Raw genomic sequence first — 44,130 nt, forward strand, 5'->3', positions numbered from 1 at the left:
CGTAATGATGGCGTCGGTCAGCGTGTGGTAGTAGTGTGTCTCACGATCAGAGAGCTTCCGACGTGCCCACATCGACTGCTCTGACGGGCCGTTCTCTCCCTCAGTGTCGTACTCAGCTCTGGTGAAGTAGTGTTTGTCTTCTTTGAGCGAGTTGCCGGGGTACAACACGTATTCGTCGGGGAAGGCGATCGTGGCGATATTTGTAATTCCGAGGTCGATCCCTGCAACACCGTCGCCTGCTGGGTCGGCAGATTCGAGCTCGACCTTACAGACGAAGTGGAGTTCCCATTTCTCACCAGTCCAGACGGCACGAACGTTCTGTACGCTGTTGACTTCCGAGAGGTCAACGTCTGGTCGAGTCTGGTACTCGCAAAGCAGGAAGTCTGAGAAGTGTTCTTTCAGATTCGAGCCTTTCGAGAGTCGGACGCGGTTGTTCTTGGGGTCGTGTTTGAACCCGTCTTCTTTGAACGTCACCGTACTGCGCGGTCGGGTGTCGCCGTGTTTGCGGTAGCCGGGTGGATTCGCCTCAGTGAACTTGTGTCGCAGATCGAACCATGACTGGAAAGCGTCAGAAAGTTCTTCGATGACTTTCTGACTGGATTGTGCGTTCAAGTCTTTCCAGCACGGCTGGTTCTTCAAATACGATTTCAGCACGCTCCCGTTCGGGATCTCGCCGGTTGCGTCCCAGATACGATCGGCTGTCCATCGTGCGACGTTCCAGATTTTCGAGGCAGAGTCTCCGAGCGAATCAAGGCCATCGCAAACCTGTTGGTGGTTCTGGATGGAACCAACGTAGGTGCGTGTGGCCTTAATCGCCATACATAGCCTATGTAGACAAACTAACTTAATGGTGTGGATGTGCGTGGAATATCCAATCTGCCGTCCGTGAGGGATTGAGTCAGCGTTGTCGGATTCACTCCCGGCGTAAACGCCGGGATTCTCTCCTCGTAGAACGATAGGCGATCCATTACTTCCACCCGACAGGTCGGATACCGGACAATGACTCGGTCAGAATCAGCGGACCCAGCGGAACGGGCGGCAGAGTCGCGCCCGCGCTCGGCGATACAGCTGCACACGCTTCGGGACATCGACGAACCCCTGCCGGAAACGATCCGACGGGTGGCTAACGCCGGCTACGAGGGAGTCGAGTTCGCCGGCCGATTCCTCGATGCGGACCCCCACGCGGTCCGAGAGGCCCTCGATGAGACGGGCGTCGAACCCGTGGCCGCGCACGTCGACCTGCGCGCGCTGGAGGGAGACCTGGAGTCGATCGCCGACCGCTGTCGCCGCGTCGGCTGTGACCACGTCGTCATCCCGCACCTCGGCGCCGGCTACTTCCGGACGACGACGCACGTCGACGGGCTCGCGAGGCGGCTCGACGGCCTCGCGGACCAGGTGGATAGCCACGGACTCCGACTCTCGTATCACACCTCGAAAGACCCGTTTCTGCCGCTTCTCGACCGGTTCGGGCTCGGGATCCCCGCGAACCTCCCGTCTCCGGGGTTCGTCTGGGAGTTGGTGGCCGAAGCCGTCGACATGACCGTCAACGGGGGGGACCGAACCGTGGAGGCGACCGGACTCGGTCAGCTCGCGTTTCGCACCGACACGCTTAGCTTCGAGGTCGACGTCGGATGGGTCTCCGCGGGCGGGTACGACCCGGTCGACGTGTTCGAACTGCTCGGAGACCGACTGTCGCTGATCCACATCGCCGATGTCGCGCGAACGCGCCGCTTCCCGCCGGCGTTCCAGTCGGTCCCGCCCGGCGAGGGAATTCTCGACCTCGACCGGGTCCTCCGGGCCTCACGGGAGGCCGACGTCGACTGGCTCGTGTTCGAGGACGACGACCCGTCGGACCCCGAGGCGGCGGTCTACCGAGGTCGGGCGACGCTCGATCGGATCGCGTGAGGGTACGTTAGCGACCCGACAGACCCGTCGAGAACGAGACGGACCCGAGGGCTTCAGGCCCGGATTCGCTTGACTGCTCGCCGAAACGGACCCGTGATTAGCGAGAGGCCGGGGCGACCGTCGGCAAGCCACAGCGTGACGCCGAACACGACCGAACCGAGCTGCAGCGCGATGACGGGGGTGAGCTCCAGGGTGAGCAGTCGCGCGATATACTCGGTCAACAGCCCGTAAACGCCCTCAACGAAGGAGACGCGGTGGGGCGACGGGAGGGGATCGGCGATCGGCCACAGAACCGGAGTGAGCTCGAGTCGCCCGCGCGACAGCGACGCGGGAAGCACGTCGCCGACGAGGTGGAGCACGTATCCGATCAGGAAGGCGCCGCCGACCGCTCCGGCGCGTCGGCGCTTCGCGAGCGCGTACACGACGAACGCCGCCGGAACGCCGAGAAACAGCGAGTGGGCCGCCGCGTACCCGGTCCCGAACACGTTGAACTCCCACGCGAGCGGCTTGTCGATCAGGTCCGGGAGGACGGCGCCGAACGCGAGCGCGACCGCGGGGGCGTCCCGGGGTCGCGACCGATACCTGCCGTGAACGTACGTCGAGTAACAGATGTATGCGAACAGCGCGTGCTCCCAGGGCCACATGTGGTGAGGGACAAGACGGTCAGTGGTAGTAATAGATAGGGTATCGGAGAGCCGTCCTCTCCCGTCGCGGTTGCAGTCGATATCGCAGTCGGACCCGGATCGCCGCGCAGCCCGGTTATCGTTCGAGTGTCTCTCCGTCGAGCACGACATCGGCGTCGCCGTCGACGGTGACGTCGTAGATCTTGCCGCGGAATCGGTAGCCGTGGTCGTCGCTCGTGACCGCGCCCTCCGCGGTCGATCCGGAGACATGACCGGTGGCTTGACCCGCCGCCTCGTCAGCGATGAGTTCACCGTCAGCGGTCACCTCGTACGTGGACGGAGCTCCGGACCCGCGGATCCGGATCAGCCGTTCGCGGTCGTCAGCGTCGTCCGCCGACGCCGCGGCGACGCCGTTCGGCCGACCGCCGAGCGCCGCGATCGTCGCGACCGCCGCCCCGCCGAGCCGAACGTATCTCCGACGCGTGACGCCGGTGGATCCGGACCCGTCTCGATCGATGTCTGGGGGATGCTCCCCCGTCGACTGCAGTCTGTGTGCCAGCTTGTGTGCCATTGCGGCCGTTAATATCCGATTAACGGCTATAAGTATTTGGTTTCTTATATATCCGGCGAGGGATGACTGTCCCGATGAACGACTGGTTTCAACCCCGAACAGAGAGCTCGGAGAACCAGCAGATTGCGCCTGGTTACGCGCTATCGGGCCAGTCGTCCATCCCGCCGAGCTGTCCGGCATCGTACATTTCTTCGAGCGGATTCCCCTCCACGTCAAGCGGGAGGTGGACACGTCCCCGCCGCCGCGCGGACTCCCAGCTCGCGAACACCAGTTCGGTCCCACGGAGGACGCGCCGGCCGGAAAAGACCGGCTCCGTCTCGGTCGACAGCGCGTCGACGAGGTGTTCGATCGCCTTCTCGTAGTGGGTCGGCGGGTCCGTGGGCCACGTCACGCCCGGCAGGAACCCGGTGGCCTTACTGAGGGCCGCGCGGGCGATTCCGGGCGTCGGCCCGTACACGCTCTCGTCGGTGTCGACGGTCCGCCACTTCCCGTCGGTTCGGACCCGGAGCGCCGTCCCGTCGTCCGCTTGTATCTCGATCGTCCCGTCCTCGCCGACGAGCCGGAGGTACGCGTCGACGGTGGTCACCCCGTCCTCCGCCGTCGACGCGACTCCCATGGTGCCGTCCGCGTACTGCCACTGCGCGATCGACCGCGTTTCGTTGAGGGAGCCGAACCATCGGTTCTCGTGCGAGCAGTCGATCGCCGCGAGCGCCCACTCCGCGCGCGCGCCGTCCACGAAGAGGTCACAGAGGTCGAAGAGGTGGGAGCCGGCGTCGAAGAGGTTCACCTCGGACCACTCTACGCGTTCGAGCTCGCCGATCTCCCCGTCGTCGAGGAGTTCCTTCGCCCGCAGCACCGGTTCGGCGACCCGGCGCTGGTGGTCGATCGTCAGCTGAACGTCCTCGCGGTCGCAGACCTCCACCATACGTTTGCAGTCGTCCCACGCCGTCGCCATGGGCTTCTCGCAGTGAACCGCGTCGACCGACCGCGCGGACGCGCTGTCGACGACGAGGCCGGCGTGGATCGCCGGGGGTACACAGATACTCACGATGTCTGGCTCGGCCTCCTCGAGCATTGTCTCGTGGTCCTCGTAGACGGCGTCGTCGTCGAGCCCGTGGTGTTCCGCGAACGCTTCGGCGTTTTCCGGAACGATGTCCGCGCAGGCGACGAGCGAACACGAGTCGAGGCGCTGATACCCGGACGCGTGGCGGTACGCCATCGCGTAGCCGTCTCGATCACGCGTCTCGGGGTCCTCTCCAGTACCGATTATCGCGACACGGTATGTCATTATAGCCTTCACAGAGGGCAAAAGGAAGAGTATACGTCTGCTAACGGGATCGGCGGTCGCCGGATCGGTCGGACTGTCGGACGACCCAGACGAAGCACAGAGCGTGTCGCCCGGAGCGCAGAGCGTGCCGGTCGGACCGCAGAGCGTGCCGGTCTGGAACGGAGTTATCAGGTCAGTCGAGCCGTCGATCGGCGATGAAACGGTTATGAACTGGTTTATTGCGTATCTGTATTGTTAGAATACGTTAACTTCATTATATCTAAGACAGTACGTCGCGTGAGCAGAAATATGAGCGCGGGAAATTCGGGGTCACTTAGCGGGGAACAGCTCGGGTCCGATCCCGAAACATCGACCGACGACGTATCGAATCTGGATGAGATCGGGAAAACGTCTCGGTCGAACGGGTCGTCCCTCGATAAGGGGGAGATCTTCGATCTTCTGAAGAACAGCCGCCGGCGTAGCATCATTCAGTACCTCCGCGCGCACGACGGCTACGCGGAGCTCAACGAAGTCGCCGAACACATCGCAGCGGACGAGAACGATATCACGGTCCGGGAGCTCTCGTCCGATCAGCGGAAGCGAGTGTACATCGGCCTCTACCAGTGTCACCTCCCGAAGATGGACACGCTGGGAGTCGTCGAGTACGACAAGAACCGCGGGACGATCGAACTGCAGGACTCGGTGTCCCAGCTGTTAAAGTACATGGACCCTGTCGACGGGGACGGAAACGAGGAAGCGGCCCCCGACCGGGAGTGGCTCGCGCCCGCGATCGCCGCCGCCGTCGTCGCTGTCGTCGGACTCGGGACGCTCGGGATCGGCGCGCTCTCGGCCGTGCCGGCGGCCGGTTGGACGCTGCTGTGCGTCGTCGGAATCATCGCGATCGTCGGCGTTCAGTACTTGGACTGACCGCGGTCTCAGTCACTTACCAGTCGCTCGAGAAACGTGTACTCCCCGCGTTTAACGAACGTCTCGTAGTACTGGAACGCCGCAAGCAACATGACGGACCCGGCAAATAGCAGGCTCGGAAGCGCCGAGAACATCGTGAGGAGCTGGGCGACGCCGATCGCCACGCCAACCAGCGCGAGCGCGCCGTAGTAGACCGGCCACTGGCGGTCCGGCTCGGTGTCTTCGTTTAGAACGCGAGCGACGTCGTCGACTCGGTCGGTGAGCGTGACGGTCTTGTCGTCGCCGTCGTACTGCACCAGCCCGACCTGTTCCAGCTTCGGAATGTGAGTCTGGTACAGCGAGATGTAGAACCGCTTGACGACATCGCTGTCGACCGTCTCGTCTGTCTCGTCCGTCTCTTCCGTCGCCGTGTCGCGGGCCAGGGAACGGAGGTCCGCACGCCCGCCGCGCCGATGCAGGTGATACAGGATCTGTCGGCGCCGTGAGCTGCTCAATACCTCGAACACTTCGTCTTTGGTGAGTTCCTCCGTCGAGTTCATAGGGTAGTCTCGTGACCGGACAGCAACTTTCGCCCCCTTCTCTCGACGGGGACGGGCGGATAGCAGACACATGACGCCTCACTCAGTTTGTTATCACGTCCATATCGGGAGCGAAGAAATCGCTAGTCACTGCACAACTGGTTGATTTTCTCGACACTCTCGTTCACACGTCTATAACGAAAGGCTTGTAGAGTCACAGTTACGGCATGACAGACCCGCTTTTCGAACTGACTAGCTTTCAGCGAGACCTTCTCTACGTGGTCGTCGGGGAAACAGACCCCTCGGGACAAGAGATTAAGACCGAGCTCGAGACGGTGATGGACGAGATCACCCACGGACGGCTGTATCCGAACCTCGACACGCTGGTGAAGAAGGGATACGTCGAAAAGGGGGAGATCGACCGTCGGACCAACTTCTATCAGGTAACCGAGGAGGGGTTCGAGGCGCTCCAGGCACGGCGAAAATGGGAGGACCGCTACGTGGAGTTATGAACGCACCATCAACCGTGCGACCGGGTGATGGGGCGTATAACGAACCGCGCTGCCGACGGCTGTACAGTCAGCCGCTTCGCGTTGCGTTCGGGCCTCGCACGCGAGGACACTCTCACACCATCATGATCATAGCCAACGCCAGAGACGCCGAGAAACGCCGACGGCAGTTCCGGACCCGGCGGGCCGGGGCGACCACGGCACGACACGGGGGGAGGATCTGACGATGTACGACGGACAGAGCGTCGGGGTCGTCGTTCCGGCGTACAACGAGAGCGGCCGCATCGGCGAGGTGATCGAGACGATGCCCGGATACGTCGACCGGATCTACGCGGTCGACGACGCGTCGACCGACGAGACGTGGGCGGAGATGCGCGACTGCGCCCGCCGGATCAACAGTCGGGCCGCCCAGTCGTCGCCCGAGCGCGGTGCCGGCCCATCGCGCGTCGTCACGATCCAACACGAACGGAACCGCGGCGCCGGAGCGGCGGTCAAGACTGGGTACTCGCGCGCACTCGACGACGGGGTCGATGTCATCGCCGTGATGGACGGCGACGGACAGATGGATCCCGCTCACCTCGAACGGATCGTCGACCCCGTCGCCGCGGGCGAAGTGACGTACGCGAAGGGGAACCGACTCAGCTCCCGGCGGGATTACGAGCGGATGTCGCGCTGGCGGCTGTTCGGGAATATCCTGTTGACTTTCCTCACACGCATCTCCAGCGGGTACTGGGAGGTCACCGATCCGCAGAACGGCTTCACGGCGATCTCGAACGACGGGCTCCGGCAGGTTCGGTTCGAGCGTCTCTGCGACGACTACGGCTTCCTTAACCATCTCCTGTTCGCGCTCAACCTCGACCGGAGAGAGATCGCCGACATCTCCCATCCCTCGGTGTACGGCGACGAAACGAGCACCATCCGGTACGCGACGTTCGTGCCCCGGCTCTCGACGCTTCTAGCGAAGAACTTCGTCGAACGCATCGGGCGATCGTACGTCCTCCGGCGGTTCCACCCGCTGGTCGTCTGCTACGCGCTGGGTGCGATGGTCACGCTCACCGGAATCTTCGGCGGGGTCTACACACTCGCGTCGCCGGGCGTCGACGCGTTCCTCGGCGGCATGCTGTCTGTCTCCGTGGGGGCTCTCGGCGGGCTGCTGTTGACCCTCGGAATGTGGTTCGACGTGTCGGAGAACGACGGTCTCGTCCGGTTTATCCCCGAGCCACTGAAGCCGGGGCCGGAGGTGGACGCCGACCGAGAGGTCACGAGGAGCCAACGGTTCCCCGTCTTCCAGGACGGCGGTGAAGTGACCCAGCCGAGGGAGGGTGAGGCCGAATGACCGAGATCGTCTTCGTCCTCGGGACGCGACCCGAGATCATCAAGCTCGCTCCCGTCATACAGGCGTGCGAGCGGCGGGGAATCGAGTACGTGATCGTCCACACCGGACAGCACTACTCGGACAACCTCGACTCGGTGTTCTTCGACCAGCTCGACCTGCCGGACCCGGATTACGACTTGGCCGTCGGATCCAAGTCCCACGGGAAACAGACCGCGGAGATGCTCGTCGGGGTCGAGCGCGCGATCGAGGAGACCACGCCGGAAATCGTGTTGGTTCAGGGAGACACCAACAGCGTGCTCGCCGGCGCGCTCGCCGCCAGCAAGATGGACACCGAACTCGGTCACGTCGAGGCGGGGCTCCGGAGCTTCGACCGGAGGATGCCCGAGGAGACCAACCGGGTACTTGCCGACCACGTCGCGGACTACCACTTCGCGCCGACCGAGCGGAGCGAGGACTACCTCCTCCGCGAGGGAATCTCGGCGTTCCGGATCACCGTCACGGGGAACACCGTGGTCGACGCCATAGACCGGAACCTCAGTATCGCCCGCGAGAAGAGCACGGTCCTCGCGGACCTGGGTCTCGACGGCTCGCGATACTTCCTGTTGACGGCCCACAGAGCGGAGAACGTCGACGACGAGGAGCGATTTATAAACCTCCTCGAGGGCGCCCAGCGGGCCGGGGACGCTCACGACGCCGACGTGATCTATCCGATGCACCCCCGCTCTCGGAGCCGCGTCGAGGAGTTCGGTATCGACCTTCCGCCGCGCGTCCGGGCGGTAGAGCCGCTGGAGTATCTCGACTTCCTGCAGGCGACGGCGTCCGCCGAGCTCGTCTTGACCGACTCCGGCGGGGTCCAAGAGGAGGCCTGCGTCCTCGGTGTCCCCTGCGTGACGATGCGGGACAACACCGAACGCCCCGAGACGGTCGACGCCGGGGCGAACCGACTCAGCTCCTGTAACCCGGCGCGGATCGAACAGAGCGTCGCGGAGATGCTCGGCGCGAGCGACTGGAAGAACCCGTTCGGCGACGGCGACGCCGCCGAGCGCATCCTGGAGGCGCTTCCGCTAAAGACTCGCCCCACGGAGGTGTCGCAGTGAGTACCGTCTGCGTCCACGGACTGGGATACATCGGGCTGCCGACCGCCGCGATGCTCGCCAACTCCGGCCACGATGTGCGCGGCTACGACGTCGATAGCGACCTCATTGCGTCCCTTCGCGAGGGCGACGTGAGCCTGAGCGAACCGGGACTCGCGGAGTTCGTCGGGAAAGCGCTCGACGACGGCCGGCTGACGGTCGTCGACGAGGTGGTGCCCGCGGAGTACCACCTCGTCTGCGTCCCGACGCCGTTCGACGAGGACGTACGGCGGGCCGACCTGGAGTACGTCCGGGCCGCGTCGAGGGGCGTCCGCCCCGTCCTCCGCGAGGGGGACACGGTCATCCTCGAATCGACGGTCCCGCCCGGGGCGACCCACTCGGAGATGCGGCCGATCTTAGAGGAGTCGGGACTGAGCGCGGACGGGGAGTTCGGACTGGCACACTGCCCGGAGACAGTCCTGCCCGGCAACATCATCGCGGAACTCCGAGCGAACGACCGCATCGTCGGCGGGGTGACCGCCGAAGCAACGGCCGCGTCGGTGGCGCTGTACGAGTCGTTCGTCGACGGGACGATCCGCTCGACTGCCGGGCCGACGACCGCCGAGTTCGTCAAGCTCATTCAGAACACGGCCCGAGACGTGAACATCGGGCTGGCGAACGAGATCGCCCGGCTCGCCCACGATTACGGAATCGACTCTCGCGAGGCGATCGAGATGGCGAACGCCCACCCGCGAGTGGACATCCTCCGGCCCGGCCCGGGCGTCGGCGGGCACTGCCTCCCGATCGATCCGTGGTTCCTGGGTGAGGACTCCGACAACCTCGACCTGATCGCGGCCGCGCGGCGGGTGAACGACGGGATGGTCGGGTTCGTCGTCGAGCTCCTCCGCGAGCTCGTGCCCGAACTGCGGGGGACGCGGATCGCCGTCCTCGGCGCGGCTTATAAGGGGAACGTCGACGACACCCGGATGAGTCCGGGGCTCGCGCTCGCGCGGGAGCTACAGCACGGTTCGGAGACGATAGCGCCCGCCACCGACGGCGGCGTGTCCGACGCGACGAGCGTCGCCGTCCACGACCCGCACGTCGAAGACGCGACGCTGGATCTCAAGGACCTCGACGACGCGACGCGGGACGCCCACGCCGTCGTCGTCGTCACCGACCACGACGAGTTCGCTGACCTCGACCCCGCCGAACTGGCCGAGCGGATGGCGGAGCCGAACGTCGTCGACGCGACGGGGATCCTCGATCTGGGGCAGTGGCGGGACGCCGGCTTCTCCGTCCGGCGCGTCTGAGCGGGCTCCGGCGTTCGATTTTCCCGGAGGTGAACTACGTCTCGGATTCGGCGGTGAAGGTGTCCAGTCGCCACGTGAAGATGGCCCGCAGCACCACGACGAGGCTGTTGCGCTCGCCGGTCCCCCAGACGCCCGTCTCGTGGATGCCTCTCGTCCCGTCTCGGTCGGCGATGACGCTCACGAGGGCGGTTCGCTTGTCGGTGATGAGCAGGCTTCCCGCTCCCTCATCGCTCCACGCCCACAGCGTCTCGAATAGCTCGGCCGAGGGGATCCGCTCTTGAATCTCGGCCTGAACGGACTCGGAAACGCCCGCGAGATAGATGTCGACGCCGCGCTCTTCGGCCGCCGCGAGGTGGTCGAGGTGGTCGTCGGTGAGGAGTTCGTCGACGGTCATGTAGATGAGTTCGTCCTCAGCGTCGTCGACGAACTCGAGGATTCGACTGGCGACGGCCTCGTGACCCGTGACCGTCCACACCGCGAACTCGTCAGGCCGCGGATCGGCGGGCTCGAGCTGCTCGAACAGTTCGCTCAACTCCGTGATGGTGTTCTCGTGTTGGAGATCGAGTTTCCGGAGGGCGCTCTCCCGTGACACCGCCGTGAACTTCTTGGGCGACGCGTGTTGGACATCGACCAGTCCCGCCTCGCTGAGGGCGTCGACCGCGTCGTAGACCCGGGTGCGGGGGACGTCGCCGATCTCTGCGACGTCCTTTGCCGTGCCGGTCTTGAGTCGAAGGAGAGAGACGAACGTGTAGGCTTCGTACTCCGTGAAGCCGAACTTCTTGAGCAGATCGGCGCACTCGTACTCTAGTTGTTCGGTTGACTTTTCCGCCATACATCCATATACGTGACACCACCGGAAAAAGGGGACCGGTAGTCCACGTTCGCTGTTTCCCGGGAATTCGTGCCGGGACGGGCCTCCCACACCTGACGATTCACACCCCGTACTGAACGCAGTTCCTCCGATCCCCGAGGGTGAAGGGCCACTCTCCGGCAGACGGCTCCCGCCGACTTCCAACAAAGCTATGTTTATCAGTATTCAATCGCGGACACGGTGGAACGGTACATGAGCCAAACCCAAAGTCCCTCCAATTGGATCGAAGGGGCGCCGCTATGAGCGACGAGTACCTCGTCAGCAGGCGATACGACTGGAACGACGTGTCTCCCGTAATCGGCGTGGTCGAGGCGTTGAGCGACGCCGACGACACCGAGCCGGACGCGGTTCCGACCCTCGCCGAAACAATCGACCCGGAATCGCTCAACGGTCTCTGTGTGAACGAATCGACCCAGAGTCCGGTCATGGTCTCGTTCGTACACGCCGGGTACGCCGTGACCGTTCGCAGCGACGGGTTCGTCGGCGTCGACACCGCGTGACTACGCCTTCCGATGGCGCGGTCAAGTCGGTCCAGAAGGGAGCGCCCGTCGACCCGTGAATTGGACGGTTAATGTGGGGGGATCCATCACGAGGCGACGGACACGTCTGAACACCCCCGCCACCGTCTTCGTTATCAACCGGATACCACGCCCGCGAGGGCCGGCTACCGCGATGAGCCGACTACGCCCCGACTAACGATATCCGTCGCATGCCTTCGTGAACCGTGCGACGCGACCCGGCACACGCCATCGAGACCGTTCGGTCGATCGCCGCGGTCGGTCGGTCGATCGTCGTGCTCGGTCGCGAAAGCGAACTGTCGTTTCTGGCGGGGAGCATCGCCTTCTTCGCGTTCTTCTCGGTCGTTCCGGCCCTCGTCTTAGCGGTCGCGATCGGCTCTGCGGTCGGCGGCGAGCGGTTCGCCGCGAGCGTGCTCGCGCTGTTCGAGTCCTACCTCTCGGCGGAGGGAACGGCGGTCGTCAGCGCGGCGCTCACCGACCAGTCAGGTATCGCGGGCGCAACGGCGATCGGGACCCTCGCGCTCGCCTGGAGCGCGCTCAAGGTGTTCCGGGCGATCGACCTGGCGTTCGACCGGATATACGGCTCGGAGACGACGACGCCGCTGGGGAGACAGCTCCTCAACGCGATAGCGGTAATGACGACCATCGGAATCGGAATCGTCCTTCTCGTGGGCGCGCAGTTGGTCCTCGGACTCCCGGTCGTCGAGCGGTTCGTCCCGTCCAGAGCGGTCGGCGTCGCGGTGCTTTTCGGCGGGCTCTTGGTCGCGTTACTGCCGGTGTACTACGTCTTACCGCCCCGACGCGTGTCGTTTCGAGAGATTCTCCCCGGAACCGTCACCGCCGTTATCGGACTGGTCGTCTTAGAGACCGCGTTTCACCTGTACTCGACGGTCGCCGGCCAATACCGGGCGTACGGCTTCCTCGGGATCGTGTTGCTGTTCCTGCTGTGGCTTTACTTCGGCGCGCTCGCGCTCCTGTTCGGGGCCGTCGTCAACGCCGTCATCGAGTGAGTCGCCCGTCGAAAAAACGCCGCGAGACGCCCGCCGCCGTCAGCGACAGGACGCGATCGGGAAGTAGTACCCGGACTCGGCCGTGATCCACTCCGTCAGTTTGCTGTCGTCGTCGGGGTCCTCCGGATGGAGCGTACACTCGTCGGGGTCGTCGTCGTACCGAACGATCGTCGCCCGGATCGGCGGTTCTTGGTGGTCGGGCTCCCCAGTCGGGATCATCTGTGTCCGTGAGTGCGACTCGGGTGGTCATCGTAATGCAACTCGTAACGCGGGGGTAGCTCAGCCATCGACCGGTTCCTCGGCGTCTTCGACCGCGTCGGCCGTGTCGCTCGGGTCAGCCGCGTCGGTCGTGGCCCCCTTGTCGAGCCAATCCTCGGCGCGGTCGCGGTCCTTGGGGTAGCCCACGTCGATCCGCCAGCCGTCCAGCTGGACGGCGTCGATGGTGCGCCCGGACTGGATGAGAAGATCGATCGCGTCGGGAAGCTCGTACTCGCCGCGGTCGGAGGGCTGGACGAGGTGACACGCGTGGAAGATGGACGGCGTGAACGTGTAGAAGCCGGTCATCACGAGGTTGCTCGGCGGGTCGTCGGGCTTCTCGACGACCTCGGTGACCTCGCCGTACTCGTTGGTGTCGAGGACGCCGTAGCGGGACGCTTCCTCGTAGGGGACCTCTTCGACGAGGAACGCGGCGTCGGCGCGGTCCTCTCGCTGGCGGTTGGTGACATCGCCGAGGTTGCCCCGAAACACGTTGTCGCCGAGCATCAGCATGAAGTCGCCGTCGATGTGCGGCTCCGCCTGGAGAATCGCGTGGGCCAAGCCGAGCTGCTCGCGCTGGTGCGCGTAGGTGATCGGGACGCCGTCGTACTCATCGCCGTAGCGGTCGATGATCTGCTCGGCTTTGTAGCCGACGACGACGACGAGTTCGGTCGCGCCGGCCCCGATCAGGTTGTTGAAGACGTCTTCGATAAGGGGCGTTCCGTTGACCTCGACGAGCACTTTCGGCTTGTCATCCGTGAGCGGTCGGAGGCGCGTGCCCTTCCCCGCCGCGAGTACAACTGCTTGCATGGGTCGTTGATTGGATCGCCGAGTCAAGGGTATACGCCGCCTAACGCGTGTCGAGCCGATCGCGGGGCCACGTTCGGGTGGTCGCGTTTACAAACTCACGCGTCTGCGTCCGGGGTCGAGAGGAGCCCCGTGGACATCAGCCGGCGGGTGATGGCGACGACCCCGTTGTCGAACCCGCGCCCGAACACCGCCTGCTCGTGGTCCTGACCGTCTCCCGAGCCCTCGTGGAACGAGCTCACGAGAATCGTGTTGCGGTCGACGAGGAGGAGCCGCCCGATTACCGTCTCGTCGTCGAATTCGGCCGAGGCGCTCAGCCACTCCAGTCCCGAGACGAACACCTTCGTGTCGGGGAGATCGCTTTCGATGCGCTCCTGTATCGACTCGTTTGTGGTCCCGATCACGACGTTGACTCCCCGACTCCCGGCGGCCTGAAGTCGGTCCCGCAGATCGGACGTGTACGTCGACTCGTCGCCGATCACGAGGACGACCTCGCGGTCCGACTCGTCGATCAGCTGCGATGTCCGACTCGCTATCGCCGGCTCTCCGGACAGCGCCCACACCTCGTGGGTGACCTCCGTCTCGTCGGTCGGCACCGCGGGCTCGACCTCTCGGAGCGTCGTCCGGAGCGAATCGACTCGGTCCTCGTACTCGCGCCGAAGCGTCTCGGCCGCCTCGTCGATGGAGACGGCGCGGAACCGCTGCGGGTTCGCGTGCTGGATCTCGACTAACCCCTTCGTTTCAAGGACTCGGACCGCGTCGTAGACCCGCGTACGGGGAACCTCGGAGATCTCGCTGATCTCCTTTGCGGTCCCCTCCGGGAGTCGAGTGAGCGCGACGAACGCCTTGGCCTCGTACTCTTTGAGCCCGAGCTCCTGAAGCAACTCGATCGCTTGTTCGTGATTCGATAGATCATTCATGGGTCCCAACCATTTTGCTACTGACAGTTCCGTAGCTACTGCGCCTTTAACCCCCAACGTGAAAGTTACTTCCCCTTTTCTACTCCGTTGACGCCGATCCGTATACGCGATTCCAGCCGAAGCGACTGCTATCGCGGAGGCGTGCGCTCCGAAACGACGCACCTGAGAAGGGAGTATCCGACACCCGATCGAGAGCCGTAGTCGGCTCGGCGATCGGATCGAGTTCCGATCCGGTCGTAGTTCACTCACATAATCACAATAAGAATATATCCCGGGGTCACGAAGAGGTGGATGGCATGCGGGACTAAAGAGGGTCCCAACCACTCTGCGCCCACATGCCAAGCTACCCTTTGGGTAGTTTTCGACCGACACGACGACCTTTCAGATGATTTCCAACAACTCGGACGACACGCGGTCAACCGCCGTCGACCAGCTCGAAGCGTTCGGCCTGAGCGCCTACGCGGCCAGGACGTTCGTCGCGCTGGCCAGTCTCGGTGAGGGAACGGCGAAAGACGTGAGCGCGCTGGCGGAGGTCCCCCGCACACGCGTCTACGACGCGACCGCCGAACTCCGAAAGCTCGGCCTCGTCGACGTCCAGCAGTCCACCCCCAAGCGGTTCACCGCGGTGTCGGCGGAGACCACCGGTCGGCGGTTCCGCAGGGAGTACACGCGGCGGGCGGACGCGCTGACGGAGGCGCTCGGCGAGATGGAGCCGGTGACACCGAACGCGGAACAACGCGGCGTCTGGACGGTCACGGGGCGAGAGATGGTGTCGGACCGGGTCGTCGAGTTCGTCGACGACGCGAGCGACGCCGTCGTGCTCGTGACCCTCGACGCCCTCTTGACCGACGACGTCGTGGACGCGCTCCAGAGCGCCGCCGACCGCGACGTCGCAGTCCACGTGTCCGGGATGGACTTCTCAGCGACCGACTCGGACGACGATCGCCTGCCGGACGGGTGCGGACTCGACTCTCCCCGGGCGTGGAGCGGAGTTCCCGCCGGGCGACTCCTGATGGTCGACCGTCGTCGGACGCTCGCGAGCGTCCTCGTGGACGGGGAGGATGAACACCCGTCGGGCGCGCGCGACGAGACGGCAATCTGGGGCGCCGGCGAGAACAACAGCCTCGTGGTCGTTCTGAAGGCGATGTTCGGGTGGCTCAACGGCAACATCGTGTAGCGAACCAAGCTGTTACCCGTATCCTCACAAACCTTCTTTAGCGTCGGTGATATAGTACGTCTATGATGAAGCGCATAGATATCACTCGGAGACACGTCGGACGAGACGTCGCCCCGTCTCAGGGTGTCGGAAGACAATGACATTCGATAACGCGAGCCCGACGGAAGGCACAGAGACTGGAGACTCGTCGGAGACCGTTCAGACCGCGTGGGACGGTTCGAACGCCCCGAGTACGGCCGTCATCGAGGCGGTCGCGGCCGCGAAGGGACAAGATGCGATAGAGATGCCTCCCCTGTACGACGCGTTCGACGTCGATGCCCTGGATAATCTCCTGACCTCCGGTGGGACGGCGGTGGAGGGGAACATCGCGGTCTCGTTCAGGTACAACGGGACCTACATCTGGGTCGACAGCGGTGGCATGATCGAGGTCGACCCGGACGAGGCGCAGTCCGAGTAAGTCCAGGCGGGGCTTCCGAACGCGTCCCGAGACCCTGTGACCTCAGAAGACAGCCGTGACTTGAAGGTAGACGACGTACCCGAACACCGCGAAACAGACCGCGACGAGCGCCCGAATCGGGAGCCACCAGCGTTCCCCGCTCTTGGTCGGTGCGTACAGCTGCATGGCCGACAGGAGGCCGATAAAGGAGACGACGAAGAAGTTCTGCGGGGTGAACGCGCGGATCGCGACCAACACGCCGAGCGACGCGAGCAGCCACGCGATCAGCGTCACGAGGAACCCGGCGCGGTGTTCGGAACCCATTGAGCGAGGTACCACCTCGATACGGGTTGTTATATCAGTGCTAACCGGCGGGTCGTGACGGCCGCGCCAGAACGCGTACCGGCCCAGACGGGAACTGCGACGACCGGTCGCGAAGCCGAGGTCGTGAAGCCGACGCGGGCCACAGCGCGAGCGAAACGCGGCCCACGGCGTGATCGAAGCGCGGTCCGGCGCCGAGCGGCAGCTCGTTATCACGGGTATTACTACACGGACGAGGTTACTGTGTCGAGATAGGTACCGTCCGTGGGCATTCTCGTCTGTGACCCCGTGGGCTGCCGGATCTCGATACGATATGTACGACGACACCGAGACGACGTGGACAAAGTGGCTGGCAGCCGTCGGGACCGCCTGTCTGTTGGGGACGGTCTGGATCCTCCTCCGGGTCCCGCCCGCGACCGGCTACGAGATCTCGATATACCGCGCGTACCCGACGCTTTTCTGGGTGTTGCTCGTCGCGACGATGTTCATCGGCCAGCTCGTCGTGCTGCTGGCCGGGACTGCCGACGACCGTGGTGCCGCGGATCTGCTCCCCGGCGCGGCACTCGTCGTCGTGCCGGGATTCCTCTTGGTGTTGCTTCCGTACGTCCGCGGCTACCCGGTGTACGGCCGGGGTGACGTGTTGACACACGTCGGCCTGTTACGGGACCTCCCCGAATTCGGGATCGCCGTGAACATCTACCCGCCGACTCACATCCTCACGCAGGTGCTGGCGGCCGCGACCGGGCTGCCGGAGATCGGTACGATCAATCTCCTGCAGCCCGTGTTCCTGGCCGTCTTCCTCGGCTCGATGGCGCTTCTGGTCGGCCACCTGTTCGACGACGCCCGGCGACGAGCGTTCTGTCTGCCCCTCGTACTGATTCCGATCGGCGGCTCGGCCCACGTGACGGTTGTTCCGTTCATCCTGAGCGTCCTCCTCGCTCCCTTCCTCCTGTATCTCCTCGTCAAAGAGCAGGGGTCACACGCGGTCCCCGTCCGCGCGCTGGTGTTGATAGCGCTCGTCGGCGTCGTGGTGTACCACCCGCTGACGGCCGTCTTCGCGCTGGTCGCTCTCGCGACGTACAGCGTCTTCAACGGGCTTCCGGGAGTGCGGGCACACTGGAGCGGTCTCCCGAACATCACCTCACTGGCGACCGTGCTGTTCGTCGCCTGGTACGTGAAGTACGCCGGGATCGTCATCCGCTTCCGAAACGTCGTTGATGACTTGCTGGGCCCGGCCGGTGGCTCCTCTCCCCTGCAGTCCACCACCGAGACCGTCGAGCGCACGTCGCCCGATCTGGCCGACCTGCTCACCGTCATTCTCATCAGGTACGGTACCGACGTGCTGATCTTCGGACTGGCGTCGGTGTTTCTCGCCATCGCGGTCGCGATGTGGTACTACCGGAACGAGCGGCCCGCCGTCTTCACGCTCGCGTACGGGAGTACGATGATTTTGTTCGGTTTTATGGCGGCCCTCTTCTTGACGAACGACCTCATCGCCGGGTTCGGTCGGCCGCTCCTGTTCGGGAAACTGTTCGCGCTGCCGTTCGTCGGGGCGCTGTTCCACCTCGTCTGGCAACGGTCGGACACCATCGAGGTGCGCACCGTCGTCAGCGTCGCGTTCGCCGGGCTGTTGCTGGTGACGGTCCTGCTGCCCATGTTCGGAATGTTCACGTCTCCGATCGTGTTCGACAGGAATCCCCAGGTCACCGAGATGGAACTTGACGGGACGGAGTGGCTGTTCGAGAACCGAGACCCGGAGCATCTCATCGATGAGCAGGGCATCAAACAGTACCGGTTTTACCACCGGTACTACGGGGTGAACCAGCCGAACGAAACGATTCGCTGGGGCGGTGCGTCGCCGCCGGACCACTACAACTACACCGTCAACGAGCGGCTCGGACAGAGCTACGACGACGACAGATACCTGCTGTTGCCGAGGCTCGGTCGGATCACGTATCCGGAACGGTTCCCGGACTACCGCGAGCAGTGGCGGTTCGTCCCGGAGGACTTCGAGCGGCTCGAAGTCGACCGGTCAGTCAACCGCGTGTACGACAACGGGGAAGTGAACGTGTACCTGATCGAGTCCGAACCGACGCCCGAGGAGGCCGATGACGAGACCGCCGAACCGGCGCTCGGCGAAGCCGACGGCGACCCCGCCGCTCGGCTCCGAGACGATCCGAAATGATTCCCTATTAACGGCGCCTTAACGGCGCCTTAACAGCTCCTCTGAGAGGACTGTTCACCCGCGTAACCGTCCCTTTTGGCTGGAATCGGCGTTCGTCGGTCCAGTTGGTCAGTTGAACAGTCATCAGACGATGAACATATAATAAACGATACATTTATAGCGGTTAGTAGGTGATTACCAGTTGCAATGGCACACAAGCTGGCACACAACGGCGGTAGCGACCGCTCCGCGGCTGCAGCGGATAGTGACGGAAAGCGGGAACTTAACCGGCGGCAGTACATCAAGCTGGGCTCCGCGACAGCGGCGACGCTCTTGATCGGCGGCGCGTCGGCCGGCGGTTCGATGGGCGCGACGACGGACACCGGCGACCTCTTCTGGACCGACTTCAGCGAGGGATCGCTGTGACGGTTCTGAACGTCCAGGATTTCGGCGCGGTCGGAGACGGGACGACCGACGACACCGCCGCGATCCAAGACGCGATCGATGCGGCAGGCGACGGCGACGAGGTGTACGTCCCCGCGACCGGAAGCTCCTACATCGTCGCGGGCTGGGAGCGGATCATCGACGTCGGGCCGTCTGAGGACAATGTCCGGCTCTACGGCGACGGAGAGGGGAGTCGGATCGAGTACGGCGGCGGCAACGGCGGACGAAACGTGTTCATGATCAGCGTCGATCCCGGTGACGACGGCCTCAACGGGTTCGTGCTGGAGGACCTCACGCTCGACGGCGGACTCGGAAGCGTCGAGGGGGACCCGAACGTCGCCGCGGGCGTTCAAGTGCACGGCCCCGGCGCGGGCGCTGAGGGCAACGTCGACATCGCGATCCGCGACGTGCGGGCGACGAACTGTTACGGAAACGGGATCGACGTTCGTTCCGCGGGGACGACCGTCACGAACTGCACGGCCGAGAACAACCGGCAACACGGGTTCGGGATGCACACCGGCGGCGACCCGTTCCAGGATCCGCCGGTCCGGTTCGAGCGGTGCCGCTCCTACGGGAACGCGTTCGGCGGGGGATACTACGGCATAGACCTGTCGGGCGGAAAGGGCGTGGCCGAAGACTGCGTGGTCCACGACAACGAGGGCGCGGGCGCGATCAAGTGCTCGGAGGGGGCCGACCGGATGGTGTACCGCCGCTGCCGGCTGACGAGCAACGAGGGACTCATCTTTCAGAACACGGGCGGACGGGGGACGACCGTCGTCTTCGACCAGATCGTCGCCGAGAACAACGCGAGCTGTATGCGGCTGACGGAGGACGGCAGCTACCGGATTCCGGCGGGCTCCGAGCTGCTGCTTGCCGACAACGGACCGGACGTTCGCGGTGGGGTCTTCCTCACCGACGACGCGGTGTTGGAGGCCGGCGACGCGACGCTCTGGATCAACGGGCAGACCGGGGGCGCCGGCATTAACGCCAGTTCCAGCGGAGCCGGGAGCCGCGTCGGGACGTACTACCACGCGAACAACGAGGACGGAGCGATCTCGAACGATCAGAACATCTCGTTCGGGACGATGGCGACCGACCTGAAGACCGACCTCGACGGCGTGCCGACCGCCGACCAGGTCGGCGCGTGGACCGATGGCGGCACCGACACCGGCGGAACCGACGAGACGACCGACGAGTCGGCGTTCAAGGCGTGGACACCCCGCTGGGACGCCGACGCGAGCGACTGGGGCGTCGTCGCGGGCGACGAGTACGAGGGCGGGCACGCGCTGCTGTACGATCACGACGGGACGAGTCCAGCTCGACGGGCGATCTCCTGGGACGCCGCCGGAACCCCCTCGGATGTCGAGGTCCTGGATAAGGTTCGGGTCCCCACCTTCGAAGCCGACGGCGACCTCGGGTACCACGCGCGAGTGCACCTCCGGTCGTCGTACGACGGCGGGGAGGAGCTCGGCTACTGGCTCGAACTGGAGGACGCCGAGGACACGTTCCGGCTGGCCAAGTACTCCGCCGACGGGATGGCGACAATGGCCCGGTTCGGAGCGCCCGCCGCGGGCGCGTTCTTCTACCGGCGGTTCCGCGCTGAGGGGGACCGTCTGCGAGTGAAGGTGTGGGAGGCGACCGAGCCCGAACCCGACGCGTGGGACGCCGACGTTACCGACGCGGATCACGCCGATGGGTGGGTCGGCCTCGGTTCCTACGACCCGGGCGCGTTCCAGACCGACGTGCTCGGCGTCGCGACCGACGGCGGAACGGTCCAACTCGAGACCGGCGGGTCGAGCACCGACGAGCCGGCCCCCGACGTCGACCCCGAGGTCGTCTCGTTGGAGGCCCGGGACCTGACGGCCGACGCCGCGACGCTCGCCGGCGACCTCCGCGATCTCGGCAGTTCCGACGAGGTCCGCGCGCGGTTCGAACTACGCGTCGCGGGCACGGACGCCTGGACGACCGTGGGCGGCGAGACGCTGGGGTCGCCGTCGGAGTTCACGCACATCGTGTCTGGGCTCGACGCGGACACCGCCTACGAGTTCCGCGCCGTCGTCGACGGGGACAACACGACCGTTTCCGGAGAGGCGGCCTCGTTCTCGACACTCGCCCAGGCGGTCGGGAACGACGCGCCGACGATCAGCCAGTTCGACGTTACCGACCGGAGCGGGAAGACGTGGACGCGATTCGATGTCGACTGGGCGGTGACCGATGCCGACGGCGACCTCGACGCGGTCGTCTCGACGCTCGAACGCAACGGCCGAACGGTCGCCGCGGAGAGCACGACCGTGTCGGGCGAGTCGGCGAGCTACACCCACGTACTCCGCGTGCGTGGGAAGGTCGATTCCGTCCACCTCTGCGTGAACGACACGTCGAACGCGACGGCGACGGACGAACACCAGATCTAGATCGGTCGACAGAGCGCCTGATGGCCCGCGGCGTCGAACCCGCGGTCCGGGCGTTTGGATCTCCCTAACTATTCATCGCTGGCCCCAAACAGTAGTTAATGATCAGTCGCCGTCGAGCCCTCTCTCTGCTGAGCCTCTCAGCCGTGGCGCTGGCGGGCTGTAACACGAGAGACGGACCAGTGGACGAGCGCCCGTCGGAGCCACCCGAGCCGGGCGCGGGGGAGGTCCCCGAGGACGCAGTCCTAGACATCCGCGACTTCGGGGCCGTCGTCGACGGGACGACCGACGACACGCAGGCGGTCCGGGACGCGATCGGCGCCGTCGGCGAGGGCGGCACCGTCTACTTCCCGGCGGGGACGACGCTCGTGTCGGCAGACGACAAGACGGAGGAAAAGGCAAAGGCGATCAAGGTCCGCGGCGACGACCTCCCGGACGACGTGACTTTCCGCGGTGACGGCGAGGAGTCTGTGGTCCGGCTCGCCGGCGGCCACGTGGACAACCACGGGCTGTTCTCCTGGAAGCCGGAGGGCGGAATCGTCGGACACGTCATCCGCGATCTGACGGTCGACGGCAACCGACACGAACAGCCCGCCGACCCCGAGAACAACGATAACGGACTGAACCTCGCCGTGGAGCAGGCCGACAGCGACGGTTCGACGGTCGACATCGCGTTCCGCGACGTGTGGAGCGTCGACGCCAACACCGAGTGTTTCACCTTCCTCCAGGGCGGCTGCGTCGCGGACCGATGCACCGCCAGCGGCGCCGGAAAACACGGGTTCGGAATCGACACCTACCACAAGGTCGGCCCGGTCCTGCCGCCGGTCGTCGTTCGGAACTCCCACGCGTACGACTGTGACATCTACGGAATCGACTGCTCCGGGGGAACGACGCTCGTCGAGGACTGCGTGCTCGAAGAGAACGGGTGGGGAACAAAGACGACCGGGCAGGTGTTCGACGCCACGTTCCGCCGGGTACGGCTGGCGAACAACGATAACCTCGGGTACCAGCGAAACGATACGCCGACTGAGACCGGCGAGACCGCGACGGTGAGTCTCGACCAGGTGGTAGCCCAATCGAACGGCGGTCAGGGGTTTCGCTTCGGGCGCGACACCAAGTACACGGTCGGGACCATCACCGCACTCGGGAACAACGGCACTAGCAAGGCGGGTGGAAATATCTCGATCATGGATAACGCGGCCGTGAACGCCGACGAGATCCGCTCGTTCAACGCCAAGCTTGGTGCCGGTATTCTCTACTGGAGCTCCGAGTCCTCCACGATTTCGCTGTACGTGAACTTCGGGAACCAGAGCGGTCCGTTCGACGGAGACCTCGAGAAGCTCGTCGTGCGCGCCATCGACGTCGACGTGCCGAGCAACGTCGTCGACTCACTTACGCCCAGCTCGATCCCGGACTCGTCGGAAGTCGGCGCGGGAACGGGCAGCTGACGAGGGGAGACAGTCGGGGCGCTCTGGAACCGACCGACTCCGACGAGTGGTGACGACGCCGGGCGGGCGGAGTCCGTCCACGCGGCGATCGAACCCGGCTCTGTGACACGGTCGAGTGAGCGGTTCGTCGGTTTTGACGTCTTACACACGAAGCGATCCCGACCGCGCACACTCCGATGTCGCGCCGATGTCGGGTTAGCGGATGTATATACATAGCCGGCGGGCCCGATGGACCCAGACATGGAACCATCACAGCGCGACGATCGACCCCGGACGGCGAACCGCAACGCCTGGTCCGCCCGGGCGGCATGACGTGATGTTTGACAGCAGCAGCGGATTCTCACGCGGTCTCACCACCGGAGTCTCACGCGGGCGCTCCGTCGCCCACGCCGCGCGGCGACAGCTCCCGGCGCTCGCGGACACCGGGAGCGACGAGGAACACCTGTCCGCGGCGGTCGACTGGCTGTTCCGGAGCCAAGACGCGACCGGCGGGGGCGGGTCGGCCGCCACGTACAACCTCCTGCTCGGGTGGGAGGCCCCGTATCCGGAGACGACCGGCTACATCGTTCCCACCCTGTACGCGTACGCCGACGAACACCCCGAGAGTGACGCGTTCGACCGCGCGACCGCGATGGCCGAGTGGCTCCTGTCGGTCCAACGCGCCGACGGGAGCTTCCCCGAGGGGACCGGCGAGACAGGGGACCCGAACGTGTTCAACACCGGACAGGCCGTCTTCGGGCTCGTCGAGGCGTATCGCCGGACGGGCGAGGAGCCGTACGCCGACGCGGTGCGCGCCGCCTGCGACTGGATCGTGGTCGCGCAGGACGATGACGGCGCGTGGCGACAGCACGACTACGCGGGCGAGGTGCACGCGTACGCGACCCGCGTCGCGTGGGCGCTGCTGGAAGCGGCGTCGGCCCTCGACGACCGCGTGGAGGCCTACCGAAACGCGGCGAGGCGGAACCTCGAGTGGACGTTGGAGAGCCGCCGGTCGAACGGGTGGTTCGAGAACGCGGCGTTCGTCGCCGGCGACGATCCGGACCTCCACACGATCGCGTACACGATCCGCGGGCTCTTGGAGGGCGGCGTCCGGCTTGACGACGACGAGATGGTCGACGCAGCGAAGGGGTCCGCGGACGTGCTCTTGGAACTCCAGCGGCGGACCGGCCCCCTGACGGGGACCTACGACGCCGACTGGGACGGGACGTGGTACCACTGTCTCACCGGTAACGCCCAGATGGGGCTGGTGTGGCTCCGGCTCTACGAGCTAACGGGAGACGCGGAGTACGCGGTAGCGGCCCGGAACGCGGCCGAGTTCCTCAAGCGCCACCAGTCGCTGGACGGGCCCGACCCCGTACGCGGAGCGATCCCGGGGTCGTACCCGCACGTCGGCGGCTACCTGTACCTGCGATACCCGAACTGGGCGACGAAGTTCTACGCCGACCTGCTCGCGGGGCTCCCGGACGTCCCGTCAGCCGAGGGGAGCGTGACCACTGAAGTGGCCGAGGCCGGCGAGACGGTAGCGACCACTGAGACGGCCGCGACGGCTTGGGAGACCGCGATCACCGGAGCAACCGCGGTGGACGACGACACCGCCTTCCGAGTCTGTCTCCTGTTCGACGGCGAACACACCGAGCGGTGGGTCGCGGACGCGATCGAGACGATGCTGGCGGAGACGAACGCCGAGATCGCTCTCGTCGTAATCAACGAGGACGCCGGACTGCTCGGGAGCGGGAACGTGAAACGCGGGCTGAAGTACCCGGCCTACGCGGTCTACTGGATCGCGTCTGCGCTGCGCCCCCGGCGGTCGGCGGCGGAGCGGTACGACGACTCGGTGCACATCTCGACTATCACCGGCGTCGACGACGCCGAGTGGATCCGGACGTACCCGGCCAACGTCAGCGGGCTCTGGAACGAACTCCCCGACGCGGTGGTCTCTGAGATCGGCGCGCGGTCGGACGTGGTGTTCCGCCGCGGCTTCGGGTTGGTCCGCGGCTCGCTGCTCTCGGCCACCGAGTACGGCGTCCTCAGTTACCACCACGGTGACCCCCGAGCCTACCGCGGCGGTCCAGCCGGGTTCTGGGAGTACATGCACGACAAGGAGTCCGCCGGCACGATCGTCCAGTCGCTGAACGACAATCTCGACGCCGGGGTGATCCGGTCGTATCGCGACGTCGACATCGCCGACTGCGACACCCTCGACGAGATCCGCCGCGAGCTGTACGAGGGGTCGACCGGTCAGCTGGCCGACGCGGTCGAGGCCGTTCAAGACGAGGGTCGCGACCCGATGGTCGTCGACGACCTCGGTCCGGTGTATCATCCTCCAGACCTCCGCGAACTGGCCGCGTACGCGCGGAAGCGCTTCCGATGAGCGACCGACTGGAGACGCGGCGATGAGCGACAGACTAGAGACGCTGCGACGGGTCCCGTTCGTCCTCACCGCCGCGCGGTCGGCGGGAAAGCTGGTTAATCACACGCTCCCGGATCTGCTGCGGCCCGAGGTCGACGCCGACGCGCTCGACCGGTCCGCGGTCGATCCCGCGCTCGCCGCACCGGGGACCTGTCTCGGACCGGGTGCGCGCGACGAGGCGGATCTGCCGCTGACTCCAACGGAGATCCCGGCCGCGCGGAACCCGGCGTTCACCGCCGAGGACGTGACTGACTTCGGCGCCGTCGACTTCGTCGCCGACCCGTTCATGCTCCCCGGGTCGGACCGGTGGCACCTCTTCTTCGAGGTGTGTAACTACGCTCGCGACCCGGACGCCGTGATTGGCCACGCGACGAGCCCCGACGGGCTCCGCTGGGAGTACGACCGCGCCGTGTTGAACACCGGCGAGCACCTCTCTTTCCCCTACGTGTTCGAGTGGGAGGGAACGCGCTACATGGTGCCCGAGGAGGGCGGAGCGGACGGGCGATCGATCCGGCTCTACGAGGCGACGGATTTCCCAAGCGGATGGGAGCCCCGCGCGACCCTCGTGTCGGCGGGCCACCGCACCGACGACACGGTCCTGTTCAGGTGGCAAGACCGCTGGTGGCTGCTCGTCGGCGACGGCGACGTGAGCGGGTTCCGAGCGTACCACAGCGACTCGCTCGTCGCCGACGACTGGGACCCACACGCTGACAACCCGATTGTCACCGACCGCCCCGCCGCGTTCCGCCCCGGTGGGCGTCCGATCGTCGGCCCTGACGGCGTCGTCGTCTTCTTCCAGGACTGCGAGCGGCGGTACGGCGAGGCCGTCCGGGCGTTCGAGATCACGGAGCTGAGCCCGGAGACGTACGCCGACGCGGAACGACCGGAGTCGCCGATTCTCGAGGGAACGGGGGCCCGGGTCGGCTGGAACTCCGGTCGGATGCACCACATCGATCCGTGGTTCGTCGACGGTCAGTGGCTCTGCGTCGCCGACGGCAACATCGCCGGCAGCGCGGTGTTCACCGGTCGCCACTGGACGCTCGGGATGTACGGCGGAGGCTAATCGCGGCGCTCACCGGCGAACCACGTCAGCGACCCGAGAGGTGAGCGTCGCGGCCATCCCGAGCCCGTTGGCGACGAACGGCTGCGGGTCGTCGGCCGAGAGGAGGTCGAAGTTCGGGTTCCGGTACAGCGAGGTCGCCAGCGCGACGACCTCGCGACCGATCGGCGGCGGGTCGCCGTGGCCGTCGGCCCGAAGGACGTTGTAGAGGTACGCGAACTCCCCGCTGAGCAGGTGCGAGCCGACGCCGACGCGGTATTCGGGCATGCCCCCGTCCGGGCGCTGCCCGGCGGCGAGGGCGGCGTAGTGGCGCGGGAAGTCGACGCCGGCGTGAACCGGCAGCGCCAGCGACCCCCAAAACCGAGGGTTGATCTCCATGAGCCTGAACGAGCCGTCGCGCGCGTCCCGCCGGAACTCCACCATCGCCGGGCCGTGCCAGTCCAGCGCCGACAGGAGGGCGGTCCCGTGCTCGCGCAGCGCCTCGATATCGACCGCTTCCCGGTAGACGCTCGCGCCGCCGGTGTAGGTAAAACTCCGAATTCGCTCGTGTTGGAACGTCGCGACCGGCTCGCCGCGGTCCATCAACGCGAAAAAGCCGTACTCCCCGTCGCTCGGCACGAACTCCTGTGTGACGGGCACGTGCCCCATCTCGTCGACGACCGACTCGATCGGCGGTCGCTCCCCGGCGTCGAGGACCCGGACGTCGGGCTCGCGGGACCCCTGTCCGTCCTCGTCCACGACGATGGTGTACCGCGGCTTGACGACCAGCGGGCCGTCGTCGTCCGGCCAGTCCGTGAGCAGCCGCGTTCGCGGGATCGGAACGTCCAGGTCCGCTGCGACCGAAAAGAGGGTCCGTCGGTCCTGCGCGCTCCGGAGGGTGTCGAAGTCGGGCCACACGGGGTCGAGGTGTTCAGAGAGCTCCTGGCGACGCGACGCGAGCGCGTACGCGTCGGCCTCGCGCAGCGGGAGGACGGTTATCACGTCGTCGCGCGCGGCGAGGTCGACCAGCGCGTCCGCGTACCCGCGCATCGACTTGATCGGATCGGGAACGTCGATGGCCTCCGCGCAGTACTTCGACGAGACGGCCGGGGACCGCTGGCCGTCGCACGCGAGGACGGGTGCGACTCCCGCGCGGGCGAGCGATCGAACCGCGACGACGCTGCTATGGGTGGCGATCGCCGGGACGACCGCCGCCGGGCGGTCGCCGGTCATCGCTCCGACTCCAGCGTCTCGGCGAGCCCGTCCACCGCCCGGACCACGTCGCCGTACAGCGCTCGGAACCCCTCTAACCCCTCGCCGTACGGGTCGCTGATCTCGTAGCCCTCGCCCGAGAAGATCCCGAGAAACCGCGTCTTCTCGTCGAGGTCGCCGAACTCCCGGCGGAGGTCGGAGTAGTTGAGCAGATCCATCACCACCACGAGGTCGCTCCGTTCGAGCAGCTCGGTCGTGACCGGCTTCGACCGGTGGTCGGAGAGGTCGACGCCGAACTCGTCGGCCACGTGGACGGCCTCGTCCGGGCTGGCGCGGCCGGCCGTCGTCTGGAGGCCCGCGGAGTCGGCGGAGAGCCCGTCAAGTCCTCGGTCTGCGGCAACCGATTTGAGATACCGCTCCGCGAGGGGGCTTCGGCAGATGTTCCCGTAACAAAGGAACAGCACGTTCGGGGTCGTCGACGCGGTCCCGTTCGGAAGCGACGCGTCGAGGACCGACGGCGAGCGTGCGAGCGCAAGACGCAGGCGCTGGGTTTCGATATTGGCGTGGTTGCGTGCGGCCGAGAGGTATGGGTGGATCATTGGCGGACAGGTTGGTGGTGGATCACTGACGGACGGATTCTGTCGGGCGGGCGAACCGGTCGCGGCGGTAGATATCGAAGAAGAACGCCGGCGGAGGCTTCGTTACTAAGACGATAATTCGCAGATGACGCGTTCGGTCGACCGACTCGGGGTCCGTCGAGCGGTCGATAACCGGTGGATACCTTTACCGACTCCGAGCGGAGGGACGGTCAAACCGACTCGAATGTACTCCATCCTCGCGAGCGCCGTCAACCACCCGGACACGATCGAGCGCTACAACGGCCTGTTCAATCACCGCATCCTCCGCTCGCTCGCGGAGGCCGGCGTCGGCGTGAACGTCGTGTCGCCTCGGCCGTTCGCTCCGCCGATCGGCCCGTACGCCGAGTACGGGTCGATCCCGACCGTCGAGGACTGGGGGGCGTACGACGTTCACCATCCCCGGTTCTGGTACCTGCTTCCCAAGCGGTTCTTCTACGGGCTGGCCGGCGACTCCTTCGCCCGTCGGGTTCCACCGTACGCGGATCGGACGTTCGATCTCCCCGACGTGGTCCACGCCTGCCACATCTACCTCGACGGGTACGGCGTCCTTCCGTACGTCCGCGAGCACGACCTCCCGCTGTTCGTCGTCGCTCACGGGACGATCCTCAACTCGTACGACGACCACACTCGCGGGGTCCGACAACGCGTCCGCGAGACCTTAGAGGAGGCGACCGGCGTCCTCTGCGTGAGCGATGCGCTCGCCGATCGCGCGCGAGAATTGACCGACGCGGCGACGGTCTCAACCGTTCCCCTCGGCGCCGACCCGGAGCGCTTTCCGGTCGACCGGCGCGAGGAGCTCCGGCGCGAACTGGGCGTCGAGCCCGACGCGACGGTGGTGCTCTTCGTCGGGCAGTTTCTGGCGCGGAAGGGGGTCGAAGAGGCGATCGAGGTCGTCCGGCGCGTCGACGACCCGGACGCGACGTTCGTCTTCGTCGGCCACGGCGGCGACCTCGCCGACGACGTGCGCGACGCGCTCGCGGACACGGGACGGTCGCCGCGGCTCGTGTTCGACGGCCTCCCGCCGGTCGCGCTCCGCCGGTGGTTCGCGCTCGCCGACGCCCTGTGGCTCCCGAGCCACACCGAGGGCCGCCCCACCGTCATCTACGAGGCGATGGCGAGCGAGACCGCCGTGTTGGCGTCGTCGGTCGGCGGAGTCCCGGAGCAGGTGGTCGACGGCGAGACCGGCCTGCTCGTCGAGCCGACCGACGTCGATGGGCTGGAAGCCGGCCTCCGGTCGCTGCTCGCGGACCGGGAACGCACCCGAGCGATGGGACGGGCGGGCCGCGACCGGCTCCTCGAACAGGGGTGGACGTGGGAGGCCCACGCCGAGCGGGTCCGACGACTCCACGAGGAGGCGATCGAATGACGGACTCGGCGGGCGAGCAGGCGCCCGTCGGTCCGACCGGCTCGGACCGCGAGTCCGCCGACCTCTCTATCCTCGTCTTCACCTCTCATCGGCCCGAGGAGGTCGTCGAGCCGCTCCGCGAGACGGATCTCGACGTGGCCGTCGTCAGCGTCGACGGCGGGTCGCTCCCCTCGCGGGTCGTGACCACCGTCCGGCGGACGCGGCGCGCGCTCGCGGCGCACGAGCCCGACGCGGTCCTGCTCGACTGCTACGAGGCGATGGGCGCGCTGGTCACGCTGCTGGCTGACCGCCGGGGCGTCCCCGTCGTCGACCGGCTCGTGGGGGACACGTGGCTGCGGTTCGAGAACGGGATCCGAGAGGCGAAGAGTGAGGGGGAGTGGGGGCGTGCCGCGGCCTACCGCGCGATCCTCGGCGTCGACGAGTTCGTCTTCTCCCGCGCGAGCGGGTTCGTCGTCGTGTCGGACCAGCTCGGCGAGGTCGTCCGGCGACGGACCGGGTGCCCCCCGGAGCACATCGGGAACGTCCCCGTGCCGGCGCCGGGAGGCGGAACGGAGGCGATCACGGGGGCGGTCGCGGAGACGGTCGCGCCGACAGACGGTGGGGACCGGTTCGGCATCGACGCGGATCGCGTCCTGCTGACGGTGACGAACCTGACGTACCGAGCGAAGCTCCGTGGGGTCGAGACGGTGCTGGAAGCGATGCTCCCGCTGCTCGAAGCCGACCCGGACCTCGCGTACGTCGTCGCCGGTGGCGGCGAGTACGCCGAAGAGCTCCGCGAGACGCTCGACGACCACGTCACAGACCCCGATGTTCGGCGGCGGATCCGCGCGCTGGGGTTCGTCGACGGCGTCGCCGACCTCTACGCGCTGGCGGACGTGTTCGTCTACGTCTCGTACCTCGACGGCTACCCACGCGTCGTGTTAGAGGCGCAGGAGGCCGGCCTCCCGGTCGTCGCGAACGACGCGTTCGGGATGCGCGAACAGGTCCGAGACGGCGAGAGCGGCTACCTGATCGACCCGGAGGAGACCGGCGCGCTCCGCGAGGCCGTCTCCACGCTCCTCGCGGAGCCCGAGACTCGACGCCGATACGGGGATCGCGGTCGCGCTCGGGTTGCGCGCGAGAACGCACCCGAAGCCGTGGGCCGACAGTTAGAGACGTTCCTCCGACGGCTGGTGGCGGAGATCGGCTGAGAGGGGCCCGCGTTCAGCCGGATCGATCTGAGTGGTACGCGGCACGGTATCGCTGTCTATTGAGGACTTCTTACTGACTGGGCGTTGATACGTCTGCCCCCGGCCTGTAGACGAACTTAAATAGGACCACACGAAACGGGAATAATCACCTCTTAATGGACCCTCCATCGACTGTCGACGTCGACTCGGATCCGCGCGTAACTGGCGAGTACGTGCGTCAAATACCGGGTAACGTCGAAATAACACTCGTCGGAGTCGTCCACGACCACCCGGCGAGTACGTACCGCGTTCGACAGGCGGTTACGGAACTCGATCCGGACGTGCTCGCGTTGGAACTGCCGCCGATTTCGATCCCGCTGTTCGAGCAGTACGCGAGCACCGATCGATGCCCGCCCGTCTTCGGCGGCGAGATGAGCGCGGCGATTCAGGCCGCGGACACGGCCACCGTCGTCGGCATCGACCGACCGACAGCCGGCTTCTTCCGACGGCTGGGACGGACCCTGCTTCGGGAACGGCCGTCGCTGCAGACGGTTCGAAACGTGGTCTCGGACGCGTTCAAAACGACGAAACACGCGGTCACCTGCCGTGCCGCGGCGGCCGTCGGCGAACGCGCCTCGATCCGGGTGGAAGTCGACTCCCCGGTCGCTCACGACATCGACTGGGCGGACGCGCCCGACGACCAGGCGCGCGACGAGCGCACGCGGATCCGTCGCTCCAACTCGTTCATGCGTGCGTTTCGGACCGCGAGTCGCTCGCGGGCCTCCCAGCTTGAAGACGCGGCCAGAGAGGAGGAGATGGTCGATCAGCTCGTCCGGCTCCGGGACGCGGGCGATATCGTCGCCGTCGTCGGCATCAGCCATCTCGACGCGGTGGCCGAACAACTGCACTCGATCGGTGAGGTGGCCTCGACAGACGGCGGCCGCGATCGCTGAACGGCAGATCCTCAGCGGTGTGATTCGATTTTGATCAGCGGGCTTCCGTTTTTGTCCGCGGTGATAGTCACCGTCGTCGTGTCGGCCTCGAACTGGAGGGTCATCTTGAGATTGCGTTCCTGAAAGAGTCCGTCGAGCGCGTCCGTGTTGATATCTTCGCTGATTATCCACTTTTGTTCGATCACGTCCTCGTCGTGAGCCTTCGCGATCGCCGTTACGACTTCGGTACTCAGCTCTTCGGTTTCGTCCGGCTCGTAAAAGTACTCACGTGTATCACCCATGCTTACGGATTAGTTTCGACGGCAAAATAGCTATTTATCGAATCGTGTGACCGTTGAGTTTTACGTACTGTAAGGACAAAATACGTGAGCCGTCGAGAGTTTCATCGAAACCAGACTGCCGTAAGACGAGTCTATCGAGTCCCCGATTTGGCTATTACGTTTATAACTATATGCGCACGAGAGAGACGACTAATCGACATGGAGCGAGATCACATAACTGACGACGATGAAGGCAAAGCGGTCGTCGACTCTCACGGCGAAAAGATCGGGATGATCGCGGAGGTCAAATCCGGGACTGCGTACGTGAACCCGGACCCGGGCCTCGCTGACACTCTCCGCTCGAAACTCGGGTGGAGCGAGGCCGGCGAGGACGACTATCCCCTCGAGGAGGGACGCATACACACCGTAACCGACGACGAGATCCGACTCAAGGACACGTTCTAAGGCGACTCTCACCGGCGCGTGGAGTCTTTTTCAGCGTTCGATATCGAGGGTACGTGGCACAGATCGGTTGATCGGTTATTTATAAGCGATCGATGGCGTTGTCGTGAACACCTCTGAAGCCACAGCCGCTTACTTATAAGTAGTTGACAGCATATCGACGGTGAACACCGGTCAAACCCGGTCGCTGGCGCCCCGTTTAGTTATAACCGATCGCCGCCGTCGATCAGTGGCGTCCGTCTTGACTGCACTTGGATCGGCATACAGCGGCGACCGAGGCCTTCAACGGAACACCCCGTCTCAAGTCTTCGCCTACCCGTCGTCCGAGTCGATCGACAGCAGCGTCCGCAGCTCCTCGCCCGTCGGTTTCGTGACCGCGATCATCGGCCGGAGTCGCTCTCGACCGTACCCGGGGAAGTAGGGAGACTCCGTGAGTCGGACGCGCTCCGTCCCGGGGAACCGAATCGACGCGATCCGCTCCCCGTCGGCGCGGATCGCGAGCCACTCAGTCCCGGATCGAAGCTCGTTGTCGGGGTCCGGATCGGCGTCCGACGCGGCGTCGGCGGGCGCCACGGGCGACCCGCTCACGTCGACGTCCGGGTGGAAGTGGTAGCGGACCGTGTACGTCGCGTCCGGATCGCCTGTGACCCGGTCGATGATCCGCCAGCCAGGCCCCGACCCCGCTCCCGCTCCCGACGCCGACTCCGCCCCTGACGCCATCGTCGCCACCGACCGCCGGTGTTCGTACGAGGGCCCGCCGAACGAGCGCCGGGCGTGGCTGGCGGCGATTCTGTCGGGCTCGTCGGCGTCGACAGTGACGGTCGTGCGCTTGCCCAGCATGTAGCTGCCGGCAGTCGGGATCGGCTCGATACTCCCGTACTGCGCGGTGTTGTGAGCCGCCACGCTGCGGGCGTACTGGCGGCGCTCGTTCGCCCCGTAGTCGTACACGCCGGTGTCCGCGAGCACCTGTCGGCCGTCGATCCACAGCAGGACGCCGAGCTGGTCGTTGTGCGAGTGCGCGGGGAGGTGCGGCGGCCCCACGTCGCCGACGTCGAAGAGGAGGGTCCCGTCGCCCGTCGAGAGCGGTCGGTAGCCGGAGCCGTCGGGGTGGTGCCGCGACCGAACCGTCGGCGTCAGCGAGCAGGCCCGACAGTACGCCAGACAGGAGGCCGCGCGGATCGCCTCCCCGTGGACCGAGTCGTTCAACAGGGGAATCGTTCCCGAGGGCTCGACGAGCGACGAGAGGAAGCCCATCGCGTGTTCGGCGACCGTCCCGAGCGCGGTCGTCGGGAGCCCGACCGCGGACACGAGGTCCGTCGCGGTCGCGTAGCGCCGGAGGACCGTGACGTGATACATCGGGCTCCGCTCGAAGTGCCCGCCGTCGGCCAGGAGCTGTTCGGTTCCGGCGCGCTTGAGCACCGTCCGCCCCGACTGCACCCACCCGGTGTCGTGGTCGCGAAAGAGCACGCCCGCCGCGATCAGCGCCGCGGCGTTCTCGACCAGGTGGTTGCCGCCGATCTCGTGTTCCACGTGGTTCGCGAGGAACAGCGCGTTCCGGTAGATCATCCGCACCAATCGGTCCGGAACCTCGGTCTCGTCGTCGCCGTCACACCAGGCGACGTAGCGGGACCAGCCGAGAATCCGGAGCGATACCGAGTGAGGGGTCCACGACCGGCGGAGATACGCTTGCTCGCCGATCGGGTTCGACGCGTCGAAGTCGTACGCCTGCGATTCGAGTCGCGACCGCACCGAGTCGAGTCCCGACGGCGACTCGTGACCGAGCACGAGCCACTCGAACCCCTCGAACGAGGCGAGTTTGAGCCGCCAGAAGATCGGCCGCTCGTCGATCTCCGGACGGTCCCAGTCGATGCGGTCGCCGAACGCGATCGTCTGGTCGAGGAACGTGTATCGCCCCTCTGCCGCCTCGTCGGCGGCGGTGCGGTAGTCCGCGCGCTCGACCTCCGAGAGGCTCGCCCGGAGCCGGTCGAGATTGGCACGGATCGGGTCGGGGGTGATCGAGAGATCGTCAGGGATCTGTCGGTCGTACCGCTCGTCGAAGTCGGTCGGAAGCCGCGGAACGACGGCGTGTCGGAGCCGGCGTTCGAGGATGCCGGCGAGCTGGACCGGTTTCATGTTGCGGATTGTGTGGGAGGCGATCGACCAGTCCTCGGGGCGTCGGAGCAACCCCTGTCCGTCGTCCTCGCCGCCGCGTTTCCGGTCCGATCCGCCGTGTCCCCCCTTCGGCGCTGCCAGCGTGTCCGCTCCGGTCGGCGCCTCCTCGCCGGCTTCGCCGGCCTCGCGCCGCTCCGCGGGCGTCCGAAACGGGTCGCTCATCGGCCGGCCACCTCGTCGAGGATCCGGCCGAGTTCGCCGGCGACGACCCCGCGGTCGTACCGCTCGACCATGTGCGTCCGCCCGCTGGCGCCGAGCGCGTCGCGGCGCTCCCCGTCCGACAGCAGGTCGTCGAAGGCGTTCGCGAGTTCCTCCGCGTCGTTGTCGACGAACAGTCCCCCGCCGGACTCGTCGATCAGCGCCTCGATCTCCCCGACTCCGGTCGCGACGACCGGGAGTTCACACGCCATGTACTCGTACGCCTTCGTCGGCACCGCGTACTCCAGCGTGTCGTCGGGTTTCAACGGGGCGAGGCCGATCATCGCGCCGTCGAGGATCTCCGGGATCGTCTCCCGCGGTACGAGCCCGGTGAACTCGACGCGGTCGCCCAGCTCTTCCTCGGCGACCAGCCGCTCCAGTCGGTCTCTCGTGTCGCCGTCGCCGATGATCCGGAGGGTCGCGTCCGGCGACGCGACCGACGACATGGCGCGGATACAGGCGTCCAGGTCCTGCGCGTGGCCGACGTTGCCGGTGTAGACGATCGTCGGCTCTCGGTCCGCGTCCGTGGGCCGAAACGTCTCGGTGTCGACTCCGTTCGGCAGGTGGGACACGGACCGCTCGTCGATTCCGTACCGGTCGACGAGGTCATCGCCCAGCACCCTCGTCGTGACGGTGACGCGGTCCGCGGTCCGGAGGACGAGCCCCTCGTACCACCTGCTGGCGCGCTCGATCGCGCCTCCGCCGTCGATGAAGCCGAGGCCGACGGCGGCGTCGATCCAGAGGTCGCGGACGTCGACGATCCAGGGCGTGTCCGACAGCAGACCGAAGGGGAGCCCGGCCAGCCCGGTGAAGATCGGCGGGGAGGAGGTGACGATCGCGTCGTACTCCCGGTGATTGACGAGCAGCCAGAGGAGGGCGTGTAGCGGGAACAGGACGTAGTAGGCCATTCGCGCGAGGAAGCTGGGATCCTCGGACGCCGGCTGCCACGCCCAGAGCCGATGGGCGGTGACGCCGTCGACCGTCTCCGTCGTCTTGCGCTTCCAAGAGCGGTCGAACTTCCCGTGGGGGAACGCCGGCGGCGGGGCCACCACTGTGACGTCCCAGTCGCCCTCGGCGAGGTGCGCACAGGTGTCGCTCACCCGCGAGGCGTTGCCGGACCGGTCGGGCGGGTAGTGCTGGGAGACGACGACGACGCGCGGGGAATCGTTCGCCATCGGTTATCGCGTCGGCGAGGCCGGTCGGGTCGGTACGGACCGCCGGCTCGCGTGTCGTTCGGTGGACTGTCCTCGATCGATCGGCTGATTGATCGGCTCAGTAACCGGGCTATCGACCGACTGATCGACCGACCGATCGGTCGGTCGTCTGCGGATCGAAGCGAGCTGTGGGTTCATGATCGGGGCGATCGCCCGCCCCGATCGGGCGCGGCGTGTCACTGTTCCGGCATACCGCTCTCGAAGGTATTGTTACGAGGTCGCTAAGTCGTCACAGAGGCCGCACTACTCGCCGCGGGTGAGCGTGTCGAGTCCCGGCGTGAGGCCGATGGTCGGCTCGTAGCCGAGTCGCTCCCGCGCCCGTGAGATATCCGCCTTGCTGTGTCGGATGTCGCCCTCGCGGGCGTCAGTGTGGACGATTTCCGAGTCGCTCCCGACGGCCTCCCGCACGCGCTCGGCGAGTTCAGTGATCGTCACCGACTCGCCCGTGCCGACGTTGTACCCCGTCCCGACCGCGTCGGTCTCGGCCGCGAGGCGGTTCGCCCGGACCACGTCGTCGACGTGGACGAAGTCGCGGGTCTGTTGACCGTCCCCGTGGACCGTTAGCGGGTCGCCGCTCCGCGCCTGCTCGAGGAACGCCTCGATGACGCCGGCGTAGTCGCCGCCGGTCTGGCCGGGACCGTACACGTTGAAGTACCGAAGCGCGACCGTCTCGACGCCGTACAGCTCGTGATACAACCGGGCGTAGTGGTCGGCCACGAGCTTCTGGAGCCCGTACGGCGAGCCGGGCGCGAGCGTCGCCGTCTCCGGCACGGGGACGTCCTCGGGGTCGCCGTAGATGGCGGCGCTCGACGCCAAGACGACGCGGGCGTCGTGCTCCCGAGCGGCCTCGAGCACGCGCAACGTCCCGGTCGCGTTGACGGAGTGGCTCTCCAGGGGGCGCTCCACCGAGTCGGCGACGCTCACGAGGGCGGCCTGATGAAACACCACGTCGACGCCGGCCATCGCCTCGTCGAGGACCTCCCGGTCCCGGATGTCGCCTTCGATCGCCCGGACGTCGTCCGGAACGTCGGTCCCCGGAGCCACGTCGAGCACGCGGACCTCGGTGTCACCGCGGAGCGAATCGACGAGCGCGCCGCCGATGAATCCGCCGCCTCCCGTAACGAGCACACGCTGTGCGTCCATGATGGCTCCCGGTTGGCCCGACTCCGGGTTTAGTAGGCGGTGCCTTTCGGGGTCGAAACCGGGTAGTCGCCGAGAGAGGAGCCGAGTTCGCCGCCCGCGACGTGCGGAACGCCAATCTCGCCGCCCGCGACGTGCGGAACGCCAATCTCACCGCCCGCGACGTGCGGCGTGGCCGTCGCTCAGTGGTTAAAAAGGGACACGGACGTTGCAAAACACAGGTGCTGGCACACAAGCTGGTTTGCTGTTTTGCGCCCGTGTTCCCTAGTACCTCTTAACTGGCGAGCCATATTAAACTGCTGGAAGCGGGGAACCGCGTCACTCGACGGTGACGCTCTTCGCGAGGTTCCGGGGCTTGTCGATCGGTCGAGAGAGCTCGTCGGCGGCGAGATACGAGACGAGTTGGAGTTGGACGTTCGCGAGGATGCCCGCCACGTCGGGGTGCGTGTTCGGAATCTCGAGGACGTGGTCGGCGTACTCCTCGATCCGGTCGGTCCCTTCGGCGGCCACCGCGACCACGGGCGCGCCGCGGGCGCGGATCTCCTTGACGTTGTGGAGCGTCTTGGTGTCGTCTCGTCCCGTGAACACGGCAAAGACCGGCGTCTTCTCGGTGACGAGCGCCAGCGGCCCGTGTTTGAGCTCCGCCGCCGAGAACCCCTCGGCGTGGTCGTAGGTGATCTCCTTGAACTTGAGCGCCCCCTCCAACGCCACCGGGTGCCCGACGCCCCGACCGATGAAGAAGTACGAGTCGCTGTCGTGATACTCGGCGGCGATTGTCTTCGCCGTCGACTCGTCGAGGATGCGCTGGACGTCGTCCGGCAGCACCGAGAGCGCCTCCAGAAGCTCCGCGGTCGCCCGCGGGGTCCCGCCGACGATGTCGTGACTCAATCGCTCGCTCAACAGGATCAGCGTCGCCACCTGCGAGGAGAACGACTTGGTCGCCGCCACGCCGATCTCCGGGCCGGCGCGGATGTAGACGGTGTCCTCGCACTCGCGGGTGATCGTCGAGCCGACGACGTTCGTCAGCGCCAGCGTGTGTGCACCAGTCCCCTGAATGCTCCGGACGGCCGACAGCGTGTCGGCGGTCTCGCCGCTCTGGGTGACCGCGATCACGAGCGTCCGGTCGTCCGTCGGCGGCGGGCTCGACCCGTACTCGCCCGACAGGAACGCCTGCGCGGGGATCCCCCGGTCGGCGAGCAGCGTCTGCGCGTACAGCGCCGCGTGGTACGACGTGCCCATAGCGACGAGGTGGACCGACTCGATCCCCTCGAAGGTGTCCTCCGGGAGCTCTTCCAGATCGGCGCGACCCTTCAACGGGTCGCTCCGCCCCCGGATCGACTGCCGGAGCGCGGTCGGCTGCTCGTAGATCTCTTTGAGCATGTAGTGGTTGTAGCCGCCCTTCCCCGCGTCCGCGGGGTCCCAGTCGACGGTCTCGACCTCGCGCTCGACGGCGACGCCGTCGGTGTCGGTGATCTCGTACCCGTCCGGGTCCATGACGACCACGTCGCCGTCCTGCAGGTAGACGACCTCGTCTGTGTACTCCAAGAACGCGGGCACGTCGCTCGCGAGGTAACAGCGGTCGTCGGACCGGCCGAGCACCAGAGGAGAGCCGGACCGAGTCCCGTAGACGGCGTCGCTCCCCTCGAAGACCGCCGCGAGCGCGTAGCTCCCGGAGATCCTGTCGACCGCGCGCCGAAACGCCTGCTCGGGGGAGTAGCCGGCCGAGAGGAACTCCTCGATGAGATGCGGCACGACCTCGGTGTCGGTCTCGCTCCTGAACTCGTGGGTCGAGAGCTCGTCTCTGAGCTCGGTGTAGTTATCGATGATCCCGTTGTGGACGACAGCGACCTGCCCCAGACAGTCGGTGTGGGGGTGAGCGTTCTCGTCCGTCGGCGGGCCGTGCGTCGACCATCGCGTGTGGCCGATCCCGGTCGCGCCGCGCACCGGGCTCGACTCGACCGCCTCGCACAGCTCGTCGATCTCGCCGGAGCGCTTGATCACGTCGAGCCCGTCCGGCGTGACGGTGGCGACCCCGGCAGAGTCGTAGCCGCGGTACTCGAGATTGCGGAGTCCCGAGAGGAGTTCGGGGACCGCGTCCCCCGTTCCGACGCGAGCGGTAATGCCGCACATCAGCCCATCACCTCCGCGCCCTCGGGCACGTCATGTTTGAGTGCGACGCCGGACCCGACCGTCGCGCGCGGTCCGACCCGACAGCCGGGGATGATCGTGACGTTCGACCCGACCGTCGCGCGGTCAGCGACGATACCGCCGAGCCGTCGGTCGGTGTACTCGACGCCGTCTAAGACGAGCGTCGCGGACCGGCCGGGCGAGACCGTCCCGTCGCCGATCGTCGCGCCCCCGCCGACGATCGTGTCCCGCAGGACCGCGTTGGAGCCGATCCGGGTGTCCGGACCGACGAGAGATCCCTCCAGAACGGCGTTCTCGCCGACGGTCGTGCTTTCGTGGAGGCACGTCCCGCTCCGGACGACCGCGCCGGCCGAGACCTTGCAGTCGGGGCCGACGAGGACGTGATCGCCGATCACCGCCGACTCGTGGACCCGCGCCGAGTCGTCTACGGACCGGTCCGCGGCGACGAGCTCCGGATGCGAGTACAGCAGCGCCTCGTTGGTCTCGAGCACGTCCCACGGGTACGAGGAGTCGAACCAGACCCCGTTCGGGGCGGCGGTGACGACGGGGCCCTCCAGCTCGGTGATCGCGGCGGTCAGGGGTCGCTCGCCGCGCTCGAATCCGGTCCGATCGAGTGCACCGAAGATCGACTCATCAAACGCGTACACGCCGGTGTTGACTCGTCCGGAGTCGCTGTCGCCGCCTTCGACCACTCGCTCGACGAGGCCGTCGCGGATGGCGACCGTGCCGTATTCGGTCGCGTCCGTCGCCGAGGCCACGGCCAGCGCGGCGGTCGCCTCAGTCTCCGCGTACCGCTCCGCGGTCCCGCGCACCATCGCCTCGTCGATGACGTTGTCTCCGTTCACGACGAGGAACTCGTCGCCCACGTGACCGGCGGCGACCTGAAGGGCGTGGCCGCTTCCCAGCTGGCTTTCTTGGGTGAGATACGTGATATCGAGGCCGCGGTAGTCGCCGCCGAAGTGGTTCTGAATCCGCGTCTTCGCGTGGCCGACCACCATCACAACCTCCTCGATGCCGAGCGCCGCGAGGGCGTCGAGCGGGTACTCCAGTATCGGCCGGCCCGCGACGCGGAGCATCGGCTTCGGCTGGTACCGGGTCAGTGGCCGGATGCGACTCCCTTCGCCGGCGGCGAGGACGACCGCCTGTGTGAATGAGCTCATCGGAGCGATGCGACCCCCCGAACCATCCGCGAGCGATTTGCGTCCGCAGTGCGAACGGCAACCCGGCTCTGACGACGGGCTCCGAAATAAGATCGGACCATGCTCTGCCTGCGGCGTCGGTACTCATTGTAATGCGGAACCTTTCGGTCGCCCGGCGTCGAAACGGGGTCAGAACGGAGCCGCCCGGAGACGTTAGGAGGGTCCTACCGATCGGGGTGTCGACCGGATCGTGCGATCGAAGAGCGATCGAGCGCTAAGCTGCCGGAGAGCGATTCCTCTCGCGGTCGTCACCGAACGTCCAGCGCGACCGCGTCGTCGGTGATCGTGACGACGTAGCCGCAGTAATCGAACGACAGAGAGACGCCGGAACGCCCGGGACGGTCGTCGTCGAACATGGCGTCGAACGCCTCGGGGTCTATGACGTCGCTTAACAGGGGGAGATCTCCAGGGGATTCGTCCTCCGCCTCGGCGACGGCTCGGACGACCGCGACGGTCGCGGAGGTCTCACCCTCCATCGGAATTCGGATTCCCGGAGAATCGGCGGTCACGGCCGACGTCTGGTAGCATTCGGCATCAGAACCAGTCATAAGATCTTGATCTTACCCCCCCTTGCAGGTCGGGTACATAAACAGTATCGATCTTCCCACGCGATCGTGCCGAAAATATCCGCGTTCGCGCCCCGAAACGTCGGTTTTCCGAAGTGTCGGCGCGCTGGAAGGGGGTGATGGTCTGCTCGGCGGCCACCCGTCGGGTCAGCGGACGCCCGTCGGCTCGGCGGCCACCCGTCGGATCTAGTAATTGTCATCCGATATCGGATAAGTAGGTCATATCGTTTTTAGATGTTATATAGCAAAGTAATCCCGACTCCAAGCAGTGGTCGTACCGCAGTCGGACGTGAACGTCCATGACCCCGGGCGGCCCGCCTCCGCTGTGGTACCGGTCCTCGCGTTTCGGAACCGGCTTCCAGTCTTTTGTGACTCGCAGTTCGAACCGCTCGTTTCGACAGGCCGAGAGCCAGCCTGGTGACGATCGTCAGCTCTAGTGACGCTCTTCGACTCCCGAGTCGGTCGCGCTCACGACCCGGCCGGCAGCGTTCGTCGGTCGGCTGTCGCGGTGCGGTCTGTCCGGACGGCCGCTGTCCCGGCGACGAACACCCGGTCGACGGTCGGCGTCCCGTTCGGATCGACCACGATCAGGTCCGCGCGCGCTCCCTCCGCGATCCGGCCCCGGTCGTCGAGCCCGGCGACTGCTGCGGGATTGCGCGTGACGCGGTTCACGCGCGTGGACAGCGACTCGCTGGTGTCGACGAACGGAGCGGCGAGCAGCGACGGCGGGTGGTAGTCGGCACACAGCACGTCGACGAGCCCGTCGTCGATCGCGTCGCGCGCGCTGAGGTTGTCCCAGAGGCTCCCACCACGGACCAGGTTCGGGGCGCCCATCACGGTGACGAGCCCGAGGTCGGTCGCGCGCTGCGCCGCCTCGCGGGTGAGCGGGTACTCGCTGATGTCGGCGCCGCAGCCCGCCACCCGCTCCACGTCGCGCGGGGACTCGTCGTCGTGAGACGCCAGCGACACGCCAGCGCGCCGCGCAAGTCCAGCGATCCGCCGGAGCCGGTCGTCGCGGTCCGCCGGGTCCAGCGACCGCCGCGTCTCGATCACGTCGTCGACGGACTCCGCCGGCCAGTTCCGGTCTTCGACGTAGTGGCGCTCGAACTCGTCGTCGTCGTACTGCCCGTCGCCGGGCGCGTGATGCATCACGGAGAGCAGGTCGACGCCGAACCGGTCGATGACGCCTTCGACGGCGTCGGCGCTCGCGTCCGCCAGCTCGCACCTGGCATGCAGTCGGTTGTCGCCGAGGGTGTACTCCTCCCGGCGGATCTCGGCGGCGATCTCCTCGGCGGTCCGGAGCGTCCGACCGTCGTCCGGCGACTCCTCGAACGCGACCGCGTGGAACTTGGTCGTGACCCCGTTGAGCAGGTTCGACCGGTCCGCCGCCGTGAGGGCGGTTCGAGCGTCGACACTGGCGCCCGCACGCGGGGCGCGGTGGTACTCGAGGTCGTCGCCGTGGAGGTCGACGATTCCGGGCATCACGACCCGGCCGTCGGCGTCGACCGTCGTCGGTCCGGACGAGTCGTTCTCGGACCCCCGGTCGACCCGAACGATCCGGTCGCCGGCGATCACGACGCGCCCGCCTTCGAGGATCCCCGTGGGCGTGACGACCCGCCCGTTTCTGATCTCGGTGATACCGGTCATCGCTCGGTCACCTCGGTCGCCACAGCCGGGTCGCCCGTCCCGATCGGTGGAACAGCCGTCGCGTCCGCGTTGGTGGAAGGCCCGTACATGACGTACCCGTTATACTGATCGAAGCTTTGTTAGGCGGAGACAACCGAATATCGCTGACGCGGCGTAGACTGAGTAGGCGTGGGCTATCGTCGCCGAAAGTGTGTAATTATCTAAGTGAATGACCTCTTTTATGTATTAATAAATTAATAACCGTACATCCATGTCCCCGCGAGCGATTGTTCCGTCTAAACATGGTTCGACAACAAATGTATTCAGATATCCAGACCGCCCCAACCGAAACACTACTTCGAGCCGTCGCCGACCCTGACCGTCGAGCAATACTCCGGCACCTGCACGCGACCGATAGCTGCGAGGTCGACGTCGAGAATCTCGCAGAGATGCTCGAATCGCGCGGCCAGCCGACCGACTCCGAGAGCGTTCACGCGTCCATCGAACTGCACCACACGCACCTGCCGACGCTGGCGGACGCGGACGTGATCGAGTTCGATCGAACGCACAGTTCCGTCACCTACCGCGGCGACGATCGGGTCGAGGCGCTTCTGGAGTTCGTCGCCGAGCGGCTCGAGTGAGGGATCGGGGAGAGCTTGTCGGCTCCGATTCGGTCGGCTCGGTCGGAAGATTCGACCACAGACGCACTCTGACACTGCGGCGGCCGCTACGGCGAGAGGTGATCGCGGGAGTAGGTGTATCAGTGTGGTTGAACGGTTGTTTATACGTGACCGAGCGGTGTTGCGGTCGATCATTTATAACTGATCGACGACACTGCAGTGAACACCTGCAAAGCTACGGCTGCCCCTTTGAGCCCCACCCAACCGTACAGCGACCGCACAGCGACCGCACAACGACCACACAGCAACCGCAGCCTCACACCTCCCCAGCCTCGTCGGTCGCCCTCGCGCTGCTTCGGGCGACCGACTCCCTCGCACGCGCTCTTCGCGCCCTATCGGGCGCTCGGAGGCGCGCGCCACCGCCTCGTTTGTTTATAAGCGATCGCCGCTCTCGCCCACCGATATTTAACTGGAATTAGGCGCTAAGTCCCCTTCCTCAAGGAGCAACGCAGGGAGCGAAGCGACCGAGTAGCGCAGTAGGGAGGGGATACAGCGCCGCACGATTCTCAAACACGTCCACCCCTCAACCCACAGGCCCACCGCTACCCTTAAGTCTATCCATAGTCTATACACAGGTGATGGATAGGTTTGAAATCGAAGGCGAGGAAGTCCTCGACGGAACCGCAAAACCGTCGGGCAATAGCGCCCACGTCATCGTTCCCAAACGCTGGCGTGGTGCTGACGTGAAAGTCGTCCGCGTCTCCGAACCCGACTCAGACGAGTAAGATATGCAGTACAACTACAAGTATCGACTCGGCCCATCGGAAGACCTCACCGAGATGCCATCCGTCTTCAGTTAAGCAAGAAACCGCGTAACTGCGGTGGCTTATCGGGACATCTTTCGGAAGGAATGAGGAAGT

42 protein-coding genes are annotated in these 44,130 nt (G+C 66.3%); 22 read left to right on the forward strand and 20 right to left on the reverse strand.

What is annotated here, in order from left to right:
• Positions 1-819: transposase (locus ACNS88_RS15600; protein ID WP_435099551.1), on the reverse strand; the 819-nt coding region annotated here is incomplete at its 3' end.
• Between the two features lie 180 nt (positions 820-999).
• Here ACNS88_RS15600 and ACNS88_RS15605 point away from each other — a divergent pair.
• Positions 1,000-1,905 carry a sugar phosphate isomerase/epimerase family protein gene (locus tag ACNS88_RS15605; protein WP_435099554.1) on the forward strand — a complete coding sequence of 302 codons (906 nt, stop codon included), beginning with the start codon at positions 1,000-1,002 and terminating at the stop codon, positions 1,903-1,905.
• Positions 1,906-1,958: 53 nt separating this feature from the next.
• Here ACNS88_RS15605 and ACNS88_RS15610 read toward each other — a convergent pair whose 3' ends face one another.
• The 3 genes from ACNS88_RS15610 to ACNS88_RS15620 all read right to left on the reverse strand — a co-directional run bounded on the left by ACNS88_RS15610 (position 1,959) and on the right by ACNS88_RS15620 (position 4,387).
• Positions 1,959-2,549 (reverse strand): metal-dependent hydrolase, encoded by a 591-nt coding sequence (locus ACNS88_RS15610; RefSeq protein ID WP_435099557.1) that lies wholly within the window; start codon positions 2,547-2,549, stop codon positions 1,959-1,961.
• A gap of 115 nt (positions 2,550-2,664) precedes the next feature.
• Positions 2,665-3,099: a hypothetical protein gene (locus ACNS88_RS15615; protein WP_435099560.1), complete on the reverse strand. Its 435-nt coding sequence runs from the start codon at positions 3,097-3,099 to the stop codon at positions 2,665-2,667.
• Positions 3,100-3,232: 133 nt separating this feature from the next.
• Positions 3,233-4,387, reverse strand: coding sequence for a Gfo/Idh/MocA family protein (locus ACNS88_RS15620; RefSeq protein WP_435099563.1), 1,155 nt, complete (start codon positions 4,385-4,387; stop codon positions 3,233-3,235).
• A 288-nt stretch (positions 4,388-4,675) separates the two neighbouring features.
• Between ACNS88_RS15620 and ACNS88_RS15625 the strand changes: the two genes are divergently transcribed.
• Positions 4,676-5,293: a DUF7344 domain-containing protein gene (locus ACNS88_RS15625; RefSeq protein WP_435099566.1), complete on the forward strand. Its 618-nt coding sequence runs from the start codon at positions 4,676-4,678 to the stop codon at positions 5,291-5,293.
• An 8-nt stretch (positions 5,294-5,301) separates the two neighbouring features.
• Here ACNS88_RS15625 and ACNS88_RS15630 read toward each other — a convergent pair whose 3' ends face one another.
• Positions 5,302-5,832 (reverse strand): DUF7344 domain-containing protein, encoded by a 531-nt coding sequence (locus tag ACNS88_RS15630; RefSeq protein WP_435099569.1) that lies wholly within the window; start codon positions 5,830-5,832, stop codon positions 5,302-5,304.
• Between the two features lie 206 nt (positions 5,833-6,038).
• Between ACNS88_RS15630 and ACNS88_RS15635 the strand changes: the two genes are divergently transcribed.
• The 4 genes from ACNS88_RS15635 (at position 6,039) to ACNS88_RS15650 (ending at position 10,039) form a co-directional block, all read left to right on the forward strand.
• Complete coding sequence (locus tag ACNS88_RS15635; protein ID WP_435099572.1) at positions 6,039-6,323, forward strand: PadR family transcriptional regulator; 285 nt, start codon at positions 6,039-6,041, stop codon at positions 6,321-6,323.
• 223 nt (positions 6,324-6,546) lie between these two features.
• A complete protein-coding gene (locus tag ACNS88_RS15640; protein WP_435099575.1) occupies positions 6,547-7,656 on the forward strand; it encodes a glycosyltransferase family 2 protein in 1,110 nt (369 codons plus the stop codon).
• Positions 7,653-8,753 (forward strand): non-hydrolyzing UDP-N-acetylglucosamine 2-epimerase, encoded by a 1,101-nt coding sequence (gene wecB / locus ACNS88_RS15645; RefSeq protein ID WP_435099578.1) that lies wholly within the window; start codon positions 7,653-7,655, stop codon positions 8,751-8,753. The genes ACNS88_RS15640 and wecB overlap by 4 nt, the downstream gene beginning before the upstream one ends.
• Entirely contained in the window at positions 8,750-10,039 is a 1,290-nt protein-coding gene (locus tag ACNS88_RS15650) for a nucleotide sugar dehydrogenase (protein WP_435099581.1), read from the forward strand. The genes wecB and ACNS88_RS15650 overlap by 4 nt, the downstream gene beginning before the upstream one ends.
• Before the next feature lie 34 nt (positions 10,040-10,073).
• Here the strand turns inward: ACNS88_RS15650 and ACNS88_RS15655 are convergent, their stop codons facing one another.
• Positions 10,074-10,871 (reverse strand): TrmB family transcriptional regulator, encoded by a 798-nt coding sequence (locus ACNS88_RS15655; protein ID WP_435099584.1) that lies wholly within the window; start codon positions 10,869-10,871, stop codon positions 10,074-10,076.
• A gap of 278 nt (positions 10,872-11,149) precedes the next feature.
• On the opposite strand from ACNS88_RS15655, the gene ACNS88_RS15660 reads away from it, so the two are divergent.
• Both ACNS88_RS15660 and ACNS88_RS15665 read left to right on the forward strand, forming a co-directional pair.
• The gene (locus tag ACNS88_RS15660; RefSeq protein ID WP_435099585.1) at positions 11,150-11,410 is read left to right on the forward strand and encodes a HalOD1 output domain-containing protein; all 261 of its coding nucleotides are present in this window, start codon (positions 11,150-11,152) and stop codon (positions 11,408-11,410) included.
• 224 nt (positions 11,411-11,634) lie between these two features.
• Complete coding sequence (locus ACNS88_RS15665) at positions 11,635-12,438, forward strand: YihY/virulence factor BrkB family protein (RefSeq protein WP_435099591.1); 804 nt, start codon at positions 11,635-11,637, stop codon at positions 12,436-12,438.
• Between the two features lie 39 nt (positions 12,439-12,477).
• On the opposite strand, the gene ACNS88_RS15670 is transcribed toward ACNS88_RS15665, so the two are convergent.
• From ACNS88_RS15670 to ACNS88_RS15680, 3 genes are all read right to left on the reverse strand, one after another.
• Positions 12,478-12,657: a DUF7511 domain-containing protein gene (locus ACNS88_RS15670; protein WP_435099594.1), complete on the reverse strand. Its 180-nt coding sequence runs from the start codon at positions 12,655-12,657 to the stop codon at positions 12,478-12,480.
• 60 nt (positions 12,658-12,717) lie between these two features.
• The gene (gene aglF / locus ACNS88_RS15675; protein ID WP_435099597.1) at positions 12,718-13,503 is read right to left on the reverse strand and encodes a UTP--glucose-1-phosphate uridylyltransferase AglF; all 786 of its coding nucleotides are present in this window, start codon (positions 13,501-13,503) and stop codon (positions 12,718-12,720) included.
• Positions 13,504-13,598: 95 nt separating this feature from the next.
• A complete protein-coding gene (locus ACNS88_RS15680; protein ID WP_435099600.1) occupies positions 13,599-14,420 on the reverse strand; it encodes a TrmB family transcriptional regulator in 822 nt (273 codons plus the stop codon).
• 385 nt (positions 14,421-14,805) lie between these two features.
• Between ACNS88_RS15680 and ACNS88_RS15685 the strand changes: the two genes are divergently transcribed.
• The gene (locus ACNS88_RS15685; RefSeq protein ID WP_435099604.1) at positions 14,806-15,597 is read left to right on the forward strand and encodes a TrmB family transcriptional regulator; all 792 of its coding nucleotides are present in this window, start codon (positions 14,806-14,808) and stop codon (positions 15,595-15,597) included.
• Between the two features lie 136 nt (positions 15,598-15,733).
• Positions 15,734-16,054, forward strand: coding sequence for a HalOD1 output domain-containing protein (locus ACNS88_RS15690; RefSeq protein WP_435099607.1), 321 nt, complete (start codon positions 15,734-15,736; stop codon positions 16,052-16,054).
• Between the two features lie 42 nt (positions 16,055-16,096).
• Here ACNS88_RS15690 and ACNS88_RS15695 read toward each other — a convergent pair whose 3' ends face one another.
• Entirely contained in the window at positions 16,097-16,357 is a 261-nt protein-coding gene (locus tag ACNS88_RS15695; RefSeq protein ID WP_435099610.1) for a DUF8044 family membrane protein, read from the reverse strand.
• A 310-nt stretch (positions 16,358-16,667) separates the two neighbouring features.
• Here ACNS88_RS15695 and ACNS88_RS15700 point away from each other — a divergent pair, with 310 nt between their 5' ends.
• The 6 genes from ACNS88_RS15700 (at position 16,668) to ACNS88_RS15725 (ending at position 26,291) form a co-directional block, all read left to right on the forward strand.
• Positions 16,668-18,539 carry a hypothetical protein gene (locus tag ACNS88_RS15700; RefSeq protein ID WP_435099613.1) on the forward strand — a complete coding sequence of 624 codons (1,872 nt, stop codon included), beginning with the start codon at positions 16,668-16,670 and terminating at the stop codon, positions 18,537-18,539.
• Between the two features lie 186 nt (positions 18,540-18,725).
• A complete protein-coding gene (locus ACNS88_RS15705; RefSeq protein WP_435099616.1) occupies positions 18,726-18,944 on the forward strand; it encodes a hypothetical protein in 219 nt (72 codons plus the stop codon).
• Complete coding sequence (locus ACNS88_RS15710) at positions 18,941-21,373, forward strand: right-handed parallel beta-helix repeat-containing protein (RefSeq protein ID WP_435099619.1); 2,433 nt, start codon at positions 18,941-18,943, stop codon at positions 21,371-21,373. The genes ACNS88_RS15705 and ACNS88_RS15710 overlap by 4 nt, the downstream gene beginning before the upstream one ends.
• 179 nt (positions 21,374-21,552) lie before the next feature.
• On the forward strand, positions 21,553-22,818 hold the full coding sequence (locus ACNS88_RS15715; RefSeq protein ID WP_435099622.1) for a glycosyl hydrolase family 28-related protein: 1,266 nt from the start codon (positions 21,553-21,555) through the stop codon (positions 22,816-22,818).
• A 316-nt stretch (positions 22,819-23,134) separates the two neighbouring features.
• Complete coding sequence (locus tag ACNS88_RS15720; RefSeq protein WP_435099625.1) at positions 23,135-25,189, forward strand: hypothetical protein; 2,055 nt, start codon at positions 23,135-23,137, stop codon at positions 25,187-25,189.
• Positions 25,190-25,211: 22 nt separating this feature from the next.
• A complete protein-coding gene (locus ACNS88_RS15725) occupies positions 25,212-26,291 on the forward strand; it encodes a glucosamine inositolphosphorylceramide transferase family protein (RefSeq protein WP_435099628.1) in 1,080 nt (359 codons plus the stop codon).
• Positions 26,292-26,300: 9 nt separating this feature from the next.
• Here the strand turns inward: ACNS88_RS15725 and ACNS88_RS15730 are convergent, their stop codons facing one another.
• Together ACNS88_RS15730 and ACNS88_RS15735 are read right to left on the reverse strand one after the other, a co-directional pair.
• The gene (locus ACNS88_RS15730) at positions 26,301-27,500 is read right to left on the reverse strand and encodes a carboxylate--amine ligase (RefSeq protein ID WP_435099631.1); all 1,200 of its coding nucleotides are present in this window, start codon (positions 27,498-27,500) and stop codon (positions 26,301-26,303) included.
• Positions 27,497-28,078, reverse strand: a complete 582-nt coding sequence (locus ACNS88_RS15735) for a low molecular weight protein-tyrosine-phosphatase (RefSeq protein WP_435099634.1) — start codon at positions 28,076-28,078, stop codon at positions 27,497-27,499. The genes ACNS88_RS15730 and ACNS88_RS15735 overlap by 4 nt, the downstream gene beginning before the upstream one ends.
• 223 nt (positions 28,079-28,301) lie before the next feature.
• On the opposite strand from ACNS88_RS15735, the gene ACNS88_RS15740 reads away from it, so the two are divergent.
• The 3 genes from ACNS88_RS15740 (at position 28,302) to ACNS88_RS15750 (ending at position 31,605) form a co-directional block, all read left to right on the forward strand.
• On the forward strand, positions 28,302-29,483 hold the full coding sequence (locus tag ACNS88_RS15740; protein WP_435099636.1) for a glycosyltransferase family 4 protein: 1,182 nt from the start codon (positions 28,302-28,304) through the stop codon (positions 29,481-29,483).
• Complete coding sequence (locus tag ACNS88_RS15745; RefSeq protein WP_435099638.1) at positions 29,480-30,673, forward strand: glycosyltransferase family 4 protein; 1,194 nt, start codon at positions 29,480-29,482, stop codon at positions 30,671-30,673. Before ACNS88_RS15740 ends, ACNS88_RS15745 begins: the two co-directional genes overlap by 4 nt.
• A 155-nt stretch (positions 30,674-30,828) precedes the next feature.
• Positions 30,829-31,605, forward strand: a complete 777-nt coding sequence (locus tag ACNS88_RS15750) for a TraB/GumN family protein (RefSeq protein ID WP_435099640.1) — start codon at positions 30,829-30,831, stop codon at positions 31,603-31,605.
• Between the two features lie 11 nt (positions 31,606-31,616).
• On the opposite strand, the gene ACNS88_RS15755 is transcribed toward ACNS88_RS15750, so the two are convergent.
• Complete coding sequence (locus ACNS88_RS15755) at positions 31,617-31,886, reverse strand: HalOD1 output domain-containing protein (protein WP_435099642.1); 270 nt, start codon at positions 31,884-31,886, stop codon at positions 31,617-31,619.
• Between the two features lie 198 nt (positions 31,887-32,084).
• Between ACNS88_RS15755 and ACNS88_RS15760 the strand changes: the two genes are divergently transcribed.
• Complete coding sequence (locus ACNS88_RS15760) at positions 32,085-32,330, forward strand: DUF8593 domain-containing protein (RefSeq protein WP_435099645.1); 246 nt, start codon at positions 32,085-32,087, stop codon at positions 32,328-32,330.
• 309 nt (positions 32,331-32,639) lie between these two features.
• Here the strand turns inward: ACNS88_RS15760 and ACNS88_RS15765 are convergent, their stop codons facing one another.
• The 7 genes from ACNS88_RS15765 to ACNS88_RS15795 form a co-directional block, all read right to left on the reverse strand.
• Entirely contained in the window at positions 32,640-34,661 is a 2,022-nt protein-coding gene (locus ACNS88_RS15765; protein WP_435099647.1) for a heparinase II/III domain-containing protein, read from the reverse strand.
• Positions 34,658-35,872, reverse strand: a complete 1,215-nt coding sequence (locus tag ACNS88_RS15770) for a glycosyltransferase family 4 protein (RefSeq protein WP_435099649.1) — start codon at positions 35,870-35,872, stop codon at positions 34,658-34,660. Before ACNS88_RS15770 ends, ACNS88_RS15765 begins: the two co-directional genes overlap by 4 nt.
• Positions 35,873-36,154: 282 nt before the next feature.
• Complete coding sequence (locus tag ACNS88_RS15775) at positions 36,155-37,054, reverse strand: NAD-dependent epimerase/dehydratase family protein (protein ID WP_435099651.1); 900 nt, start codon at positions 37,052-37,054, stop codon at positions 36,155-36,157.
• A gap of 315 nt (positions 37,055-37,369) precedes the next feature.
• The gene (glmS, locus tag ACNS88_RS15780) at positions 37,370-39,181 is read right to left on the reverse strand and encodes a glutamine--fructose-6-phosphate transaminase (isomerizing) (RefSeq protein WP_435099653.1); all 1,812 of its coding nucleotides are present in this window, start codon (positions 39,179-39,181) and stop codon (positions 37,370-37,372) included.
• On the reverse strand, positions 39,181-40,359 hold the full coding sequence (locus ACNS88_RS15785; protein ID WP_435099655.1) for a sugar phosphate nucleotidyltransferase: 1,179 nt from the start codon (positions 40,357-40,359) through the stop codon (positions 39,181-39,183). Before ACNS88_RS15785 ends, glmS begins: the two co-directional genes overlap by 1 nt.
• A gap of 287 nt (positions 40,360-40,646) precedes the next feature.
• A complete protein-coding gene (gene ddfA, locus ACNS88_RS15790) occupies positions 40,647-40,874 on the reverse strand; it encodes a DdfA family disk-determining factor (protein ID WP_435099657.1) in 228 nt (75 codons plus the stop codon).
• A 558-nt stretch (positions 40,875-41,432) separates the two neighbouring features.
• Positions 41,433-42,611, reverse strand: a complete 1,179-nt coding sequence (locus ACNS88_RS15795) for an alpha-D-ribose 1-methylphosphonate 5-triphosphate diphosphatase (protein WP_435099659.1) — start codon at positions 42,609-42,611, stop codon at positions 41,433-41,435.
• 281 nt (positions 42,612-42,892) lie between these two features.
• Between ACNS88_RS15795 and ACNS88_RS15800 the strand changes: the two genes are divergently transcribed.
• Together ACNS88_RS15800 and ACNS88_RS15805 are read left to right on the forward strand one after the other, a co-directional pair.
• Positions 42,893-43,231, forward strand: a complete 339-nt coding sequence (locus tag ACNS88_RS15800; RefSeq protein ID WP_435099661.1) for a DUF7344 domain-containing protein — start codon at positions 42,893-42,895, stop codon at positions 43,229-43,231.
• Between the two features lie 617 nt (positions 43,232-43,848).
• Entirely contained in the window at positions 43,849-43,995 is a 147-nt protein-coding gene (locus ACNS88_RS15805; RefSeq protein WP_007543159.1) for a DUF2080 family transposase-associated protein, read from the forward strand.
• The last annotated feature ends 135 nt before the right edge of the window (positions 43,996-44,130 follow it).

The sequence above is a fragment of the Halorubrum shenae genome, assembly GCF_051194165.1.
Taxonomy (GTDB): Archaea; Halobacteriota; Halobacteria; order Halobacteriales; family Haloferacaceae; genus Halorubrum.

What these genes read in the sequence shown, in the direction of transcription:
- ACNS88_RS15615 (WP_435099560.1), bottom strand. Translation starts at nt 3,099, where the DNA reads ATGGCACACAAGCTGGCACACAGACTGCAGTCGACGGGGGAGCATCCC.
- ACNS88_RS15765 (WP_435099647.1), bottom strand. Translation starts at nt 34,661, where the DNA reads ATGAGCGACCCGTTTCGGACGCCCGCGGAGCGGCGCGAGGCCGGCGAA.
- ACNS88_RS15705 (WP_435099616.1), top strand. Translation starts at nt 18,726, where the DNA reads ATGGCACACAAGCTGGCACACAACGGCGGTAGCGACCGCTCCGCGGCT.
- ACNS88_RS15770 (WP_435099649.1), bottom strand. Translation starts at nt 35,872, where the DNA reads ATGGCGAACGATTCCCCGCGCGTCGTCGTCGTCTCCCAGCACTACCCG.
- ACNS88_RS15640 (WP_435099575.1), top strand. Translation starts at nt 6,547, where the DNA reads ATGTACGACGGACAGAGCGTCGGGGTCGTCGTTCCGGCGTACAACGAG.
- ACNS88_RS15660 (WP_435099585.1), top strand. Translation starts at nt 11,150, where the DNA reads ATGAGCGACGAGTACCTCGTCAGCAGGCGATACGACTGGAACGACGTG.
- ACNS88_RS15800 (WP_435099661.1), top strand. Translation starts at nt 42,893, where the DNA reads ATGGTTCGACAACAAATGTATTCAGATATCCAGACCGCCCCAACCGAA.
- ACNS88_RS15695 (WP_435099610.1), bottom strand. Translation starts at nt 16,357, where the DNA reads ATGGGTTCCGAACACCGCGCCGGGTTCCTCGTGACGCTGATCGCGTGG.
- glmS (WP_435099653.1), bottom strand. Translation starts at nt 39,181, where the DNA reads ATGTGCGGCATTACCGCTCGCGTCGGAACGGGGGACGCGGTCCCCGAA.
- ddfA (WP_435099657.1), bottom strand. Translation starts at nt 40,874, where the DNA reads ATGGAGGGTGAGACCTCCGCGACCGTCGCGGTCGTCCGAGCCGTCGCC.
- ACNS88_RS15795 (WP_435099659.1), bottom strand. Translation starts at nt 42,611, where the DNA reads ATGACCGGTATCACCGAGATCAGAAACGGGCGGGTCGTCACGCCCACG.
- ACNS88_RS15655 (WP_435099584.1), bottom strand. Translation starts at nt 10,871, where the DNA reads ATGGCGGAAAAGTCAACCGAACAACTAGAGTACGAGTGCGCCGATCTG.
- ACNS88_RS15670 (WP_435099594.1), bottom strand. Translation starts at nt 12,657, where the DNA reads ATGATCCCGACTGGGGAGCCCGACCACCAAGAACCGCCGATCCGGGCG.
- ACNS88_RS15630 (WP_435099569.1), bottom strand. Translation starts at nt 5,832, where the DNA reads ATGAACTCGACGGAGGAACTCACCAAAGACGAAGTGTTCGAGGTATTG.
- ACNS88_RS15745 (WP_435099638.1), top strand. Translation starts at nt 29,480, where the DNA reads ATGACGGACTCGGCGGGCGAGCAGGCGCCCGTCGGTCCGACCGGCTCG.
- ACNS88_RS15620 (WP_435099563.1), bottom strand. Translation starts at nt 4,387, where the DNA reads ATGACATACCGTGTCGCGATAATCGGTACTGGAGAGGACCCCGAGACG.
- ACNS88_RS15725 (WP_435099628.1), top strand. Translation starts at nt 25,212, where the DNA reads ATGAGCGACAGACTAGAGACGCTGCGACGGGTCCCGTTCGTCCTCACC.
- ACNS88_RS15740 (WP_435099636.1), top strand. Translation starts at nt 28,302, where the DNA reads ATGTACTCCATCCTCGCGAGCGCCGTCAACCACCCGGACACGATCGAG.
- ACNS88_RS15760 (WP_435099645.1), top strand. Translation starts at nt 32,085, where the DNA reads ATGGAGCGAGATCACATAACTGACGACGATGAAGGCAAAGCGGTCGTC.
- ACNS88_RS15635 (WP_435099572.1), top strand. Translation starts at nt 6,039, where the DNA reads ATGACAGACCCGCTTTTCGAACTGACTAGCTTTCAGCGAGACCTTCTC.
- ACNS88_RS15690 (WP_435099607.1), top strand. Translation starts at nt 15,734, where the DNA reads ATGACATTCGATAACGCGAGCCCGACGGAAGGCACAGAGACTGGAGAC.
- ACNS88_RS15680 (WP_435099600.1), bottom strand. Translation starts at nt 14,420, where the DNA reads ATGAATGATCTATCGAATCACGAACAAGCGATCGAGTTGCTTCAGGAG.
- wecB (WP_435099578.1), top strand. Translation starts at nt 7,653, where the DNA reads ATGACCGAGATCGTCTTCGTCCTCGGGACGCGACCCGAGATCATCAAG.
- aglF (WP_435099597.1), bottom strand. Translation starts at nt 13,503, where the DNA reads ATGCAAGCAGTTGTACTCGCGGCGGGGAAGGGCACGCGCCTCCGACCG.
- ACNS88_RS15735 (WP_435099634.1), bottom strand. Translation starts at nt 28,078, where the DNA reads ATGATCCACCCATACCTCTCGGCCGCACGCAACCACGCCAATATCGAA.
- ACNS88_RS15730 (WP_435099631.1), bottom strand. Translation starts at nt 27,500, where the DNA reads ATGACCGGCGACCGCCCGGCGGCGGTCGTCCCGGCGATCGCCACCCAT.
- ACNS88_RS15625 (WP_435099566.1), top strand. Translation starts at nt 4,676, where the DNA reads ATGAGCGCGGGAAATTCGGGGTCACTTAGCGGGGAACAGCTCGGGTCC.
- ACNS88_RS15750 (WP_435099640.1), top strand. Translation starts at nt 30,829, where the DNA reads ATGGACCCTCCATCGACTGTCGACGTCGACTCGGATCCGCGCGTAACT.
- ACNS88_RS15720 (WP_435099625.1), top strand. Translation starts at nt 23,135, where the DNA reads ATGTTTGACAGCAGCAGCGGATTCTCACGCGGTCTCACCACCGGAGTC.
- ACNS88_RS15785 (WP_435099655.1), bottom strand. Translation starts at nt 40,359, where the DNA reads ATGAGCTCATTCACACAGGCGGTCGTCCTCGCCGCCGGCGAAGGGAGT.
- ACNS88_RS15755 (WP_435099642.1), bottom strand. Translation starts at nt 31,886, where the DNA reads ATGGGTGATACACGTGAGTACTTTTACGAGCCGGACGAAACCGAAGAG.
- ACNS88_RS15605 (WP_435099554.1), top strand. Translation starts at nt 1,000, where the DNA reads ATGACTCGGTCAGAATCAGCGGACCCAGCGGAACGGGCGGCAGAGTCG.
- ACNS88_RS15700 (WP_435099613.1), top strand. Translation starts at nt 16,668, where the DNA reads ATGTACGACGACACCGAGACGACGTGGACAAAGTGGCTGGCAGCCGTC.
- ACNS88_RS15610 (WP_435099557.1), bottom strand. Translation starts at nt 2,549, where the DNA reads ATGTGGCCCTGGGAGCACGCGCTGTTCGCATACATCTGTTACTCGACG.
- ACNS88_RS15685 (WP_435099604.1), top strand. Translation starts at nt 14,806, where the DNA reads ATGATTTCCAACAACTCGGACGACACGCGGTCAACCGCCGTCGACCAG.
- ACNS88_RS15775 (WP_435099651.1), bottom strand. Translation starts at nt 37,054, where the DNA reads ATGGACGCACAGCGTGTGCTCGTTACGGGAGGCGGCGGATTCATCGGC.
- ACNS88_RS15805 (WP_007543159.1), top strand. Translation starts at nt 43,849, where the DNA reads ATGGATAGGTTTGAAATCGAAGGCGAGGAAGTCCTCGACGGAACCGCA.